Source organism: Variovorax endophyticus (assembly GCF_025376855.1).
Classification (GTDB): Bacteria; Pseudomonadota; Gammaproteobacteria; order Burkholderiales; family Burkholderiaceae_C; genus Variovorax.
The window spans coordinates 1-53,739 of the sequence record NZ_JAHUTH010000046.1 but is presented as its reverse complement, the minus strand read 5'-3'; the positions used below and the strand labels follow the sequence as shown (position 1 = coordinate 53,739).

Here is a 53,739-nt window from a genome sequence, read left to right as displayed (position 1 = left end):
CCGCCGCCCCGGCCCCCGCCCCCAGCACCGACACGGCCGCCGCGGCACCGGCGCCCGCGCCGGCACCGCGCCCGCCCGCCAGCGGCAGCGTGGCCGGCCAGGCGCGCACCTTCTCGACCCAGCTCGCGACCTACACCGCGGTCGGCTTCGACGCGGTGCCGGGCTGGACCCGCGACGACTTCGCCGAGACCTGGCCCGCCTTCCTCGGCAGCTGCAAGGTGCTCAACGGCCGCGGCACCGAATGGAAGTCGGTCTGCGACCGCGCGACCAAGGTCGACGGCAAGAGCAATCCCTCGATCCGCAACTTCTTCGAGACCGAGTTCTCGGTCTACCAGATCCGCGACGACGACCGCCGCCCCGACGGCGTGGTCACCGGCTACTTCGAGCCCGAGATCCAGGGCAGCCGCAGCTACGCGCCGCCCTTCATCTACCCGGTGTACGGCCAGCCCGAGGACATGCTGTTCGCCGACGCGCGCAAGCTGCCCGCGGGCGACGGCACCGTGGCCGCGCGCGTGCAGGGCCGCAACGTGGTGGTGCAGACCGGCCTGAGCACGCGCGACATGGGCGCGCCGGGCCTCTACGCGCTCGACCTCTCGGGCATCGTGCGCGACACGCTCGACCGCAAGGTGCGCCTGCGCATCGAGGGCAAGCAGCTGCTGCCCTACTACACCCGCGAGGAGATCGAGACCAAGGGCGCGCCCAACGCCAAGGTGCTGGCCTTCGTCTCGAGCGCCACCGCGCTCTACGAGATGCAGATCCAGGGCTCGGGCCGCATCCGCCTGGCCAGCGGCGAGATGATCCGCGTCGCCTACGCCGAGCAGAACGGCCAGCCGTTCCGGCCCACGCTGGCGCAGGCCGCCAACGGCAAGCCGCGCAGCCCGGTCAAGGTGCGCGGCTCGTCGATCGAGCTCGACCTCGACGACGGCGACGACGACGATTCGGGCAACGTCTCGACCACCATCCGCACGCGCGGCTTCACGCTGGCGCGGCCCGCCGCGAGCGGCGCGGTGGTGGTGCCCGGGCGGCGCGCGGCCGGCCCGGTGGCCGGCACCGGCATCAAGGACCCGAGCTACGTGTTCTTCAAGGAGGCGGCCACGCCCGGCGGCCCGGTGGGCGCCTTCGGCGTGCCGCTGTCGGCCGGCCGCTCGATCGCAGTCGATCCGCGCAGCACGCCGCTGGGCTATCCGGTGTTCGTCTCGACGCGCACGCCCGGCAGCGGCGCGCCGATGCAGCGCCTGACCATCGCCCAGGACACCGGCGGCGCGATCCGCGGCGCGGTGCGGGCCGATTATTTCTTCGGCAACGGCCAGCAGGCCGCGACCAACGCGCGCCGCATGAAGGAACGCGGCCAGCTCTGGATCCTGCTGCCGCGCGGTCTGGCGGTGGCGAGCGCCGCGGCGTCCTCGGCGATCCGCACGCGCGGTGGGCCGGTGGGCGCCGGCCTCGCGCAATGCCTGGTGCCGACCGAGGGCGTCTGCGAGGACGACTGAGGAGACGACAGCGTGAATGCCGCCACGAGGCCCGGCCCCGGCCGTTGAATCCATGCAGGAAACGCTGTCGTCCGAGGAAAGCGGCGAACTCGTGCGCCTGTGGCGCCGGCGCCAGACGCTCACGTCGAACGACATGGGCCGCATGTACCGCATCGTCGGCGACGCGCTGGTGGCCTGCAATCCGCCCGAGCTGCAGGTGCTCGGCGAAGGGCGCCAGGAACTGGTGGCGCAATTCATCTACGTCAAGGTGCTGCGGCTCGATGCCGATCCCGACGAGGCCGAGGAGCGCGCGGGCCACAGCGCCCCCTCGACCGCCTTCGCGCTGTGCGCGTACTTCCGCCGCTACCTGATCGACTGCACGCGCTCGGCCGCCTTCAAGCGCAAGCTGTCGATCGGCGACCAGATCACCGAGGCCCAGCTCGAGGACGAACTGGGCGCCGACGAGGACCTCGAGGGCTGCCTGGCCGAGCACGGCCTCAGCAGCCTCGCGGTGCAGCAGGCGGCGCGCGCCTTCATCGCCGAGCTGCCCGAGCCCGAGCGCATCCTGCTGTGCGAGGGCTTCGGCAAGGAGGCCGAGGGCGGCCTGTCGGGCATCGCCTCGCGCCATGCCATCGCCTCCTACCACTACCGCGCGGGCCGGCTCGGCCTGGTGCACAAGCGCGAGGGCCTGACCGCCGACTACGCCAGGACCCGGCTCGGCGGCTGGATCCAGGGCACCCTGGGCATCGCCATCGAGGCCGACAACATGGCGGCGATCCTGCAGGTTTTCAAAATCCTGGGCGCTGAAGCGTCTTATGCCTGAAGACATAGCCATTCAGGAACAGACGCCATGACCACCCATCTCTGGCCACCGCTCAGCGCGATCCGCAGCGCCTTCGAAACCGGGCCCGGCGCGGCCGCGGCCTTCGCGCCCGAGACGCCCGGGCTCGCGACCGTCGCCATGCCCGGCACGCGCGCCGCGGCACCCGAAGCGGCCGCGCCGCCGCCGGTGGACCTGCTGCTGCCGCTGGCCGAGCTCGCGCGCCGCCGCGAGGCCGTGGCGCAGCGCAGCTTCGGCGCGCGCTGGGCGCCGGGCCGGCTGGTCAGCGTGGTGCACGAGGGCCGGCTGCTCGGCGTGCTGCTCGACCGTTGCATCCACGGCGAACTCTGGCAGGGCTGGATGGCGGCCGGCGAGGCCGACTGGGCCTCGGCCTTCGACGTGCTGCTCGAGCCCGACGACGAACCCTTCGAGCCGGCCTTCGGCCTGATCCAGGCCTGGAACGTGCTGACGCTCGAGCCGAGCCCGCAACTCGCCGCGCGCGTGCTCGGCGAGGTCTCGGCCACGCGGCTCGCCGCCATCCGCGCGGTGCACGACGAGTGGGCCGCGCAGGCCGCGCCCGCCATCGCGCCCGAGCCCGGCCGCATCGCGCTGCGCACCGTGGGCGGCGTGTTCGCCGTGCTGTCGGGCACGCCGCTGGGCCCGAAGGATCCGCGCGTCGACTACCAGTCGCTGTACCGCGACGCGGCGTCGCAGCTCGGTGCGGCCTGGCTGCCGGCCGCGCGCAACGCATCGGGCCCGGCCGCCGCGCCGCGCGCGCGGCCCCAGCCCGGCCCCGAGGGCGGCTGGTGGGGCAGCGTACGGCGCTGGCTCGGCGCCGACGGCTGGATGCGGCCCGCGTTCGCGGTGCTGGCCCTGTGCGTGGTGGTGCAGAACGTGGGCCTGTTCGGCGGCCACGAGGCGCAGGACGAGGTGCGCTTCCGCTCGGTGCCCACGGCCCCGGTCGCGGCCGCCGCCGATCTCACGGTGCGCTGGAAGGACGGCGTGCGCGTGGACGAGGCCGACCGGCTGCTGCAGGCGATCTCGGCCGACGTGGTCGGCGGCCCCGGCAGCAACGGCGTGTGGCGGCTGCGCGTGCCCGACGTGGAGAAGAGCCTGCAGGTGCTGGCGGCCTCGCCGCTGGTCGAGGCGGCGGGACGGGCGTCGGAGCGGCCATGAGCCCTGTCGCGCGGCGGTCGATGGCGACGCGGGAGGCCTGGCTTTCGTGGCTCCTGCTGCTCGCGCTCGCCTGCCTCGCCCCGCGCGCCTTCGCCACCCAGCGCGCGCTGCTGGTGGGTGTCTCCGAACTCGTCAACCAGCCGCAGTCGCTGTGGCTGCAGGCGCCGCGCAACGACGTGGCGCTGATGCGCGACGCACTGCTCCGGCAGGGCTTCGGCGCGGGCGACATCACGACCCTGGCCGACGGCGTGAGCGGCGCCGCGCTGCCCGAGTCGCAGGCCATCCATGACGCGCTGTCGCGGCTGCTCGCGCAGTCGCGCAGCGGCGACTTCGTGCTGCTCTATTTCTCGGGCCACGGCACGCGCTGGCGCGATGCCACCAAGCGCTACCAGGAGCCCGACGGGCTGGCCGAGAACTTCCTCGCGCGCGACGTGCGCGGCGCCGTCGGCGTCGACAGCGCGCTCGCGGGCGGCGTGCGCGACGTCGACTTCGACGGCTGGGTGCAGGCCTTCCTCGCGCGCGGCGTGTTCGTCTGGTCGGTGTTCGACACCTGCGCCGCCACCTCGATGACGCGCAACGCCGGCGCCGCCGTGCCCGCGGTCGCCGAAGGCCCGGCCGACGACGAGGTGCGCTGGCGCGGCCTGCGCGCGGGCCAGCTGCGCGCCGCGCCGGCGGCCGTGCCGCCTGCCGCCCCGGCCGCGCCGCCGGTGGCCGAGCGCGTGGCGCGTGCGCGCTACGTCGCCTTCTTCGCTTCCGAGAGCCACCAGATCACGCCCGAGCTGCGGCTGCCGCGCCAGGGCCGCAACGCGCGGCCGCAGGGCCTGCTGACCTGGGCCGTGGCCGGCGCGCTCGAACGCCGACCCGCCACCTGGCGCGAGCTGTTCGACGGCGTGCTCGCGCTCTACCCGCCGGTGATCGACGAACTGGCGCAGCGCTTCCCGACCCGCGAGCTGCCCTCGCCGGTGGCCGAGGGCAACCTCGACGCGCCGCTGTTCGCCAACAGCGCCGGTGCCGTCTCCACCTTGCCGGCCTGGCGCGCGCAGCGCAGCGGCGACAGCCTGGTGCTGCAGGCCGGCCTGGTCGACGGCCTGCAACCGCAACAGGAACTGCGCATCAACGCCACGCTCGAGGACGGCACCGTGCGCAGCGCACCGGCACGGGTGCCGCAGGTCGATAGCGACAGCGCGCGCCTTCCCGTGCCCGCGGCGCTGCGCGAACTCTCGGGCGGCGCGCTGTGGAGCGCCTCGCCGCTGGCCGCGCCGGCCGCGTTCGCGTTGCGCGTGCGCGGCAACGAGCGTGGCCTGCCGCAGCGGCTGAGCCTCGACTATCCGGCCTCCGTGCTCGCGCTCGGCGCGGGCGACACCGCGGCGGCCGATGTGCGCTGGACCGACCTCGGCGCCGCCGGCCAGCGCATCGAGGTGCTGTCGGGCGCGCTCGGTGCCGGCACCCAGCTGCTCGCCGACGTGGCCGCCGCGCGGCGCCGCATCGAGACGCTGGCGCGCCTGAAATGGTGGAACCAGCTGCTGGCGATGAGCCAGGCCAGTGCCTCGCCGATCGAGGGCTTCGAGGCCGTGTTCGAGGTCTGGCGCGGCGACCGCCTGCTGCGCAGCGAACCCGCGCAGCGCGCCGCCGCCGGCCAACTGCTGCCGCTGCGCGAAGGCGAGCGCGCGGCGCTGCAGGTGCGCAATGCCAGCGGGGCCTCGGTCGACATGGTGGTGGTGGGCATCGATGGCCAGGGCGGCTTGCGTCCCGTCTATCCGGACGACCCCGGCGAGACCAACCGCTTCGAGCGCGGCACGCGCGAAGCGCCCGCGGCCAAGCGCTTCGAGCTGCCGTGGCTGGAGGCGCCCGGCGGCCGGTTGCTGGTGCTCGCCACCGCGGCCAGCCCCTACACCACGCCGCGGCTGTTCGGTGCCGCGCCGCTCGAAGCCGCGCTGCCCGAGGTGCGGGTGCGCGGCCAACTGGCCCCCGACAAGGCGCGGCAGACCTATGCCGCGATGGTGCGCTGGACGGGCGAGGGCCCGTCCGCGCGATGACTGTTTCTGTTCTCAGGAGATCGACATGAGCTGGACATACGACGGAAGACTGGACCCCGATGAGGCGCTGCGCCTGCTCGATCACCTCTCGGGCGAATCGGGCAACGACTTCGCGATGATGATCGAGAGCAAGGGCTCGCCCATCGAGGGCGAATCCCAGCGCACCTACGAGGACGGCAAGCAGCGCATGGAGATCGGCGGCTACTCGTACAAGACCGACGTGATCGTTCCGCCGGGCTCGAGCAAGGGCAAGCTGCGCAACTATCCCTTCATCGTCATCCGCGACTGCGATGCCGCCACCGCGTCGATCGCGAGCCTGCTGAAGAACCAGGACGCGGACCTCAAGGTCACGGTGTCGGTCTTCAAGGCCGGCGGCGACAGCTCGAAGGACCAGCAGTCGCACCTGGAGTTCGTGATGGAGGGCGCGCGCGTGCACTGCCACGCCATCGTCACCGGCGGCATGCCCAAGCGGCCCTGCGACATCATCTTCTTCAGCTACCGCAAGCTCGAGATCCGCTCGGCGCCGCAGCAAAAGAGCGGCGCGCGCGGCGCGGTGCGCACCTGCACCTTCGTCGAGGCGGCAGCATGAGCGCCGCCGCCGAACTCCTCAAGGGGGCCGATCCGGCGGCCGCCCTCAAGGCGCTCAGCGACGACGTGCGCGCCAGGCCCGCCGACAGCAAGCCGCGCGTCTTCATGGCCCAGCTGCTGTGCGTGCTGGGCCAGTGGGAGCGCGCGCTCAACCAGCTGACGGTCGCGGCCGAGCTCGATGCGCTCGCCGTTCCGATGAAGCAGGTGTACGGCGAGGCCGTGCGCTGCGAAGGCCTGCGCGCCGAGGTGTTCGCCGGCACGCGCACGCCCATGATCTTCGGCCAGCCCGATGAATGGCTGGCGCTGCTCATCGAGTCGCTGCTGCGGCAGGGACGCGGCGAGTTCGAGCTGGCCGAAGACCTGCGCCAGCGCGCCTTCGAGGCGGCGCCGGCCATCGGCGGCAGCATCGACGGCGTGCCCTTCGAGTGGCTGGCCGACGCCGACATGCGGCTGGGCCCGGTGCTCGAGGCCTTCGTCAACGGCAAGTACTACTGGATTCCCTATGCACGGCTCGCGCGCGTGAAGATCGAGCCACCCGAGGACCTGCGCGACTGCGTGTGGATGCCCGCGCACCTGGACTTCGAGAACGGCGGCCAGACGCTGGCGCTGATCCCCACGCGCTACGAGGGCAGCGAGAAGTGCGAGGACGGCGAGCTGCAGCTCGCGCGCAAGACGGCGTGGCGGGAACTGCGTCCCGAGGTCTGGGCCGGTCACGGCCAGCGCGTGCTCGGCAGCGACCAGGGCGAATACGCGATCATGGACGTGCGCGAGATCGTCTTCGCGTCGCGGCCCGCCGAGGCCGAGGCCGAGGCCGGGGACGAGACGGACGACGGCGCGGCGACGGCGCAGGGCCGCGACGGTGGCTGAGCTCGGCGCGCAGGAGCGGCTGCAGCCCTCGCTGCTCGACCGGCTCGTCGACAACGCGCCCGACGAGAAGCGCGAGGGCGACGAGAAGCGCACGCTGACCAAGCAGGCGTTGCGCGCGGCCGTGCTGCGCGACCTGAGCTGGCTGTTCAACGCGACCGGCTACGGGCTCGCGATGGACGATCGCCAGTACCCGAACGCCGCGCGCTCCGTCGTCAACTACGGATTGCCTATGCTGTCTGGCCAGTTCACCTCGTCGGTTCAGCGTGTCAGCATGGAACAGGCTTTGAAGAACGCAATCCTGCAGTTCGAGCCTCGCATCTTGTCACGCACCCTCGAAGTGGAACTGGTCATGGAAGGCCCCGCCCTGGACTCGCACAACAGCATCGGCCTGCAGATCCGCGGCATGCTGTGGGCGCAGCCCGTGCCGCTGGAGTTCCTCATGCGCAGCCGGGTCGACCTGGAGGAAGGACGCATCGAGATCGAGGACATGGCGCACCCGCAAAAGTAGTCATGGATCCACGGCTGTTGAACCTGTACGAGCAGGAACTGCGCTACTTCCGCGAAAGCTCGTCCGAGTTCGCCCGTGCCTTCCCGAAGATCGCGCACCGCCTCGGCATCGAGGGCCAGGAGGTCGCCGATCCCTACGTCGAGCGCCTGATCGAGGCCACGGCCTTCCTCTCGGCGCGCGTCAACCTCAAGCTCGATGCCGAGTACCCGCGCTTCACCGGGCATCTGCTCGACATCGTCTATCCGCAATTCCTCGCGCCCACGCCGGCCATGGCGGTGGTCGCGTTCTCGCACGATCCCGACGATGCCAACCTCGCCACCGGTCCGACACTGCCGCGCGGCGCGGGCCTGCGCGCTCGCCATGCGGTGGGCCAGAACACCTATTGCGAGTTCCGCACCGCCGGCGCGATGCGCCTGTGGCCGCTCGAGGTGCAGCGAGCCCAGTACTTCACCTACGCGCCCGACCTGCCGCTGACGACGCATGCGCAGGCGCGCGCGATCCGCGGCGGCCTGCGCCTGGTGCTGCGCACCACCGCGGGCCTGAACTTCAGCCAGATCGCGCTCGACGAGCTGGTGCTGCACCTGGGCGGCGCCGAGGACGTGGCCTGGCAGTTGCAGGAATGCGCGCTGGGCCAGCCCCTCGGCGTGATGGTGCGGCCGCTGGGCGCCGGCGGCGCGCTGCAGGGCGAGGCGCGCAGCCTGCCGCCGAGCGCCATCGGCATGGTCGGCTTCGAGGACGACGAGGCGCTGCTGCCGGTCACGGCCACGGGCTTCTCGGGCTTCCGGCTGCTGCAGGAGTACTTCGCCTTTCCGCAGCGCTTCCAGTTCCTCAAGATCGCGGGCCTGCAGTCGGTGCTGCCCTCGATGCCGGTGACGCAGGTCGAGATCGTGCTGCTGTTCTCGCGCGGCGACGCCGCGCTCGAGAAGCTCGTGAGCGCCGAGAACCTGCAGCTGCACTGCGTGCCGGCCATCAACCTGTTTCACAAGCGGCTCGACCGCGTGCCGCTCGGCGAGGGCGTGAGCCAGTTCCACCTGGTGCCCGACCGCACGCGACCGCAGGACTTCGAGGTGCATACCGTGACCGAGGTGATCGGCCACGGCGCGCCGGGCGCCGACCGGGGCGCGGCCACCGAGCAGCCGTTCCGCCCCTTCTATTCGGCCTTCCACGGCACGCGCCACAGCCATCCGGCCTACTACACGACCACGCGCGAGCCGCGCATGCTGTCGGTGCGCCAGCGCACCGAGGGCAATCGCAGCAGCCACATCGGCTCCGAGGTCTACATGCAGATCGTCGATCCGCAGCAGGCGCCGTACGCGGCCAGCCTGCGCCAGCTCGCGGTGTCGGCGCTGTGCACCAACCGCGACCTGCCGCTGCTGCTGCCGATGGGCCGCGACAACGACTTCGACTGCGTCGACTCCTTCCCCGCGCAGCGCGTGCGCATGGTGCGCGGGCCCTCGCGGCCGGTGTCGCCGGTGGTGAGCCAGGGGCTGGGCTGGCGCGTGCTCGACCACCTCGCGCTCAATTACCTGTCGATCTCCGACAGCACGCCGCAGCAGGGCGCGGCCGCCCTGCGCGAGACGCTGATGCTCTATGCCTCGCATGCCGACGAGATGCGCCAGGGCCAGGTGCGCGGGCTGCTGTCGGTCACGAGCAAGCCGGTGGCGCGCCGCCTGCCGATGAAGGGACCGATCGCTTTCGGGCGCGGTCTCGAGGTCACGCTCGAGGTCGACAAGGACGCCTTCCACGGCCACAGCGTGTTCCTGTTCGGCGCCGTGCTCGCGCGCTACCTGGCGCGCCACGTCGAGGTCAACCATTTCGTCGAGACCGTGGTGCGCATCGCGGGCAAGGGCGAGAACATGCGCTGGAGGCCGCTGTGCGGGACGCGCCAGATCCTCTAGCCGCGCCCGCGGCGCCCGAGGGAACGGTGGCCGCGCGTGTGGATGCCGCGCTGCGCCAGTGGTCCGACCAGCCCTGGGCCTACGACTACTTCGCGGTGCTGCGCCGGCTCGAGTCGGCCGCCGCGACCACGCCGCGCTGGGGCCGCGCGCTGCTGCCGAGCGCCGAGCCGGTGCGCGTGGGCCAGGAGCCCTCGCTGTCGTTCGCGCCCGCCGCCTTCAGCCGCTTCGAGCCGGCCGGCGCGCATTCACCGCCGCGGCTGCGCCAGCATTTCTTCGCCTACATCGGCCCCAACGGGCCGCTGCCGGTGCACCTGAGCGACTTCATCCGCGAGCGCAGCCTGAACCATGGCGACCCGACCTGGCTCGCCTTCCTCGACAGCTTCCTGCACCGCTTCTCGCTGCATTTCTACCGCGCCTGGGCGCAGGCGCGGCCCGCGGTCGCGCTCGACCGGCCGGGCGAGGACCGCTTCCGGCTGCAGATCGGCGCGCTGGTGGGCATCGGCACGCCGGGGCGCATCGGGCGCGACGAGATCCACGACGACGCGCGGCTGCACTTCTCGGGCTGGCTCGCGCGCCGCGTGCACAGCGCCGAGGGCGTGGAGTCGGTGCTGTGCAGCTACTTCGGCGTGCCGGTGAAGCTCGAGCGCTGGGTCGGCCACTGGATGAGCCTGCCCGATGCCGAACTCACGCGGCTGGGCCGCGGCGAGAGCTCGCGCGCGATGGGCCTGGGCGCGATGCTCGGCACCCGCGCCTGGGACCGCCAGCACCGCGTGCGCCTGCATGTCGGGCCGCTCGACCTCGCGCGCTACCGCATGTTCCTGCCGATCGGCGATGCGCAGCCGGTGCTGCAGCGCTGGATGCTGCAGCTGCTGGGCGGCGAGCTCGAGTGGGACGCCGAACTGGTGCTGCGCAAGGAGCAGGTGCCGCCCACGCGGCTCGGCCAGCAGCGCGGCAACGCACCGCGGCTGGGCTGGATCTCGTGGCTCGGCGAGCGGCCGCGCTCGCGCGACGCGAGCGACGTGCGCATCGCGAGCCGGCCTGGCGGCGAGGCGCATCCGCGCGCGCCGGCTTTTCAATAAAAAACCCTTTCGTTCGTCTTGAAGAGATACGGAGTCCTCCATGAGTGAAATCAGCCGCACCGCCCTGTTCGGGAAACTCAATTCGCTGGCCTACAAGGCCATCGAGGGCGCGACCGTGTTCTGCAAGATGCGCGGCAATCCGTACGTCGAGCTCGAGCACTGGTTCGCGCAGCTGCTGCAGGCGCAGGACTCCGACCTGCACCGCGTGATCCAGCACTACGGCCTCGACGTCTCGGTGATCGCCAAGGACATGACGGCCGCGCTCGACCGCCTGCCGCGCGGCGCCACCGCCATCAGCGACTTCTCGCCGCACATCGAGAACGCGATCGAGCGCGCCTGGACCTACGCCACCCTGCAGTTCGGCGAGGCGCAAGTGCGCACCGGCTACCTGCTGGTGGGCATGCTCAAGACGCAGAGCCTGCGCAACCCGCTCTATGGCCTGTCGAAGCAGTTCGAGAAGGTCAAGGTCGAGGACCTGGCCGAGAACTTCGTGAAGATCTGCGATGCCTCGCCCGAGGCCCAGATGCGCGCGCAGGACGGCACCGGCATGGGCAGCGGCGCGCCCGGCGAGGAGGCGGGCGCGATGGCGCCGGCCGCCATGGGCAAGGGCGATGCGCTCAAGAAGTTCGCGGTCGACCTGACCGAGAAGGCGAAGAAGGGCGAGATGGATCCGGTCACGGGCCGCGACGAGGAGATCCGCCAGATCGTCGACATCCTGATGCGCCGGCGCCAGAACAATCCACTGCTGACCGGCGAGGCCGGCGTCGGCAAGACCGCCGTGGTCGAGGGCTTCGCGCAGCGCCTCGCGCGCGGCGACGTGCCGCCGCAGCTCAAGGACGTGAAGCTGCTCACGCTGGACATCGGCCTCTTGCAGGCCGGCGCGAGCATGAAGGGCGAGTTCGAGCAGCGGCTGCGCCAGGTGATCGACGAGGTGCAGAGCTCGCCCACGCCGATCATTCTCTTCATCGACGAGATCCACACCCTGGTGGGCGCGGGCGGCGCGGCCGGCACCGGCGACGCGGCCAACCTGCTCAAGCCCGCGCTGGCGCGCGGCAACCTGCGCACCATCGGCGCCACCACCTGGGCCGAGTACAAGAAGTACATCGAGAAGGACCCCGCGCTGACGCGGCGCTTCCAGGTCGTGCAGGTGCCCGAGCCCGACGAGACCAAGGCCATCCTGATGCTGCGCGGCGTGGCCAGCGTGCTCGAGAAGCACCACCGCGTGCAGCTGCTCGACGAGGCCATCGAGGCCGCCGTGAAGTTGTCGCACCGCTACATTCCCGCGCGCCAGCTGCCCGACAAGGCCGTGAGCCTGCTCGACACCGCCTGCGCGCGCGTGGCCGTGAGCCAGCACGCGACCCCGCCCGAGGTCGAGGACTGCATGCGCCGCATCGAGGGCCTGACGGTCGAGCAGGAGATCATCGGCCGCGAGGAGGCGATCGGCATCGACGTCACCAGGCGCGCGGCGCAGGTGTCGGCGCTGCTGGCCGAGTCGAAGGCGCAGCTCGAGGTGCTGAACGCGCGCTGGCAGGAAGAGAAGGGCCTGGTCGACCGGCTGCTGGAACTGCGCGCGAAGCTGCGCACGGGGAACAAGCCGGTGGATGCGGAGGCCGCGCCCGCCGAGGCCGCGCCCGACCGCGCCGCATTGCTCGCCGAACTGCACGAGCTGCAGGCGAAGATCCACGCGGTGCAGGGCGAGTCGCCGCTGATCCTGCCCTCGGTCGACGAGCAGGCCGTGGCCTCGGTGGTCGCCGACTGGACCGGCATCCCGGTCGGGCGCATGGTCAAGAACGAGGTCGAGGCGGTGCTCAAGCTCGCCGACACGCTGAACCAGCGCGTGATCGGCCAGAAGCACGGCCTCGAGATGATCGCGCGCCGCATCCAGACCTCGCGCGCGCGGCTGGACAACCCGCAGAAGCCGATCGGCGTGTTCATGCTGTGCGGCACCTCGGGCGTCGGCAAGACCGAGACCGCGCTCGCGCTGGCCGAGGCCCTGTACGGCGGCGAGCAGAACATCATCACCATCAACATGAGCGAGTTCCAGGAGGCGCACACCGTCTCCACGCTCAAGGGCGCGCCTCCGGGCTACGTGGGCTACGGCGAGGGCGGCATCCTGACCGAGGCGGTGCGCCGCCGGCCCTACAGCGTGGTGCTGCTCGACGAGGTCGAGAAGGCGCACCCCGACGTGCACGAGATCTTCTTCCAGGTCTTCGACAAGGGCTGGATGGAGGACGGCGAGGGCCGCATGATCGATTTCAAGAACACGATCATCCTGCTGACCACCAATGCCGGCAGCGAGCTCGTCATGAGCATGTGCCGCGATCCCGAGCTGCTGCCCGATCCGAACGCGCTGGCCGATGCGCTGAAGGCGCCGCTGATGAAGGTGTTCCCGCCCGCGCTGCTGGGCCGCATCGTCACCATTCCCTACTACCCGCTGTCGCCCGAGATGATGAAGAAGATCGTGCGGCTGCAGCTGGGCCGCATCAAGAAGCGCGTCGAGACCAACCACGGCGTGCCCTTCGAGTACAGCGACGCGGTGGTCGACCAGGTGGTCGCGCGCTGCCAGGACCCGGAATCGGGCGGCCGCGTGATCGACGCCATCCTGACCAACACCGTGCTGCCCACGATCTCGGTCGAGTACCTGCAGCGCCTGGCCGCCGGCGGCGAGATCCGCCGCGTCGCGCTCGACGTCAAGGACGCCGATTTCACCTACGCCTTCGATTGAGGCTCCCCGAAGAGATCCACCCATGGCCGACCACGAGTTCCGCATCGAAACCGATTCGCCCGCCAAGGACGACCTGATGTTCTGGCGCATCGTGGGTCACGAGGCGCTGGCGCGCCCTTCGACCTACGAACTCACGGTGCTGTCGGAGAACAGGGCCATCGATGCCACGGACATCCTCGGGCGCGCCTTCGACCTGGTCGTCGAGTTCGAGGACAAGGATGGCGGCAAGCACGAGCGGCACTGCCAGGGCCATGCGGTGCGCTTCGTGCGCGCGGGCCACGTGGGGCGCCACTTCGAGTACCGCATCACGCTGCGATCGTGGTTCTGGCTGCTGAACAAGCGCATCAACTCGCGCATCCTGCAGGACAAGAAGGTGCTCGAGGTGCTCGACGCGGTGTTCGAGGACAGCCCGATCAAGCGCTTCAAGAAGACCAAGACCGGCAACGTCATCGGCACCCACAACCCGCGCCGCTACTGCGTGCAGCACCAGGAGAGCGACTACCAGTTCCTTTCGCGCCTGATCGAGGACGAGGGCATCTACTACTGGTTCGACGCGCACGATGCGCCGGGCACCATGCACCTGTCGGACGCGAGCGATCTCGCGCACGAGAAGCTGCCCGTGGCGGCGACGCTGCGCTACGTGCTCGGGGGCGCGAGCGAGGCGCGCCACGAGGAGATCTGGCACTGGACCCACGCGCGCCAGTTCGACACCGGCAAGCAGGCCTCGCGCGACAGCGACTTCAAGGCGATCCGCAAGAAGCTGGGCGCCGCCATCGATGCCTCCGACAGCCACGAGCTGGCCGATTTCGAGGCCTTCGAGTTTCCCGGCGGCTACTTCAAGGGCGACGAGGCCGAGAACCGCACCAAGCTGCGCGGCGAAGAGCTCAACGCGCGGCGCGACCGCCACTGGGCGCTGACCGGATGGCCCGACGTGGCGGCGGGCCGCAGCTTCAAGTTCGAAGGCGATCCCGACGGCACCCGCGACGGGGACTACCTGATCGCGGCCTGCACCTTCATGCTCAGCCACCCCGGCTACGAGAGCGCGAGCGCCGACGCCACCGCGCCGCGCAAGCTCTACACGGCGCTGGCCGAGGCACTGAAAGACGATGCGGTGAACGCCGACACGCTGCAGGAACTCGAGAACCTGATCGCCGAGACGCCGATGCTCGAGGGCTCGCAGCCCGGGACCAGCGTGTTCCTGATCACCGCGATTCCGCTGGAGCGCAGCTACCGGCCGCCGCGCCTGACGCCGCGCGTGACCATGCCGGGGCCACAGACGGCCATCGTGGTCGGCCCGGCGGGCGACGAGCTGCACGTGGACGACCATGGCCGCGTGAAGGTGCATTTCCACTGGGACCGCTACGACGAGAGCAACGAGAAATCCACCTGCTGGGTGCGCGTGTCGCAGCCCTGGGGCGGCAAGGGCTGGGGCGGCTACTTCATCCCGCGGATCGGCCAGGAGGTGATCGTCGACTTCCTCAACGGCGACCCCGACCGGCCGGTGATCGTGGGCCGCGTCTACAACGACGACCAGCCCATCCCCTACAAGTCGCCCACGCAGAGCGGCTTCCGCACCCGGTCCACGCCCGGCGGCGGCGCGAATAACTACAACGAGATCATGTTCGAGGACAAGAAGGGCGAGGAGAACATCACCATCCACGCCGAGCGCAACATGAGCCGCAGCGTGGAGCTCGACGATTCGACCTCGGTGGACCGCGACCAGACGGTGACGGTGAAGCGCGACCAGACCTCCACCGTCGTGCGCGACCGCAAGACCACCGTGGAGAACAACGACACCACGATCATCCAGCAGTTCCAGAAGCTGACCGTCGGCAAGAACCAGGACAACCACGTGGTCGGCTACCAGACCACGAACGTCGACATCGACCACGCGCTGCTGGTGAAGGGCCACCACAAGATCCACGCGGACGGCAACCGGACCGATTCCACCGGCGGCAACGAAACGCGTTCGGTCACGGGCACGCAGACCATCACGGTCAAGGGCGGCGTGAAGTACAAGGCGCCGACCATGCTGTTCGAGGCCGGGCACATCGAGTTCAAGGTGACCGGCGGCAACTCGATGAAGATCGATGCCAACGCCGCGCCTTACGCGGCGGCGTTCCAGAAGTACACGCTGGTGAGCAACACCGAGCTCAACATGGTGGCGATCGGGAACATCAATACCGTGTCGGTGGGCTCGAACACCACGGTGCTCGGCCCGAACACCAGCGGCTACATCGGCAACAACACCGACTTCAACCTCGGCGTCGCCCGCTCGACCTTCATGGGGCTGAGCATGGAGAACGCGCTGGGCGTGGCGATGTCGAACTTCCTCGGATTGAAGATCGAGAACACGCTGGCCGTCACCATGGAGTCGACCGCGGGCCTGAAGATCGAGCGCGACGGCACCTCGGTGCGCCAGGCGCCGCTGCATTCGATCATGCCCGGTGCGGGCGCTGGCGCCGGCACCGACGCCACGGCCGCGATGGCGAACGCCGGCACGGTGGGCGCCGTCGCGGGCCTGGGCTACGGCATCGTCTCCATGCTCAGCGGCGCCGCGTCCCTGGGCTCCCAGTACGGCGATGCGCGCAAGATGCTCAACGAGATCCTGTCGAGCCCGGACGTCGACAAGATCCCCGGCATGCGCGGGCGGCTCGAGCGCATGCGCAATCTGGTGGGCACCAATGTCAGCGACGGCCTCGCGCTGATCCTGACGGGCGGTGCCGCCGGGCCGGTCCTGGGCCTGCTGGGCATGGTGCCTGGCGTGGACGCGGTCGGCAGCGAGCGTGGCGCCAACGAGCTGCTGGAGCGGGACGACAGCGGCAATCCCAAGAACTGAACGGGCAGGCAGCCGCGCGAGCCACCATGCAAGTCGTCAAACCCCAGGCGCTGTGCCTGAGCACCCGACCGATCGAGTACCGCAAGCGCTTCGGCCTGTGCGTCACGGCCATGCTGCACGTGCCGTTCGCGCAGGCCGAGGGCGGCACGGTCTGGGGCGAGCAGTCGGCCTGGAACTTCATCGGCCGCGAGATGCCGGTACCGCTGGTCGACGAGGGCGTGGCCAAGCTCACGTCCGAGTTCCTGGTGCACGGCAAGGCCTTCGCACCGGCCGCGAACCCGCAGGCCTGCGCCGTGCGCGCCCGGCTCGGCGACCGCAGCAAGACCCTGCTGGTGTTCGGCGACCGCCGATGGGACGGCGCCCAGGCGACCCGGCCATCGGCCTTCGAGGCGATGCCCATCGACTGGGCACACGCCTATGGCGGTCCTTCGGTGCCGACCAATCCCGAGGGCATCGGCGCGGCGGCCGAGAACGGCGTGCACCGGCTGCCGAACGTGGAGCGGCCCGACCAGCCGCTGCGCGATCCGGCGCAGGCCGTGGCGCCCGCGGGCTTCGGCCAGCGCGGGCCGATGCATCCGGAGCGCGCGCGCTTTCGCGGCACCTACGATGCGGACTACCTCAAGGAGCACGCGCCGGGCTTCGCCCCCGATCTCGACTGGCGCTACTTCAATCTCGCGCCCGAGGACCAGTGGTTCGACGCGCCGCTGCGGGGCGACGAGACCTTCCAGTTCGACCACATGCACCCGGACAAGCCCTCGATCGAGGGCCGGCTGCCCGGCCTGCGCGCGCGCGTGTTCGCCGACTACCGTGCCGCGGGGGCGGCCGAGCCGCGCCTGCGCGAAGTGCCGCTGCGGCTGACGACGGTCTGGTTCTTTCCGCATGCGGAGCGGGCGTTGCTGCTGTTCCAGGGACTGGCGGAGGTCGCCACCGACGACGGCTCCGACGTGCATGGGCTGCTCGGTGCGATCGAGCGGCTCGATGCAGCGCGCTCCGATGCCCACTACCTCGATGCGCTCGCGCGCCGCGCCGATCCGCGCTGGGGCGGGGTCGAGAGCCTGGACGACGGCGACCTGCTGCCCGAGGGCATCGACGCCAGCGACCCCGAGGCCGAACGCGCCGCCGAGGCCTTCGCGAGCCAGGGCCTGCAGGCGCAGGCGCAGTACCGCCGGGCCGAGATCGACGTGGCGCTGGCGCGCGAGGAACTGCGTGCCAGCGGCCGCGATCCCGACGCGCTGGGCGTCGTCATGCCCCCGCGCGAGCAGCCGCCCGCGCCCGCGCAGCGCGTGGCCTATCTCAAGAAGAAGACGCTCGAGGCCGAGCAGCAGAAGCTGGCGGCCATCGACGACGCGCTCGATGCGCTCGAGAAGGCCGTGGCCACGCACAAGGCGAACAAGGCGATGAAGCCACTGGAACATCGCGGCCCGCCGGTCTTCAATGCCGACGTGGCGCTGGAGCGCCTGAAGGCCGCGAACGCCGGCGCCACCGGCGGCTTCGACCTCGCGGCCACGCATGCCCAGTTGCTGCGACAGGAGGCGATGGAGCGGATCGGCTACCTGCAGGGTGCGCACGAACAGCTGGCCGCGCCCGCGATGCAGGCCGCGCAGGCCGCGACCTTGAAGGAGGGCATGCGGCAGGCGCTGGCCGGCGGCTTGCGCTTCTTCGTCGGCATGGACTTCACGGGCGCCGATTTCTCTGGACTCGACCTGCGCGACGTCAACTTCACCGGCGCCTGGCTCGAGGCCGTGGACTTCAGGCAGGCCAATGTCTCGGGCGCAAACTTCTCGGCCGCCGTGTTGGCCCATGCCTGCCTCGAGGGCGCGATCGGCATCAAGGCCACGCTGCGCACCGCGAACCTGGGGCGCTCGCGCTGGAAGGGGGCGGTGTTCGACGAAGCCGACTTCACCGACGCCCAGCTCTCGCATGCCGACCTCGGCGGGGCGTCCCTGCGCCGCGCGCGGATCCAGGGCGCGATGCTGATCGGCACCCGCTGGGAGGGCGCCGATGCGCATGGGCTGCAGGCGACCGAGCAGCTGTTCTACCGGCTGTCGCTCAAGGGCCTGTCGTTCGCCGAGGCCGCGCTCGCGGCCTGCCAGTTCGTCGAATGCGAGCTCGCGGGGGCCGACTTTCGCGAGGCCGACCTGACCCAGGCCAACCTCGTGTCCTGCGCGCTGGACGGCGCCAGGTTCGGCGGCGCGCAGGGCAAGGGCATGGTGTTCGCCCGGAACTGCAGCCTGGTCGAGGCCGATTTCTCGGGGGCCCGGATGCAGGGGGTCAATTTCGGCGCGGCCGACATGTCGCGCGCGCGCCTGGTGGGCAGCGTGCTGGACGGCGCCAACCTGTGCGAGGCCGGCCTGTCCGACAGCGATTGGCGGCTGGCCAGCGCCAAGGGCGCGCTGCTGCGCCGTACCGTGCTGCGGCGTGCCCGGCTGGCCGGCGTGAACTTCAGCGAGGCGATCCTGCAGCATGCCGACCTGCGCGGCTGCGACCTGCGCAACAGCAACCTGTTCGCGGCGGACCTGTCGCGCGCGCGGCTCGACGGCGACGTGCGCCTCGAAGGTGCGCTGCTCAAGCGCGCGCGCACCTGGCCGCGGCTCACGCCCGAGCAACAGGCGGCCGCATGAGGAGCGCGATGCCATGAATGCCACCACGCTCGCGCTGGCCGTGCTGCTCGGCGAATCGATCCCCGGCCTGGACCTGTCGGGCGGGCACTACGCGCAGGCGCAACTGGCCGGGGGCCTGTTCGACCGCGTCGATTTCTCCAAGGCCGACCTGCGCGGCGCCGACCTGCGCGAGGCGGTGTTCAACCAGTGCGACCTGCGCGGCGCGCTGCTGGGCGGCGCGCGGCTGCAGCGCGCCGTGTTCAGCCAGTGCCGGATGGACCACGTCGACCTGAGCGCGGCCGCGCTGCACGCGGCCGTGCTGAGCGAATGCCAGGCGCCGCATGCCGATCTGCGCGAGGCCGACCTCAGCATGCTCGCCTGCACCAAGACCCGGCTCGACCATGCCACGCTGCGCGGCGCGCTGCTCGATGCCTGCGTGCTGAGCGACAGCAGCCTGCTCGACCTCGGTGCGGAGTCGACGCGCTGGGTGCATGCGACCGTGGCCGGCTGCGACCTGCGCCACGCGGCATGGCGCGGTGCCAGCATGTTGCGCGTGGCCTTCTCGACCACCCGGCTCGCGGGGCTGTCCTTCGACGGCGTGACGCTCGAGGGCTGCCAGTTCGCGGGCGCCGACCTGCGCGGCGCGCAGTTCAGCGGGGCGCCGCTGCGCCAGTGCAATTTCCAGGGCGCCAAGCTCGACGAGGCCCGCTTCGACCGCATCGACGCGCCGCTGGCCCTGTTCTGCGAGGCCGAGGGCGCCGGCGTCGATTTCTCCGATGCGATCTTGACGCAGGCGCTGTTCACCGGCGCCAGGCTGCCGCAGGCGAAGTTCGGCGGCGCGCGCCTGCATCAGGCCCATTTCGCCGGCGCCGTGCTCGATGGCGCGCACTTCGCGGGCGCCGACCTCGGCTATGCCGACCTGCGCCACGCGCGCCTGCACCGCGCCGACCTGCGCGGCGCGACCCTCGTGCGCGCCTGCCTGCACCGCGCCATGACCGAGGAGGCGCAGATCGACGATCGCGCCCGCGCGCTCGAGACCGACCCCCAGCTGGCGCAGTCCGAGGACTGGCGCCCGGTGCCGGTCTGACCGGCGGCCGGCACCGGCTTCCTCCCTTTCCACCGATTTCCCCGCAACGGAACTCCCGCCATGAAGACCACCGCCCACCACTCCGCGCGCCGCCGCACGGCCGCCGCGCGCGGCACCCGACCGACCGAGACCGAGACCGAGACGCCGTCGCCGGCCGCGCTCCCCGAGCGCTGCTGGACCGCGTTGCTGGAGGCCGGGCCCGATGGCGCGCCGTGCATCCGCGAGGGCGGAACGCTCCGGCCGGTGCGCGCCGCCGCGGGCTGCCTGCTGGTGCCGATGGCCGGCGACACCGTGCTGTGCTTCGGTGCGGCCACCGGCGAGCGCTGGGTGCTCTCGGTGCTCGAGCGCGGCGCGGGCGCGCGGGAGCGGGTGCTGCGCTGCGAGGGCGACACGCGGCTCGTGGTCGAAGGTGGCCGGCTCGCCCTGGAGGCCGAGCGGCTGCAACTGGGCGCGGACCACCTGGCGCTGCGCGCGAAGACCGCCGCGGTTTCGCTCGACGCGACGGAGTTCGTCGGCGAGCGCGTGCGCATGGTGGCGAGCACCTTCAAGCTCGTGGGCAGCGTGCTGAGCACGGTGATGGACCGTGTCAACCACTTCAGCCAGCACTACCTGCGCACGACCAAGGGGCTGGACCGCGTGCACGCGGCCCACATCGAGCGCGATGCGTCCGAGCTGCTGCACCTGCGCGGCGAGCACGCGCTGATCAACGGTGCCAAGCTCGTGAAGACGCGCGGCGCGCAGATCCACTTCGGCTGAAGCGCCATGTTCGCCAACTGCCAGCTGATGGGCATGGACATGGGCTTCCCCGATGTCTGCATCACGCCCGCCGCGCCGTCGCCGATCCCGGTTCCGTATCCCAACATCGCGATGGGCCCGATGGCCATTCCGAACTGCCCGACGATCCTGTTCATGGGCATGCCGGCCCACAACCTCGGAACCACCATTCCCATGACCAACGGCGACAACGCGGGCGTGCTGCTGGGCGTGGCGTCGGGCACGGTCATGGGGCCCAGCCGCCATCTGACGGGGGCCTTCACGGTGCTCCTCAACAGCATGCCGGCCACGCGGCTGACCAGCAGCTCGCTGCAGAACAGCACCAACTGCCCGGGCGTGCGCACGGTGCCGAGCCAGACGCTGGTGCTGCTGCTGGCGCCCTGAGCGCCGCGGCGGGAACGGCCTATCTCTTAAGGCGAGATTGCCAAGGCGTCTTGCGGAATGAATACTCCTCGCGAGATTCTTCGCGTGCTCGTGCGCAGTTGTATGGGCGTCGCCCTGGGGGCCGGTTCATGATCCAGATCACTGTTGTCACCCGTCAAGGCGTCCCGGCGGGACCGTCGCTGTCGGCGGACTTCGGCCCCAATGGCGGCACCATCGGCCGCGCCGACACCAACACGCTGGTGCTCGACGATCCCGACCGCACGGTTTCGCGCGTGCACGCGCAGGTGCTGTGCCGCGACGGCCGGTACTTCGTGATCGACCGCGGCAGCAACCCCATGCAGTGCAACGGCGTGTCGCTGGGCGCGGGCAAGGAGGCGGCGCTCGCCGATGGCGCGCGGCTGGTGGTCGGCAGCTTCGAGCTCGTGGTGCGCGCGCAGGCGGCCGCGAGCGCGCCGGTGCCGGCCGCGGCGCCGCTCGCGATTCCCGAGACGATCATGGGCCTGTCGGGCGCGAAACCCGCGGCGGCCGCGAGCGACGATCCCTTCGCCGACCTGCTCGCTGGCCTCGCGCCGCCGGCGGCACCGGCCGCGTCGCCCGCGCCTTCCCCGGCCGCGCCGGCCGCCGCGGATCCGCTGCTCTTTCCCGATCCGATGGCCACCGGTTCGCGCAACGCGCAGGCCGCGCAGATCGATCCCTTCGCCAACCTGCTCGGCCCCGACCCGTCGTCGGCGCCCGCGGCCGGCCTCGGCGCGCTCGACGACTTCTCCGACCTGGGCCGGCCGCCCGCGCACGGCAAGGCCGCGAGCATCGACGACCTGTTCGGCGGAGCGCCGGGCACCGGTGGCATCGGCGGCGATCCGCTGGCGCTGTCGCCGCTGGCCGATCCGCTGTTGCAGCCCAACACCGCCGCCGATGCCGATCCGCTCGCCGCGCTGCAGCGCGCGGCGCCGTCCACGCCGCTGCCGCGGCCGGACCACCTGCCGATCGAGCAGTTCGGCTTCACGCCGCCGCGGGCCGTCACGGCGCCGCCCGCGCCCACGCTGGCACCGCCGCCGCCGGCCGCGCCGCCACGCCCGGTGCCCGTGGCCGAGCTGCCGGCCTTCGACGACATGACCGGCCTGCCGATCCGCATCAGCGGACCCGACACGCCGGCGCGCGAAGCGCCGCCGCTGCCGCCGCCGCCCGCGCCGGCCTTCGCGTCCCAGGCCGCGGCGCCGGCCGCGCGCAGCGCGAGCGACGACGAGCTGCTGGCCGCGTTCCTGCGCGGCCTCGGCGGCACGCACCAGCCGCCCGAGATGCTCACGCCGGGCCTGATGGAGCGCATCGGCGCGATGCTGCGCAGCGCCACCGAGGGCACGCTGCAGCTGCTGCTCACGCGCCAGGAGTTCAAGCGCGAGGTGCGCGCCGAGGTCACGATGATCGCGGCGCAGGCCAACAACCCGCTGAAGTTCTCGCCCACGGTCGAGGTCGCGCTCGCGCACCTGCTGGGGCCGGGCGTGCGCGGCTTCATGCCGGCCGAGGCCGCGATGCGCGATGCCTTCGACGATCTGCGCGCGCACCAGTTCGGCGTGATGGTCGGCATGCGCGCGGCGCTGGCGCACGTCATCGCGCGCTTCGAGCCCGACGAGCTCGAGAAGAAGATCAGTTCGAAGTCGGCGCTCGACGCGCTGTTCTCGGCCAACCGCAAGGCCAAGCTGTGGGACCAGTTCGTGGCGCTGTACGGCGGCATCGCGACCGAGGCCGAGGACGACTTCCACAACCTGTTCGGCAAGGCCTTCCTCGAGGCCTACGAGGCCCAGATGGCGCGCCTGAAGTCCGACGCCTGAGGCGCGCCTTCGCACCCGACGACACCCGATCCCACGACAAGAACGCCCGACGCGAGGAGCCCGCTTGGAAATCGAAATCGTCACGCTGTCCCGCCAGGGCGGCCGCAGCTACAACGAAGACGTTCATGGCCACTGGCACGACGATCGCCACGTCGCCTGCCTGGTGGCCGACGGCGCCGGCGGCCATGGCGGCGGCGACGTGGCGGCGGCCACGGTGCGCGCGAGCGTGCTCGGTGCCTTCTCGGCCGGGCCCAGCCTCGACGAGGGCGCGCTGCGCGGCCTGATCGAACAGGCCAACCGCGACGTGGTGGCGCGCCAGGCCGAGGGCGGCACGCTCGCGGGCATGCGCTCCACCGTGGTGTTCGCGGCCATCGACCTCGAGGCCCATGCACTGGCCTGGGTGCACAGCGGCGACAGCCGGGCCTACCTGTTCCGCGGCGGCGCGATCGTCGCGCGCACCACCGACCACAGCCTGGTGCAGCAGATGGTGGCCGGCGGCATGCTCGACGAGGAGGGCGCGCGCCTGCATCCGCAGCGCAACATGCTGCTGTCGGCGCTGGGTTCGCTCGAGGAAGCACCCGACATCGCGGTGTCGGACCGCATGCGGCTCCTGCCGGGCGACGTGCTGCTGCTGTGCAGCGACGGCGTGTGGGAACCGCTGGGCGACGAGTGCCTGGTCGAGACCCTGCATGCCTCGCGCACGCCGAGCCAGTGGACCGAGCAGCTCGACGGCCAGATCAAGGCGCGCGCCAAGCCCGGCCACGACAACTACACGGCGCTCACGCTGTGGGTCATCGCCGATCCCGAGGACGACGAGGCCACGCGTCTGATGCCCGAACTGCTGCCGGCGCAGGGGCCGGCAGCGGGTTCCCGGGACGACGGCTAGAAGCCGTAGTCGAACCAGCTCTGCGGCAGGATGAATTCCCAGTACTCCTTGAACAGGGTCTCGGGAATGCCGTTCTTCTTGGGGCTGTTGCTGCGCGCGTAGTTGAGGGCGCGGATGTAGGCCGCGCGGTCGTTGGCGTCGAAGGCGTCCTCGAGCATCGAGGCGCCGGTCATGAACAGCGGCTTGTACTGCACGTGCCGCCCGACCTGCGCCGACAGGCAGCCGTCGAGCCGCAGGCCCTTGACCTCGGTGAGGTACTGGAAGTACTGGCAGTGCACGCCGAGCGAGAACTCGCGGTCGCCGAGCATTTCCTTGGCGAGCCGGTGGTAGTCGGTCTCGACGCCGGCCCACTCGTAGAAGTCCTTCTTCTCGGGATTCTTCACCTCGAGCTGGCCGAAGCCAACGCCCAGGCCGCTCGGCGTCTCGGCCTGCTGGATGTTGCAAAAGCCCGTCTCCTCGAAGCAGATCACGGCGATCATGAAGTAGGAGACCGGGTGTTCCCCGGGATGCACGCGCTGCAGCGTGCTCCAGAACGTGGGGAAGTCGTAGGCCGCGACCTGGTTCCAGGCGAACGGCGTCTTGCTGACGTGCATGGGGTACTCGCTTTCCTGAAATGAAAAACGGCGGCCGGGAAACGAATCCGCGGCCGCCGCCTGGGGAGAGGAGGAGAGGAGCTTGCGCTCAGACCTTCTTGTTGGCGGCGATGTCCCAGCCGGTTTCCTTGGTGCCGTCTCCCGAGCCGTCGGCCTTCTGCGGCGTGTACTCGTACTTGAACTTCGAGAAGTTCAGCGTGATGGTCTCGGTCAGGCGGTCCTCGCCGCCGCTGCCGCCGGTGCTGATGTGGGTCACCAGGATGTCGTCCATCGACAGCTTGATGTACTCGAGCGGCGTGGCGCCGGCCTTGCGCACCGTGAGCACGCCCTTCTTGATGTGGGCGCCGTTGCAGCAATCGAGAAGCAGCAGGTGCGAGGACGAGTCGACGTACTTGGTGATCGACAGATCCTGCACGCTGACCTTGCCGGCGCCCGAGCCGCCACCGACGTGGCCGGTGCCCGACTGTGCGGCACCCCAGCTCCACGACAGCACGTCGATTTCCTTCTTGTGCGAATCGTCCTTGGATTCGCCGTCGACGCCTTCGAGCTTCAAAAACATGTCTGCAGCCATGATGCTTACCTTTCAGTTGTGTGAGAGTCGGAAAAAAGGGCTTCCGTGCGGTGCCTAAGCGTTGGTGCCCGGGAGCTGTCTTGAGAACGAGCGAGCGGCGTTTTTTTCAAAAGGCCGCGCACCCGTTTTTTTCTTACTTGCCGCCCTTGGCGGACGGCAGCTTCGACACCAGCCGCAGCGAGACCGTGAGGCCCTCGAGCTGGTAGTGCGGGCGCAGGAAGAACTTCGAGCTGTAGTAGCCCGGGTTGCCCTCGACTTCCTCGACGACCACCTCGGCGGCCGCCAGCGGCTTGCGCGCCTTGGTCTCCTCGGAGGAGTTGACCGGGTCGCCGTCGACGTAGTTCATGATCCATTTGTTGAGCCAGCGCTCCATGTCGCTCTTCTCCTTGAAGCTGCCGACCTTGTCGCGCACGATGCACTTGAGGTAGTGCGCGAAGCGGTTGCAGGCGAACAGGTAGGGCAGGCGCGCGGCCAGGTTGGCGTTGGCGGTGGCGTCGGGGTCGTCGTATTCGGCCGGCTTGTGCAGCGACTGGGCGCCGATGAAGGCCGCGAAGTCGGAGTTCTTGCGGTGGATCAGCGACAGCAGGCCGGCCTTCGAGAGCTCGGCCTCGCGCCGGTCGCTGATCGCGATCTCGGTCGGGCACTTCTGGTCCACGCCGCCGTCGTCGCTCGGGAAGGTGTGCAGCGGCAGGTTCTCGACCGCGCCGCCCGACTCGATGCCGCGGATGCGCGAACCCCAGCCGTAGAGCTTGTACGAGCGGTTGATGTTGGTGGCCATCGCATAGGCCGCGTTGGCCCAGGCGTACTTGCCGTGATCGGCACCGGCGGTGTCCTCCTCGAAGTCGAACTCCTCCACCGGGTTGGTGTTGGCGCCGTAGGGCGTGCGCGCCAGGAAGCGCGGCATGCACAGGCCCAGGTACTTCGCGTCGTCCGAGTCGCGCAGCGAGCGCCAGCCGGCGTATTCGGGCGTGAGGAAGATCTTGGTGAGGTCGCGTGGATTGGCGAGCTCCTGCCACGACTCCATCTGCATCAGGTTCGGGCTCGCGCCCGTGATGAAGGGCGCGTGGGCCGAAGCGGCGATCTTGGCCATCTCGCCGAGCAGCTCGACGTCGGGCGGGCTCTGGTCGAAGTGGTAGTCGCCCACCAGCGCGCCGAAGGGCTCGCCGCCGAACTGGCCGTACTCCTGCTCGTAGATCTTCTTGAACATCGGGCTCTGGTCCCAGGCCGCGCCCTTGAACTTCTTCAGCGTCTTGGCCAGCTCCTGCTTGGAGATGTCCATCACGCGGATCTTCAGGTGCTCGTCGGTCTCGGTGTTGTTCACCATGTAGTGCAGGCCGCGCCATGCACTCTCGAGCTTCTGGTAGTCGGGGTGGTGGATGATCTTGTTGACCTGCTCGGTGAGCTTGGCGTCGATCGCCGCGATCATCGACTGGATCGACTTGGTCACGTCCTTGCCGATGACCTCGGTGTTGGCCAGCGCCTGCTGGGCCAGGGTGAGCACGGCGGCTTCGACCGCGCTCTTGGCTTCGTCGCTGCGCGGCTTGAATTCCTTCTGCAGCAGCGACGAAAAGTCGCTGCCCGCGTACGCGACGTCTTTCAACGCGCTCTGTTCGAGTGCTTCGGCCATGGTGGGTTACTCCTCGTGAACCGGATGTGGATGGCGGGGTGTGGAAGGGGTCAGGCGGCCGGCGGGGTGGCGCCGTCCTCGGGCTTCTTGGTCGCGGCCAGCGACTGCAGCAGCGCCGGGTCCTCGAGCACCTTGGCCAGCAGCTCCTCGGCGCCGTTCTTGCCGTCCATGTAGGTGACGAGGTTCGACAGCTGGGTGCGCGCCTCGAGCAGCTTGTTGAGCGCGCCGACCTTGCGCGCCACGGCGGCGGGCGAGAAGTCCTCCATGTTCTCGAAGGTCAGCTCGACCTTGAGTTCGCCCTCGCCGGTCAGCGAGTTGTCGACCGCGAAGGCCGCGCGCGGCTTCATGGCCTTCATGCGCGAGTCGAAGTTGTCGACATCGAACTCGAGGAACTTGCGGTCGGCCACGGGCGCCAGCGGGTCGGCGGGCTTGCCCGACAGGTCGGCCAGCACGCCCATCACGAAGGGCAGCTGGATCTTCTTCTCGGCGCCGTAGAGTTCGACGTCGTATTCGATCTGCACCCGGGGCGCCCGGTTGCGGGCGATGAATTTCTGACTGCTCTTGGCCATGGCGATGCTCCTTGCGGGGGTGAAACGGGGTGGGTCGATCCAGGGATGGAAAGGGGAGGGGACGAGGAAGAAGAGGCGCGGCCTTATTCCGAAGCGCGGCGGCCGGTCACGTTCTCGATCGTGTCGAGCGCGTTCGGCGCGAGGTTGGCCATGATCTCGAGGAAGCTCACGCCGATCAGCTTCTTGGCGCGCTCGATCAAAAGCGGAGCGGGATTGCCGGGCTCGGTGGTCTCGAGGAAGCGGATCACGCGGTCGAGCATCTGCAGCGCGTCCTGGCGGGTCTGGATCTCGCCGCGCGCCGCCGAGGGACGCGCCCCGCCGCCGCCGCCCGCGGCGCCGTCGACGCCTTCCTCGGTGCCTGCCTCGCCGGCCTCCTCGGGCGCGCCGAGGGCGGCACTGCAGGCTTTCTGCAGCGTGCGGGCGATGCCGCGCAACGCGGCCAGGTCGATGGCGTCGGCGCGGCCGGTGCGTTCCACCAGCAACGCCTGCAATTGGTCGATCAGTGCCGGCGCGCCGATCGCGGCTTCGATGCGCTCGGGCTGCTCGGCCTGCAGCGCCTCGAGGCCGCCCTGGATCTGCGCCGTGGAGTAGGCGGGATCGCCGCTGGCGGCGAGCGCGCCGGTGGCCACCGCGATATCGCGCACGCGGATCGGGCCGACGCCCGGCGCCATGCCGACCTGGGCGTCGTAGAGGTCGCGCAGCACCATGCTTTCGTCGCTCAACGGCGCGAGCGCGTTCAGGCGCATCGTCGGGTCGTTGTCGTCGTCGGCATCGAGCATTGGATGTATGCCGTCCCAGAAGCGGTCGAGCAATCCGGTCAAAAGGCGCAGGCCGGCGACGAAGCCCGTCACGCCCTGCAAGCGCGTGGAGGCGCGCAGCAGCAGCACCGCCGCGCGCACGTCCTTGCTGCGGCGCAGGATCGCGTCGGACTGCTCGGCCACCTCCCGCCATTCCGGCTCCACCGCGGGAATGACGGTGTCGCCGAACTGCTGTTCGGGCTTGCCCTGCGACGCGGTCACGAGCGCGGTGAAGTCCGCGTCGTACTCGAGGTCGGCTCCGCTCGGCGCGCTGTCGCCGATCGGTGTGAGCAGTGCATCTGCGAGTTCGTTGGTGAGCATGTTGCCTGTTGAATGTGGCTGGTGATAATCAAAGATGCCTCTCAACCGGTCAATGCAACGAAGGGAATAGCATGCGAGCGCTCGGTACACACCATTCGTCCTATGGAGGCCTGTTGGCCACGGCTTCGCGCCGGCACGTGGCGGCCTTCGGCCTCGCTGCCGCGGGGCTCTTTCTCGCGGGCTGCGCGAGCAAGCCGCCACCCGAGGTGAAGACGCCGGTGTCCCTGACGCTGGTGGCGGGGCCCGATGCCAATCCCGACGCGCGCGGCCGCGCATCGCCGCTCACGGTGCGGGCCTACATCCTCAAGACGCCAGGCGCCTTCGAGGGCGCCGACTTCTTCTCGCTGTTCGAGAAGGACCAGGCCACGCTCGGCGCCGAGATGGTGCAGCGCGAGGAAGCGCTGCTGCGCCCCGGCGAGAGCCGCAAGTTCGATTTCGTGCTGCAGCCCGACGCCAAGACGATCGGCGTGATGGGCGCGTTCCGCGACCTCGACCGCGCGCGCTGGCGCGAGGTGCGGCCGCTTGAGGTCGGCAAGATCAACACCATCACCGTGACCTACGGCGCGCGCCAGATCCGCATCGACCAGAAGGCGGAGCCGATCAAGAAGGAATAGCCGTCGCGCACCGTGCGCGCGGGCGGCGTTCACATCGCTTCCAGTCCCGCGTCGCGGTCCTCCGGCGGCAGCCGCCCCGGCCGCGCGAGCGACTGGTCCGCCGGCAGGAAGCGATCGAACAGATCTGCGACGAAGGCCCCGTTGCCGCCCGACGTGCCGGCCGCCGCGCTCAGGTAGAGGCCGCGCCAGCGCAATCCCCTCGCTTCGCGCGCCTTGCGGCCATGGCTTTCGAACAGGGCCTCGGCCGCGAGCCGCAGGCCCGGCCGCAGCGAGCGCACCCCCTCCACGAATGCATGCACCGCGAGCCGGCCCGCCGCGCCGGGCTGCTCGCGCTGCAATCCCATGCGCAGCGCATGCAACCGGGTGGCGATCGGCTCGAACACCGCATCGAGCCTGGCGCCGCCGTCGGCCTCGGGTGCCGCGTTCTCCAGCGCCAGCCGGTGGCCCAGTGCCTGCGCCAGCACCTCGGGCGGCAGCGCGCCGCGCAGCGCGCCATAGCCTTCGAGTCCTTCGAGGCCCGTGACCACGAGATAGAACGGCAACTGCAGCCGCAGCGTGCGGCCGATCTCCTCGACCAGCCGGCGCAGCCGCGCGATGCGCATGCGGAAGGCGACCGCGTCGGCCGGGGCCTCGCGCAGCGCCTGCGCGCCGATGCAGGCCACGATGCCGTGCAGTGGAATGCGTTCGCGGCGCTCGGCCAGCGCGAGCAGCGACGCGAGCCACAGCGCGCGGGCCTGCGGCGCGTCGGCCACGTCCTCGAGCACGCGTGCGTCGATCTCGATGGCGGCCATCGCGCCGCCGGTCCACCAGCGCCAGCCGTCGCGCACCGGGCCGGCCGGTGCGTCGTCCGACGGGTCCGCATCGAGCGGCGACGCCGCGAGCAGCCCCGGCAGCCCGGCGGCCGCATCGCCGAGGAACAGCAGCCACGGCGCTCTCGGCGCCGCGCCGCCGCCGAAGTCCCCGTCGTCGGCGTTCTCGCCGGCGGCACGTGGGCGCGGCGCCAGCCGCAGCCGCTGCTGCGCGCGCGCCATCGCCTCGTGCAGGCGCTCGACGGCCTGCGCATCGGCCGCGCGCGCGGGCGGCCGCAAGGTGGCGATGCGCTGCTTCAGCGCACGCTGCCGCGCGCCGCGCCCGGCGTCGCGCACCACGGCGCAGAGCACCGCGAAGCCGAGCACGCACAGCGCGAGCAGCGGCCAGAAGAGGTGGGCGGGCGGCAGGGTGTGCATGGCGGCGGCGCGGTCCTCAGCGCGCCTGGGTCTCGAGGAACACGAAGTCGGCGATCAGCCGCTCGCCGCCCTTGTTGGCCGCGAGCGCCTCGCGCAGCTGCAGCAGATAGGCCGAGGCCAGTTCGAACGGGGGCCGGTCGGCGGTCTCGTGGAAAGGCATCGGCGACGAGATCACGGTCACCAGCACGCTGCCGAAGGGCGGGCTCACGAGCCAGCTCGAGGGGATGTCGCGCCCGAGCTCCAGCTTCTCGCCGGCGCGCAGCCGGGTCGGCGCCTGGCCCGCGTTGAGGTGCATCACCGAGCCGTCGGCGGTGTAGTAGTCGACCCACAGCACGCTGTCGTGGCGCGGCGCCGTCACCTCCACGCGCACGGCGTCGCCCTCGCGCAGGCGGCCCTGCCGCGCGGAGGGCAGGGCCAGCCCGAGGCCGTAGGCCTTGTCGGCATTGCGCGCCTGGTAGGGCTTGAGGATCGCGAACACCTCGCAATGCGGCCACACGCGCACGCCGAGCTCGAAGCGCGGCGCCTTCACGCCCGGCAGCCGGCCCACGTCGTGCTGCACGTTGGCGACGTCGGCCGGCAGCGAGACGAAGCCGCTGACCTTGAGCGCGCCCTCGGCATCGACCGCCACCGCGAGGTCGGCGCAGGCGTAGCTCTGGAGCTGCTGCTCGACGCGCTGCGCGAGGTCGGCCTCGGGCCGCGGCGCGCCGGCCAGCCAGGCCCACAGCAGGTAGAGCAGCGGCACCAGCAGCGCCAGCGCCGCGCTCGCGCGCAGCAGCGAGCGGTCGCGCCGCCGCATGTCGATCGGGGCGGGCGGATCGGGCTCGGCATAGGGCTGCGGCGTGATGCGCTGCTGCGCGAGGCTGCCGAGCGCGAGCGGCGCAAGCCGCAGCTGGCGCCCGTGCAGCTCCTTGAGCTTGCCGAGCTCGCCGCGGTCGCCGTGCTCGAAGTAGTACTGGCCCTTGAAGCCCAGCGCCAGCGCATGCCAGTAGACCTCGCGCACCTCGTCGTCGCGCGCGCCCAGCGCCGACAGGTGGTGGAAGAACTCGCTGTGGGCGTTGTTCGAGGCGAACAGCTGCACCTGCAGCGGCGCCGCGCCCCGGGCCGCGCCCGGGTGGCGCGCGAGGATCTCGTCGATCCAGGCGACCATCGCGAAGGCGGCCGATTCGAGCTGCGCGGGCGACAGCGGTGTCGCGTTCGCCCGCGCGCATGCGCGCGCCTCGTCGAGCAGCAGGCGGGCCTGGCGCTGCGCGGCGTCGTGGTCGAGCGTGGGGCGGTTCGCGGCGATCGCGGCATCGAGCGCGAGCCCGAACGAGACGAAGGCCGAATGGCAGTCGATCAGGCGGGCCATGAAGACACGCGCGCCGGCTCAGGCCGCGGCGAGCCGCCGCGCGAGAGCTGCCCTGCACCGGCGCCTGCTTCGTTGGCACATGCCCATGTCTCGCTTCCTTCGGGTTGGCGATCATTCTTCTCAGCGGCCCCGGGGCGCGCCATATCGCTTGGGGCCTATGCCGTTCGGGCAGCGCGCCAGCCTTGCTGCGCGGGGCATTCGCCGGTATCGTCGGCGGTCGCTGAGTCAATGCACGCTGGGGTTAAGCCATGAAAATTCTGATCGCCGACGACCACCGGCTCGTCATCGAGGCGGTCAAGGCCAAGTTGTCCGAGCTGGAGCCCGGCATCGAGTTCGTGCTGGTCATGAGCGTGGACGAGCTGCTGGCCGGTGCCACCGACGACCTCGACCTGGCATTGATCGACCTCAACATGCCCGGCGCCGACGGGCAGGCCCACATCGACGAGATCCGCCGCCGCCACCCGGCCGTGCCGGTGATCGTGCTGTCGGGCTACGAGGATCCGGCCATCATGCGCGCCGCCCTCGAGCGCGGCGTGCTCGGCTTCATTCCCAAGGCCTATTCGCCCGAGGTCATGCTGTCGGCCGTGCGGCTGGTGCTGGCCGGCGGCGTCTACGTGCCGCCGATGATGCTGACCGCGCTGCCGCCCGGCATCGTGGCCGGCGTGGCGCCGCAGCCCGGCGCCGACGCCGCGCGCGCGCCCGGTGCCCCGGCCGCCTCGCAGACGCTCGAGCACCTGCGCAACGTGCTGACCGAACGGCAGGTGGAGGTGCTGCAACTGCTGTCGCAGGGCAAGCCCAACAAGCTGATCGGCCGCAGCCTCGGCATCAGCGAGGGCACGGTCAAGATCCACCTCGCGGCGATCTTCCGCGCGCTCAACGTGCGCAACCGCACCGAGGCGGTGGTGGCGGCGCAGGCCTTGACCGAAGCGCAGGCCTGACCCAGACCCGAGACCGTTCGGGCCGCCCCTCTCGTTTCAGCGCCGTTGCGCCGCCTGCGCCACCGCGCGCGGCACCTTCACCCGCATGTCGAGCAGCATCTGCCCCATGCCCTTGCCCAGCGGGTCCATGCGCATCGACGAGGGTCCGCCGCCGTCGAGCGCCCCGTGCAGCAGCAGGTTCATCGCCGCGATGCCCGGCAGGTGGAAGCGCTCGACCTTGCCCCGCACCAGGTGCGCGAAGTAGGCGCCCACCGCCTCGGGCGTGACGCGGGACCACAGCAGCGGCAGCCATTCGGGCCGGCGCGCCACCAGGCCGATGTTCGAGAGGTCGCCCTTGTCGCCGCTGCGGGCCCAGGCCAGGTCGATGAGCCGCAGTTCGACCTGTTCGCCGCCGTCGTCGGCCAGGGGCGGTGGTTCCGCCATCGGCGGCGCGGTGCCATCGCCCTCGCCGGACGGGATCGCCACCGCCCGCCGCTCGCCGTCGATCACGAAGGACACCGGCACCTGCGCCTTGGCGAGCAGGAAGGCGAAGGGCTTGACCAGCGGCGACACCGAGGGCCGGCCACCCCCGGGCCCGGTGGTGCCCGGCGACCACGAGGTGCCCGCGGGCGCGATCTCGCGCGCGAAGATCTCGAGCGCGGCCTTCTGCGGATGGTCGACCGCCACGCGCATCATCGCCTCGCGCACGCCATGGGTGCGCGCATGCGGGCCGTAGAGCGTCTCGGCGCCGATCGCCTCGATGTGGCTGCGCGTGAAGGGCGCGAGGCCCAGGCGCGCGAGGATGCCGCCGGTGCGCTCGAGGATCGCCTCGGCCGTGCGCCGCGCCTTGCGCTCGGCATCGATGCCCACGATCACCAGGCTGCCCGCGCAGCGGAAGCCGTCGAGCTGGGTGGCCGAGACCTTGTAGGCCGGCGTCGGCGCGCGGCCGCGCGCGGGGCTCACGCGCACGCGGTCGGAGCCCTCCTGCTCGATCGTCACGGCGCGGAAGTCGCAGCTCACGTCGGGCAGCAGGTAGGCGCCCGGGTCGCCGATCTCGTAGAGCAGCTGCTCGGCCACCGCGGCACGGATCACCTTGCCGCCCGTGCCCTCGGGCTTGGTCACGACGAAGCTGCCGTCGGCCTGGCATTCGACGATCGGGTAGCCGATGTTCGCCCAGTCGGGGATGTCTTCCCAGTCGGTGTGCAGGCCGCCCGTGGCCTGGCAGCCGCATTCGATGATGTGGCCCGCGAGGCTGCCCGAGGCCAGCCGGTCGAAGTCGCCGGGCTGCCAGCCGAACTCGTGCATCAGCGGGCCGAGCGTGACCGCGCTGTCGACGCAGCGACCCGTGATCACCACGTCGGCGCCCGCGGCCAGCGCGGCGGCGATGGGCAGCGCGCCCAGGTAGGCGTTGGCGCTCAGCACCTTCTCGGGCAGGGCCTCGCCCGTGAACATGTCGCGCGTGCCGGCGGCACGCAGTTCGGCCATGCGCGCGCCGAGGTCGTCGCCCTCGACCACCGCGATGCGCAGCGGCACGCCCTGGGCCTCGGCCAGCGCGCGCAGCGCGGCGGCGCAGCCCTGCGGATGGATGCCGCCCGCGTTGCTCACCACCTTGATGCCCTGGCGCTTGATCTCGGCGAGCACCGGCTTCATCGCGATCTCGACGAAGTCGGTGGCGTAGCCGAGCTCGGGCTTCTTCGCGCGCGCCGCGGCCAGGATCGCCATCGTGGTCTCGGCCAGGTAGTCGAACACCAGGTAGTCGAGCCGGCCGTGCTGCACGAGCTGCGGCGCGGCCACCATGCTGTCGCCCCAGAAGCCCGAGGCGCCGCCGATGCGGACGGTCTTGGTCGGTGCGGCGGTGGATGAAGGCATGGCGGTCCTCGGGTGGCGGATGGAAGGGCCAGCTTAGCGATGCGGCCGCGGCGCGGCTTGCGTCGAGTCGCTGCGCCTCGCGTCGCCGGGCGCAGCCTGTTGGCGCAAGACCCGACCGGCGCCCGGCGCTAGCCTCGTGCGCCAAGGAGACATCATGGAATTCCTGGACGCCCCGCCGCTGCCCTTCTACTTCTCCGCCGAGCACGAAGCCTTCCGTGCCGGCCTGCGCGCCTTCGTGGCGCGCGAGATCGCGCCCTTCGTGAGCGAATGGGACGAGGCCGAGACCTTCCCACGCGATCTCTACCGGCGCGCGGCCGAACTCGGCGTGCTGGGCCTGGGCTATCCCGAGGCGCTCGGCGGCACGCCGGCCGACCTGTTCCACCAGCTGATCGTGGCCGAGGAATTCGCGCGCTGCGGCGCGGGCGGCGTGCAGGCCTCGCTGAACTCGCACAGCATCGCGTTGCCGCCGATCCTCAAGGCCGGCAGCGAGGAACTCAAGCAGCGCGTGATCCCGCCGGTGCTGGCCGGCGAGAAGATCGCCGCGCTCGCGATCACCGAGCCCGCGGGCGGCTCCGACGTCGCGGCGCTTCGGACCACCGCGGTGCGCGACGGCGACCACTACGTGGTGAACGGCGAGAAGACCTTCATCACCTCGGGCGTGCGTGCCGACTTCATCACCACCGCCGTACGCACCGATCCCGCGAACAAGGGGGCGGGCGGCATCTCGCTGCTGGTGATCGAGGGCGACACGCCGGGGCTCGCGCGCACCTCGCTCAAGAAGATGGGCTGGTGGAGCTCCGACACCGCGCACCTGCGCTTCGAGAACTGCCGCGTGCCCGCGCGCAACCTCGTGGGCACGGAGAACCAGGGCTTCAAGCTCGTGATGAACAACTTCAACGGCGAGCGCCTGCTGATGTCGGCGCTGGCCTGCGGCTTCGCCGAGGTCTGCCTCGAGGAAGCGGTGGACTGGGCGCGGCAGCGCGTCACCTTCGGCGTGCCGCTGGCCGAGCGCCAGGTGGTGCGCCACAAGCTCATGGACATGACCCTGCGCGTCGATGCCGCGCGCACCCTGGTCTACGACCTGGCCTACCGCATCGAGCACGGGCTGGCCGATCCGGCGAAACTCGTGGCGCGCGTGTGCCTCGCGAAGGTGCAGGCCACCCAGGCCATGCAGTTCTGCGCCGACCAGGCGGTGCAGTTGCTAGGCGGCATGGGCTTCATGCGCGGCACGCGCAGCGAACGCATCTACCGCGAGGTCAAGGTGATGATGATCGGCGGCGGATCGGAAGAGATCATGAAGGACCTGGCGGCCCGGCAGCTCGGGCTCTGAAGAACGAGAAGGACGACACCCACGATGAACGATTCGACGAACGGCCCCAACGCGGAGACCGCGCGCGACCTGCGCGACGAGTACGCCGAGCTCGCCGCGCTGTGCGCCACGCTCACGCCCGAGCAGTGGCGCGCGCCCAGCGTGTTCTACGGCTGGTCGCCCTGGGACGAGATCGCCCACCTGTGCTTCTTCGACGAGACCTCGATGCTCGCGCTGAACGATCCCGAGGCCTTCGTGCGCGATGCCGCGGCGCTCAACGCGCAGTTCGCGCAGGGCCGCGAGATCAGCTCGCTGGCGCGCGAGAAGTACGGTGCGCTCGACGGCCCCGCGATGCTCGCGCTGTGGCAGCCGATCTCGATGCAGCTGGCCGACGCGCTCGCGGCGCTCGACCCGAAGGCGCGGCTGCCCTGGTACGGGCCGATGATGAGCGCGCGTTCGTTCGCGACCGCGCGGCTGATGGAGACCTGGGCCCATGGCCAGGACATCTGGGACCTGATGCGCCGGCGCCGGCCGGCCAGCGCGCGGCTGCGCCACATCGCCCACATCGGCGCCACCACCTTCGGCTGGACCTTCGTCAATCGCCAGCTGCCGGTGCCCGAGCCCGCGCCCTACATCGAGCTCGACGCGCCCGGCGGCCAGACCTGGCGCTGGGGCGATCCGGCCTCGGCGGAATCGGTGCGTGGCGATGCGCTCGACTTCTGCCTGGTCGTGACCCAGCGCCGCCATCTCGCCGATACCGCGCTGCGCTGCACGCCGGGCAGCGCCACGCAGTGGCTGTCGATCGCCCAGTGCTTCGCGGGGCCGCCGGCCGATCCGCCGGCGCCGGGCGTGCGCGCGGTGGCCTACGACGCTGCATGAAGGTGGGGCAGCCGCTGTCGCTGGCGCTGCGCGAGGCGATCGAACCGGCGCTCGCGCGGCTGCGCGCGGGCAGCGCCGAGGGCTGCCTGTCGGACTTGACGTTCTCGAACCTCTGGCTGTTCCGCGAGGCCCACGACTACCGCTATATCGGGCCCGAAGACGACAGCTGGCCGCGCATTTCGGGCCGTACCTACGACGGCACGCGTCACCTGGTCCCGCTGTTCGCGCTGCCGCAGGCGCCGCCCGAGGCGCTGGCCACGATGCTCGAGGACCACGACTGCTTCTACCCGCTGTCGCGGCGCGACATCGAAGGCCTGAGCGCCGGCCGCTTCGCGCTGAGCGCCTCGCCCGACGATGCCGACTACCTCTACGACGCCAGCCGCTTCGCCGACTACGCCGGCCGCGCGCTGGCCTGGAAGCGCAGCCAGGTGCGGCAGCTGCTCGCGCAGTGCACGCCGCGCGCCGAGGTCTTCGGTCCCGCCTCGGCCGGCGCCGCGCTGCGCGTGCTCGAGGCCTGGATGGCGCAGAAGGGCAAGGCTGCGGGCGAAGCCGACGAGGCGCCATGCCGCGCAGCCATCGCCGACGCGGCGGCGCTCGGGCTCGAAGGCTTCGTGCATTTCGCGCACGACGAGCCGCTGGGCTTCGTGCTCGCGCAGGAACTGCAGCCCGGCGTGTTCGCGATGCGCTTCGCCAAGGGGCTCGACAGCCACGCGGGCATCTACCCGCACATGTTCCAGCACTTCTGCCGGCAGTTCGAGGCCCGGTTCGGCCGACCGGTGCGCTGGCTCAACTTCGAGCAGGACATGGGCATCGCGGGCTTCCGGCGCAGCAAGCGCTCGTACGCGCCGGCGGCGATGGTGCAGAAGTTCAGGGCACGGTTATTGCGCTGAGCCGGCGTGGCGGCGGGTATTCTTCCGCCGCCCACCGTGCCGACCGCATCCGCCGCGAGGAGCCCGCATGACCCGGACCACCGATTCCCTTCATCGACGCTGGACGCGCGCCGCGCTGGTCGCTGTCGCCGCCGGCTTCGCATTCGCGGCCCAGGCCGCCGACTACACCGGCCCACTGTTCGACACCCACCTGCACTACAACGAAGAGGCCTGGAACGGCAGCAGCGGCCCGTTCCCGCCGGCCGAGGCGCTCGCGCGCATGCAGCGCAACGGCGTGCGTGCCATCGTCGGCAACTCGCGGCCCAACGACGGCACGCGCACGCTCGCGGCGCTGCGCGAGACCCGCGAGGCCGGCGTCACCGTGGTGCCCTTCGTGCGGCTGTACCGCAACCGCGCCGACTACAGCAACTGGTTCCGCGACGAGAGCATCCACGAGATGGTGCTGGCCGAACTCGAGCGCGGCACCGCGAGCGGGCCCTACCGCGGCATCGGCGAGTTCCATCTCTACGAGAGCGCCAATGCCAACGGCCCGGTCGCGAAGAAGCTGATGGCGCTGGCCGAGCGCAGGCAGCTCGCGGTGCTCGCGCACGTGGACGACGAGGCGGTCGACCTGCTGATGGCCAACACGCCGAGCCAGGGCCGCGACACGCGGCTGATCTGGGCCCACACCGGCATCGGCGGCACGCCGGTGGCGCGCGTGCGCCAGATGCTCGAGCGCTATCCGAAGCTGATGGGCGAGCTGTCGTACCGCCCGGGCCTGGTCTGCGAGGGCGGCACGCTGTGCGCGCCGTGGCGCGAGCTGATCCTGGCCTTTCCCGACCGCTTCCTGATCGGCTCCGACACCTGGGTCAACCAGCGCTGGAGCGCCTACGACGAGCTGATGCGCGGCTACCGCGGCTGGCTCGGCGAGCTGCCGCCCGCGGTGGCGCAGCGCGTGGCCTGGGACAACGCGGCCGGGCTGTTCGGCGTGCGCTGATCCCCAGCCACTGGGCACAAGACGCCCCGGGGGGCGCTGCCTAAGCTGCCATGGACTCTTCCGCAGACCATGGCCACCATCGAATCGACCCTCTCCCCCTACGGCGAAGCCTTCCAGGCCAATCGCGCCCACATGCTCGCGCTGCTCGAGCGCGTACGCGGCTGCGAGCAGCGCGCCGCCGCCACCTCGGAGCGCTCGCGCGAACGCTTCGAGAAGCGCGGCCAGTTGCTGCCGCGCGAGCGGCTGTCGCTGCTGCTCGACCCCGGCACGCCCTTCCTCGAGCTCTGCTCGCTCGCCGGGCTGGGCCTGGACAACCCCGACCTCGACAAGAGCGTGCCCGGCGGCGGCGTGATCGCGGGCATCGGCCAGGTCTCGGGCCTGCGCGTGATGGTCAATGCCTCCGACTCGGGCATCGACGCCGGCGCGCTGCAGCCCATGGGCATTCCGAAGCAGTTGCGCATCCAGGAGCTCGCGCTCGAGAACCGGCTGCCCTACGTGCAGCTGGTCGAGAGCGCGGGCGCCAACCTCATGACCTACAAGGTCGAGGAATTCGTGACCGGCGGCAGCCTGTTCCGCAACCTCGCGCGGCTGTCGGCCGCCGGCCTGCCGGTGCTGACGGTCACGCACGGCTCCTCGACCGCGGGCGGCGCCTACCAGACCGGCCTGTCGGACTACATCGTGATGGTGCGCGACCGCTCGCGCGCCTTCCTCGCGGGGCCGCCGCTGCTGAAGGCCGCCACGGGCGAGATCGCGACCGAGGAGGAACTGGGCGGCGCGCTGATGCACAGCTCGGTGTCGGGGCTCGGCGACTACCTGGCCGAGGACGACCGCGACGCGATCCGCATCGCGCGCGAGATCCTCGCCCACATCGACTGGAACCGCGAGCTGCCGGCGCCGCCGCCGCGGCGCTTCAAGCCACCGCGCTTCGATGCCGAGGAGCTGCTGGGCATCATGCCGGCCGACCTCAAGCGACCGGTCGACATGAAGCAGGTGATCGCGCGCATCGCCGACGACTCCGAGTTCCTCGAGTTCGGCGCCGGCTACGGCAGCGCCACCGTGGTCGGCCACTTCAAGATCGAAGGGCTGCCCGTGGGCGTGGTCACCAACAACGGCCCGATCGACAACGCGGGCGCCACCAAGGCCGCGCACTTCATCCAGGCCTGCTGCCAGTCGCGCACGCCGATCCTCTACCTGCAGAACACCACCGGCTTCATGGTCGGGCGCGCGCACGAGGAGGGCGGGATGATCAAGCACGGCTCGAAGATGATCCAGGCCGTGACCAACGCGACCGTGCCGCAGATCACGATTTACTGCGGCGCATCGTTCGGCGCCGGCAACTACGGCATGTGCGGGCGCGGCTTCCATCCGCGCTTCTGCTTCTCGTGGCCCAACGCGCGCACCGCGGTGATGGGCGGCGAGCAGGCGGCGCAGACCATGGTCAACGTGACCGAGGCCGCGATGCGGCGCAAGGGCGGCGAGATCGACCGCGCGAAGCTTGCCGAGATGGAGCGCCGCATCGTCGAGCGCTTCGACAGCCAGATGAGCGTGTTCACCACCAGCGCGCACGTGCTCGACGACGGCGTGATCGATCCGCGCGACACGCGCGCCGTGCTCGCGAAGCTGCTGGCCGTGTGCCGCGAGGCCGAGCTGCGCGAGCCGCAGCCGATGCAGTTCTCGGTGGCGCGGCCATGAGCGAGGGGACGCAGTCCATGACCTTCCACAAGATCCTGATCGCCAACCGCGGCGAGATCGCGCTGCGCGTGATGCGCAGCGCGCGCGCCCTCGGCTACCGCACGGTGGCGGTGTATTCGAGCGCCGATGCCGGCGCGCGCCATGTGCGCGAGGCCGACCAGGCCGTGTGCATCGGCGAGGCGCTGCCCGCGCAGTCCTACCTGCGCATCGAGGCCATCGTCGAGGCCGCGCGCCGCACCGGCGCCGACGCGGTGCACCCGGGCTATGGCTTCCTGGCCGAGAACGCCGCCTTCGCGCGCGCCTGCGAGGAGGCCGGGCTGGTCTTCATCGGCCCCTCGGCCGAAGCCATCGAGGCCATGGGCCACAAGGCCGGCGCCAAGGCGCTGATGCAGGCCGCGGGCGTGCCCTGCATTCCGGGCTACCAGGGCGAGGATCAAGGCGAGGAGCGGCTCGCGCGGGAAGCCGCGCGCATCGGCTTCCCGGTGATGATCAAGGCCACGGCCGGCGGCGGCGGGCGCGGCATGCGGCTGGTGCCGTCGGCCGAGGAGTTCGCACCCCTGCTGCGCAGCGCGCGTTCGGAGGCGCAGAGCGCCTTCGGCGATCCCGAGGTGATCCTCGAGCGCGCGATCGCGCAGCCGCGGCACATCGAGATCCAGGTCTTCGCCGACCGCCACGGCCATGCGATCCACCTGGGCGAGCGCGACTGCTCGGTGCAGCGGCGGCACCAGAAGCTGATCGAGGAGGCGCCTTCGCCGGCGGTGGACGCCGCGCTGCGCGAGCGCATGGGCGCGGCCGCGGTGGCGGCCGTGAAGGCGATCCGCTACGAGGGCGCGGGCACGCTCGAGTTCCTGCTCGACGGCGGCGGCAACTTCTACTTCATGGAGATGAACACGCGGCTGCAGGTCGAGCATCCCGTGACCGAGGCCGTGACCGGCCTCGACCTGGTGGAACTGCAGCTGCGCGTGGCCGCGGGCGAGCCGCTGCCTCTCGCGCAGCAGGACGTGCGCTTCGAGGGCCATGCGATCGAGGTGCGGCTGTGCGCGGAAGATGCGGCGCAGGGCTTCGTGCCGCAGAGCGGCACGCTCGCGCTGTGGCGGATGCCGCCGCGACTGCGCGCCGAGCATGCGCTGTATTCGGGCGCCGAGGTGCCGCCGTATTACGACTCGATGATCGCCAAGCTCGTGGCCCATGGCCGCACGCGCGAGGAGGCGCGGCGCAAGCTGGCCACGGGGCTCGAGGATGCGGTGGCGCTGGGCGTGACGACCAACCAGGCCTTCCTGCGCGCCTGCCTCGTGCATCCGGTGTTCGCGGCGGGCGGTGCCACCACGGCCTTCATCGGCGAGCACCAGGCGGCGCTGCTGCAGGCCGACGAGGCCGCGGCCGCACGCGCGGCGGCGCTCGCGGCGGTGCTGCTCTACGAACGCGCCGACGACACGCAGGCGCGGCGACTGCCGCACAAGCTGCCGATCTCGCTGCGCTTCGAGCTCGCGGGGCAGACGCGGCATGCGAGCGTGGTGCTTACCGGGTCGCGCCAGTTCCAGGTCACGCTCGATGCGCAGGCCTTTGCGATCGAACTGATCGAGCACGGCGACGACGGCGTGCGCTTCGCCTGCGATGGCGTGCACGAGAGCGCCGCGTACTGGCGCGACGGTACGCTGCTGTGGCTGCAGTACCGCGACCGCGCGCTGCGCATCGAGGACACCACGCGCGCGGCCTCCGCGCGCCAGGGCGGCGCGGGCGGCGGCGACGGCAAGCTGCGCGCCTCGATGAACGGCCGCGTGGTCGCGGTGCTGGCCGAGCCCGGCCAGGTCGTGCGCGCGGGGCAGCCGCTGCTCACGCTCGAGGCGATGAAGATGGAGCACGTGCATGCCGCGCCGGTGAGCGGCCGGCTGGCCGCGCTGCATGTGCGCATCGGCGACCAGGTCGAGGCACGCCGTGTCGTGGCCGAGATCGAGCTCGATGCCCCCGTTGCCGAAGGAGTCGCGCCATGAGCACCGCCGCCGTATTGCACGAGAAGCGCGACCGCGCCTTCTGGATCACCATCAACCGTCCCGACAAGCGCAATGCGCTCAACGCCGAGGTAGTGGCCGGCCTGCGCGAAGGCTGGCGCCTCGCGCATGCCGATCCCGAGGTGCGCGCCATCGTGCTGACCGGCGCGGGCGAGAAGGCCTTCTGCGCCGGCGGCGACCTGCAGCCCGGCGCGGGTTTCGCGTTCGACCTCGCGCAGCCCACGCTGGACTACGCCGACCTGCTGCGCGAGACGCAGGCCGGCACCCTGCCGAGCATCGCGCGCATCAACGGCACCTGCATGGCCGGCGGCATCGGCCTCCTGTGCATGACCGACCTCGCGGTGGCCGCGGACACGGTGCAGTTCGGCCTGCCCGAAGTGAAGATCGGCCTGTTCCCGATGCAGGTGCTGAGCCTGCTGCAGCGCATCGTGCCGCGCCGCACCCTGCGCGAGTGGTGCCTGAGCGGCGAGCCCTTCGGCGCGGCCGAGGCGAAGGATGCCGGTCTGCTGAACCACGTGGTGCCGGCCGACGCACTCGATGCGAAGACGCAATGGCTGCTCGAGCGCCTGACCGACAAGTCGCCGACCGCGATCCGCCGCGGCAAGTACGCGATGCGCGCGCTCGAGGCCATGTCCTTCGACGAAGGCATCGCCTTCACCGAGGGGCAGATCGCGCTGCTCGCGGGCACGCAGGATGCGAAAGAAGGGCTGGCCTCGTTCAACGAGAAGCGCAGGCCGGTCTGGACCGGGCGCTGAGCGCGGCACGCCGCGCTCAGGCGAAGGGCGCGCTGGTCACTTCGTCCATGAGCCACTGCGTGAACGACTGCAGCGCCGCGCTCGGCGCGCGGTCCGCGGGACGCACGAGGTAGTAGGCGCTCCCCGGATCGACGGTGTGCGCGAACGGCGCCACCAGCAGTCCGGCATCGAGGTCCTCGCGCACCAGGGCCGTGAAGAACAGCGCGAAGCCATGGCCGTCGAGCGCGGTGCGGCGCAGCGCGTGGGAGTCGTCGATGCGGGTGGTGTCGAGCGGGCCAGCCTCCACTCCCGCCGTTGCGAACCAGGCGCTCCAGTGCGCGGCATCGAACTCGTGGAACAGGCGGCGGCCGCGCAGGTCGCGCGGCCTGGGCTTGCGCGGCAGCGTGGCCAGGAGGGCAGGGCTGCACACGGGCGCGAGCGTGCCCGGCACGACCAGCCGGGCCTCGACGCCGGGCCAGCGCCCGTCGCCCCAGCCGATGCCGGCATCGACCGGATCGCGCAGGAAATCTGCGGGCTGGTAGGCATGGTGCAACTGCAGGTGCAGCCGTGGATGCCGCGCCCAGAGCCGCCCCAGGCGCGGCGTGAGCCAGCGCGCCGAGAAGTACGGGGCGACGCTCAAGGTCAGCGTGTCGGGCCGCGCGGCGCGGCGCAGCCGGTCGATCGCGGCCTCGAGGCCCTGGAAGCCCTGGGCGCAATCGGCGCAGAGCTGCCGTCCTTCGGCCGTGAGTTCGATGCGGCGGTGCGAGCGCAGCACCAGCGGCATGCCGAGCTCGGTCTCGAGGTGGCGCACGTGGTGGCTCAGGGCCGACTGCGTGACGTGCAGCTCCTCGGCCGCGCGCTTGAAACTGCCGTGGCGAGCCACCGACTCGAAGGCGCGCAGCTTCGTGAGCAGGAACAGGGGCAGCGGCATGCGGGCGATCCTAGAAGTGAGTTTGCTTCACGTCAACGCAGAACGAATCAATTGAACGAAACAAGGCGGCTTCGCAGAATTCATCTTCACATCAATGAAGGAGATTCACATGAGCAACCAGCCTGCGGCGTTCGAGATCGCGAAGGGACCGCGCCGCGTCATGACGCTGAGCGAAGCCGAGGTGGCGCGCCTGCTCGATCCGCGCGCACTGCTCGACGGCCTGGAGGACGGCTTTGGCGCGCTCGCGCGCGGCGAGGTGCAGTCGCCGGCGCGGCCCGAGCTCACGGTGCCGGGCCGGGGTTTCTCGCTCGCGATGCCGGCATGGCGCCCGGGCATGCAGATGGCGATCAAGGTGGTCAACGTATTCGACGGCAACCTCGCGCTCGGGCTGCCGAACCACCTCGCGATGATCCTGCTGTTCGAGCCCGAGACGGGCATGGCCTCGTGCGTGATGGACGGCACCTTCATCACCGGCATCCGCACGGCCGCTTCGGCGGTGCTGTCGGCGCGGCTCTTGGCGCGCCCGGACGCGCGCGTCGCGACCATCGTGGGCGCGGGCGTGCAGGCGCGCGAGCACCTGCGGCTGCTGCCGCTGGTGCGCGACCTCGAGCGCATCCATGTCTGCGCGCTGCATCCCGAGGAGGCGCGGCGGCTCGCGGCGCGGCATCCGCTCGCGCGGGCCGGCGAGGACATCGAGGCGGCCGTGCGCGACTCGGACATCGTCTGCCTCGCGAGCCACAGCGCCCAGCCCGTGATCCGGCCCGAGTGGCTCAAGCCCGGGGTCCACGTGTCCTCGGTCGGCTACCACCCGCCGGCGGGCGAACTGCCGGTGGCGCTCGCGCGCGAGGCGCGCCTGTTCGTGGAGACGCTCGATGCCTTCGAGCCGGTGCCCGTGGGTTGCGCCGAGCTCGCGGGCTGCGACCGCCGGCGCGCGACCACGCTCGGCGAGGTCGTGCTCGGCACTTCGCCGGGGCGGCGCGATGCGCGCGAGATCACGGTCTACAAGGCCATGGGCATCGCGATGGAGGACATGGTGGCAGCCAACCTGGCCCATGCGGCCGCGCTGCGCGAAGGCGGCGGCGCGGCGATGGCGTGGTGAGCCACGTCATCCGCCAGCGGGGCTCTGTAAAGTCGCGGGCAGTCTTCGCAACGCCATGAGCCCCTCTTCCTTGAACTCCATCGATTTCGACTCCACCCGCTTCGACGCCGCCATCGTCGACCTCGACGGCACCACCATCGACACGCTCGGCGATTTCGCCGTGGCCCTGAACCGCATGCTCGAGGACCTCGGCCTCGCCACGCTGCCGCGCGAGCGCATCGAGCTGATGATCGGCAAGGGTTCGGAGCACCTGATCCTGTCGGCGCTGCAGTACGTGGCCGCGGCGGACGGTGCCGACGCACCCGCCGCCCTGGTACGCGCGCAGGCGCAGTTCGAGCGCGGCTGGGAGCGCTACCAGCACCACTACCTCGCGATCAACGGCCAGCATGCGGCGGTGTATCCGGGCGTGGTCGAGGGGCTGCGGGCGCTGCGCGACCGGGGGCTGAAGCTGGCCTGCCTCACGAACAAGCCGACGGCCTTCGCGAAGCCGCTGCTGGCCCAGAAGGGGCTCGACGGCTTCTTCGAGCGCGTGTTCGGCGGCGATGCCTTCGAGCGCAAGAAGCCTGATCCGCTGCCGCTGTTGAAGACCTGCGAGGCCCTGGGCACGCAGCCCGCGCGCACGCTGATGATCGGCGACTCGAGCAACGACGCGCGTGCCGCGCGCGCGGCCGGCTGCCCGGTGCTGCTGGTCACCTACGGCTACAACCACGGCGAGCCGGTGCGCGCGGTCGATGCCGACGGCTTCGTCGATTCGCTGGCCGAACTGGCGGCGCCGCGCCGCTGAAGCTTCGGCCGCAGCTCAGGACGGCTTGCCGAGCAGCGCGTCCTTGAGCTTCCAGTCGGCCGGGCTCGGGCCGAGCCAGATGCGCAGCAGCGCGTTGAAGAAGGCGGGCTCCTTCACGGGATCGGGCTGCGGCACGCCGCGCACCGTGATCAGCGTGCCGGTGCCGGGCAGCCAGTCGATGGTGAAGGTGTCGCCGGCCTTGAGCTGCTTCTGGTCGGCGAACATCTGGCCCATGCGCAAGAGGCCTGGGATCAATTGGCCCATCTCGCTCTTGGGCGAGTTGTCCTCCACGCCCTTGATGAAGAGCTTGCCGAGTTCGTTGGCGTCGATGTCGCGCAGCATGGTGATCGCCACGCGCTTCGGGCCGGGCACGGCCAGCGCTTCCTCGGGGGTCGAGGCCTTGCGGCCCATGTAGAGGCCGGCCGTGTAGACCTTGAGGATGGCCTTGTAGCGCACGCCGGCGCCATTGAGCTGCAGCGGCGTGCCGCGCAGCTCGAGGTTGTCCTCGAGCTTGACGCCCGCGACATCGACCGGGGCGGCGCGTGCCGGCGCGGCGACGGCCAGCGCCGCGGCGAGACCGGCCAGCAGGCACAGGCGCGCGAGCGGTCGTGACACGAGCGGAAGTGCGGTCGAGCGTGCGGACAAGGCGGCCTCCTCTGGAATTTGCGAACGGTCGTGCGAATGTATCTTTTCGTTTTATCGCTTCGGCTCCGGGGGAACCCTGAAGCCCGGCCTTGCGCGTGCTGTCGTTTTCGTGGGCTAAACTCCGGCCCTCATGTTCGTTCATCACATCCATCAGACAGGTGAAGGCAGCCGGGGAGCCTGGCCCTGGCGTACGCCATCGACGCTGCCTGTTTGATTGCACGGCGCACGCCGTGCGCCTGCGGTTCCGGATCGCCCCGACGCCGAACCAACCCCCCTCTGTTTGTGAACGAGACCGCTCCCGGCCGATGAAAGCGCGCCGGGCCGGCTTTCCGGAGAACGACACGTGATCACCGAACTCGAATTCAAGAGCCTCAGCGCCCAGGGCTACAACCGCATCCCGCTGATGGCCGAGGCCTTCGCCGACCTCGAAACCCCCCTGTCCCTGTACCTCAAGCTGGCCCATTCGCAGGGCGGCGGCAAGCACAGCTTCCTGCTCGAATCGGTCGTGGGCGGCGAGCGCTTCGGCCGCTACAGCTTCATCGGCCTGCCGGCGCGCACCCTGCTGCGCGCCAGCGGCTTCGGTGCCGAGGCCGTCACCGAGGTCGTCACCGACGGCCAGGTGGTCGAGACCGCCGCGGGCAATCCGCTCGACTTCGTGGCGCAGTACCAGAAGCGCTTCAAGGTCGCGCTGCGGCCCGGGCTGCCGCGCTTCTGCGGCGGGCTGGCCGGCTACTTCGGCTACGACACCGTGCGCCACATCGAGCGCAAGCTCGAGCAGAGCTGCCCGCCCGACACGCTCGGCTGCCCCGACATCCTGCTGCTGCAGTGCGAGGAACTGGCGGTCATCGACAACCTCTCGGGCAAGCTCTACCTGATCGTCTATGCCGATCCCAAGCAGCCCGAGGCCTATGCCAACGCCAAGCGCCGGCTGCGCGAGCTCAAGGAGAAGCTCAAGTACTCGGTGAGCGCGCCGATCGTGAAGCCCACGCAGCCGCATCCGGCCGAGCGCAGCTTCGCCAAGGCCGACTACCTCGCGGCGGTGGAGCGCGCCAAGGAGATGATCGCCGCCGGCGACTTCATGCAGGTGCAGGTGGGCCAGCGCATCAGCAAGCGCTACACCGAGTCGCCGCTGTCGCTGTACCGCGCGCTGCGCTCGCTCAATCCCTCGCCCTACATGTACTACTACCACCTGGGCGACTTCCACGTGGTGGGCGCCTCGCCCGAGATCCTGGTGCGCCAGGAGCACACCGGCGAGGGCGAGCAGAAGATCACCATCCGCCCGCTGGCCGGCACGCGCCCGCGCGGTGCCTCGATCGAGCTCGACAAGGCGGCCGAGGTCGAGCTGATCAACGATCCCAAGGAACGCGCCGAGCACGTGATGCTGATCGACCTCGCGCGCAACGACATCGGCCGCATCGCCAAGACCGGCACGGTGAAGGTGACGGAAGCCTTCGCGGTGGAGCGCTACAGCCACGTGATGCACATCGTGAGCAACGTCGAGGGCACGCTGAAGGACGGCATGACCGCCATCGACGTGCTCAAGGCCACCTTCCCTGCCGGCACGCTGACCGGCGCGCCCAAGGTGCATGCGATGGAGCTGATCGACCAGCTCGAGCCCACCAAGCGCGGCCTGTACGGCGGCGCCTGCGGCTACATCAGCTATGCGGGCGACATGGACGTCGCGATCGCGATCCGCACCGGCATCGTGAAGGACCAGGTGCTGCACGTGCAGGCCGCGGCCGGCGTGGTGGCCGATTCGGTGCCCGAGCTCGAGTGGAAGGAGACCGAGGCCAAGGCGCGCGCGCTGCTGCGGGCGGCCGAACTGGTCGAGGAAGGCCTGGAATGAGCAACGCACCCGATATCCAGAACGATTTCTCGCACGAGATCATCGGCGCCGCCGTCGAGGTGCAGCGCGTGCTCGGCACGGGGCTCGACGAACGCGCCTATGCCGCGGCGCTGGCCATCGAGCTCGCCGAGCGCGAGATCGGCTTCGCGCGCGATGTGACGCTGTCGGCGAGCTACAAGGGCCGTTCGCTCGGCGAGGTCTATCGCGCGGGCTTCGTGATCGAGCAATCGGTCATCGTCGAACTCAAGGCGGTCGACGCGCTGACCGACCTGCATCGCGCGCAGGTGCTCGCCGCGCTGCGCCTGTCGGGCCTCAAGCTGGGCCTCCTGATCAACTTCAACGTGTTCCCCGTCGTCAAGGGCGTGCACCGGATTGTGAGCAAGCCATGAAACTGCTGATGATCGACAACTACGATTCGTTCACCTACAACATCGTCCAGTACTTCGGCGAGCTGGGTGCGGACGTGCAGGTGCATCGCAACGACGAGATCACGGTCGCGCAGATCGGCGAGCTGATCGCCTCGGGCGTGACGCGGCTGGTGGTGTCGCCCGGGCCGTGCTCGCCGGCGGAAGCGGGCGTGTCGGTGGCGGCCATCGAGGCCTTCGCGGGCAAGCTGCCCATTCTCGGCGTGTGCCTCGGCCACCAGGCCATCGGCGCGGCCTTCGGCGGCAGGATCGTGCGCGCGCAGCAGCTCATGCACGGCAAGACCAGCGAGATCACGACCACGCAGGAGGGCGTGTTCGCGGGGCTGCCGAAGACCTTCGTCGTCAACCGCTACCACTCGCTGTCGATCGAGCGCGCGAGCTGCCCCGAGGCGCTGGCCGTCACGGCCTGGACCGACGACGGCGAGATCATGGGCGTGCGGCACACCGGGTACGCGCACGACGTGCGCATCGAAGGCGTGCAGTTCCACCCCGAATCGATACTCACCGAGCACGGCCACGCCATGCTCAAGAACTTCCTGGACTGAAGCCATGACCGACCGCAGCGCCATCGTCGACCTTCGCAGCGACACCGTCACGCAACCCACGCCGGCGATGCGCGAGGCCATGATGGCGGCGCCGCTGGGCGACGACGTCTTCGGCACCGACCCGAGCGTGAATGCGCTGCAGGAGAAGATCGCGGCGCTGCTGGGCTTCGAGGCGGCGCTGTTCGTGCCGACCGGCACGCAAAGCAACCTCAGTGCGATCCTCGCGCACTGCGGGCGTGGCGACGAATACATCGTCGGCCAGATGGCGCACTGCTACCGTTGGGAAGGCGGCGGCGCGGCGGTGTTCGGCAGCGTGCAGCCGCAGCCGCTGGACCACGCGGCCGACGGCACGCTGCCGCTCGCGCAGATCGAGGCGGCGATCAAGCCCGACGACGCGCACTTCGCGCGCACCCGGCTGCTGGCGCTCGAGAACACGCTGGGCGGCAAGCTGCTGCCCTTCGACTACGTGCAGGCGGCGACCGAACTCGCCGCGCGCCACGGGTTGCAGCGACACCTGGACGGCGCGCGGCTCTTCAATGCGGCGACCGCGCAGGCGGCGAAGAACGGAAGCACCGACGTGCGCGCCGAGGCGCGCCGCATCGCGCAATGCTTCGACAGCGTGTCGGTGTGCTTCAGCAAGGGCCTGGGCGCGCCGATCGGCTCGGCGCTGGTCGGTTCGCGCGACTTCATCGCACGCGCCCACCGCATCCGCAAGATGGCGGGCGGCGGCATGCGCCAGGCCGGGCTGCTCGCGGCCGCGGCCGCGCATGCGCTCGAGCACCACGTCGACCGGCTGGCCGACGACCATGCGCTGGCGCTGCGCCTCGCGCAGGGGCTCGCGGGCATCGAGGGGCTGAAGCTCGAGATGCCGCACACCAACATCGTCTTCGTCGACCTCGAGGGCGAGGCCAGGGCGCGCTCGGCGGGGCTGATCGAGAGCCTCGAGCGCCAGGGCATCCTGGCCACGGGCCTGTACCGGCTGCGCTTCGTGACGCACCTCGATGTCGATGCCGCCGGTGTCGACCGCGCGGTGGCCGCGATCCGGGCCTACTTCGCCGCCTGATCCGTCGTTCGAGGAGAGGAGAACGCCATGCCCGATCTTCCCCATCTGCTGGCCTTCATCGCCGCCGGCTGGCTGCTGAACCTGACGCCGGGGCCCGACGTGCTCTACGTGGTCACCAACTCGCTGCGCTCGGGCGTGCGCGCCGGCATCGTCGCCGGGCTCGGCATCACCGCCGGCTGCTTCGTCCACATCTTCGCGGCGGCCATCGGCGTCGGCACGCTGATGGCGACCTCGGCCGCGGCCTTCGCGGTGCTCAAGTACATCGGCGCGGCCTACCTGCTGTACCTGGGCGTGCGCATGCTGCTGTCGCGCGCCGCGCCGCCGACCGACCTGGCGCAGGCCGCGGCGGCCACCGGGGCGCGCAGCCTGAAGGCGATCTTCCTCGGCGGCTTCTGGACCAACGTGCTCAACCCCAAGGTGGCGCTGTTCTTCCTGGCCTTCGTGCCGCAGTTCATCGCGCCCGGGGCGGAAAACAAGGCGCTGTATTTCGTGCTGCTCGGCGTGCTGTTCAACCTCAACGCGATCCCCGTCAACGTGGGCTGGGCGCTGGCGGCGGGCTGGATGGCGCGCCGCGGTGCCGTGCAGAAGGGCATGCACTGGCTCGACCGCGCCGCCGGCGTTCTTTTCATCGGCTTCGGCCTCAAGCTCGCGTTCACCGACGCCCCCGCGGCGCGCATCGGCCGCTGATTCATCCCGAGGAGACTTTCCATGATCACCCCCCAGGAAGCGCTGCAGCGCACCATCGAGCACCGCGAGGTCTTCCACGACGAGATGCTGCACATCGTGCGGCTCATCATGAGCGGCGAGTGCTCGCCCGTGATGATGGCCGCGCTGATCACCGGGCTGCGCGTGAAGAAGGAGACCATCGGCGAGATCACGGCCGCCGCGCAGGTGATGCGCGAGGTGTCGACCAAGGTGCCGGTGTCCGACAGCACGAACCTGGTCGACATCGTGGGCACCGGCGGCGACGGTTCGCACACCTTCAACATCTCGACCTGCTCGATGTTCGTCGCGGCCGCGGCCGGCGCCAAGGTCAGCAAGCATGGCGGGCGCAGCGTGTCGAGCAAATCGGGCAGCGCCGACGTGCTGGAGTCGCTGGGCGTGAACATCAACCTCAAGCCCGAGCAGATCGCGCGCTCGATCGAGCAGTCGGGCATCGGCTTCATGTTCGCGCCGAACCATCATCCGGCGATGAAGAACGTGGCGCCGGTGCGCAAGGAACTCGGCATCAAGACCATCTTCAACATCCTGGGCCCGCTGACCAACCCGGCCGGCGCCCCCAACATCCTGATGGGCGTGTTCCATCCCGACCTGGTGGGCATCCAGGTGCGCGCGCTGCAGCGCCTGGGCACCGAGCATGCGATGGTGGTCTACGGCCGCGACGGCATGGACGAGATCTCGCTGGGCGCGGCCACGATGGTGGGCGAGCTCAAGAACGGCGAGATCAGCGAGTACGAGCTGCACCCCGAGGACTTCGGCTTCCAGATGTCGAGCAACCGCGCGCTGCGCGTGGAGACGCCCGAGCAGTCGAAGGCGATGCTGCTCGGCGTGCTCGACAATCAGGCCGGCCCGGCGCTCGACATCGTGCTGCTCAACGCCGGCGCGGCGCTGTACGCGGCCAACGTGGTCGACTCGGTGGCCGCGGGCGTGACGCGTTCGCGCGAGGCCATCGCCTCGGGCGCGGCCAAGGCGAAGCTCGCCGAACTGGTGCGGGTCACCACCTCGGTCTGAGCCAGGAATCCAGCAGGAGCAAGAGAGAAGCCATGTCCGACATCCTCGACAAGATCGTCGCCGTCAAGCACCAGGAAGTGGCCGCCGCGAAGCAGCGCAGCCCGCTGGAGGCGGTTCGCTTCGACGCCGAAAGCCGCGTGCTGACGCGCGATTTCGAAGGCGCGCTGCGCGCCAGGATCGCGGCCGGCCACGCCGCCGTGATCGCCGAAGTCAAGAAGGCCAGCCCGAGCAAGGGCGTGCTGCGCGCCGATTTCATTCCGGCCGACATCGCGCAGAGCTATGCCGAAGGCGACGGCAAGATCAGCGCGGCCTGCCTCTCGGTGCTGACCGACAAGCAATTCTTCCAGGGCGGCATCGACTATCTGAAGCAGGCGCGTGCCTCGTGCGAGCTGCCGGTGCTGCGCAAGGACTTCATCGTCGACGCCTACCAGGTGTACGAGTCGCGCGCGATCGGCGCCGATGCGATCCTGCTGATCGCCGCCTGCCTCGACGACGCGCAGATGAAGGATTTCGAGGCCATCGCGCACGGGCTGGGCATGGCTGTGCTGGTCGAGGTGCACGACGCGGCCGAGCTCGAGCGCGCGCTGCGCCTCAAGACCCCGCTGGTGGGCGTCAACAACCGCAACCTGCGCAATTTCGAGGTCTCGATCCAGGCCACCATCGGCCTGCTGCCGGGCCTGCCGAAGGAGCGCCTCGCGGTGACCGAATCGGGCATCGCCACGCGCGAGGACGTCGCCACGCTGCGCGCCGCGGGCGTCCATGCCTTCCTGGTCGGCGAGGCCTTCATGCGTGCCGAGGAGCCTGGCGAGGCCCTCGCGGCGTTGTTCAAATGAGCGCCGCGCCGGGCCGCCCCAAGCAAGCTCGCACCGCAGTGCGCAGCACGGAGGTGTTTTCATGAGCCGCGCGGATCAGCTGGTCAGCAGCGATCCCGCCGACTGGCCGGTGGCGCCGGGGTGGCAGCCGCTGGTCGATGGTTTCTTCGGCGGTGCCGTGGGGCAGAAGCTGCAGGCCTTCCTGCGCGAGCGTCTCGATGCGGGCACGGTGATCTTCCCGCCGCAGCCGCTGCGCGCGCTGGAGCTCACGCCGCCCGAGGACGTGCGTGTCGTGATCCTGGGGCAGGACCCGTACCACGGGCGCGGCCAGGCCGAGGGGCTGGCCTTCTCCGTGGCGCCCGGCGTGGCGCTGCCCCCCTCGTTGCGCAACATCTTCAAGGAGCTTCAGCGCGACCTCGGCACGCCGCCGCCGCCGTTCCCGAACCCGGGCGGCAGCCTGGTGAAGTGGGCGACGCATGGCGTGCTGCTGCTCAACACCTGCCTCACGGTCGAGGAGGCCCAGCCGGCCAGCCATTCGGGGCGCGGCTGGGAGGTGCTGACGGACGCCGTGATCCGCCATGTCTCCGACGGCCCGAAGCCTGTTGTTTTCATGCTATGGGGCTCGCACGCGCAGAGTAAGCGTGCGTTGATCGACGTTGGCCGCCATAAGGTGCTGATGTCGAATCATCCGTCGCCGCTCTCGGCCTTGCGCCCGCCCGTTCCGTTCATCGGATGCGGACATTTCGGCGAAGCGCGCGCCTGGCGCGAGGTGCACCAGAAGGGGGTCTGAAAATTCGCGGATAATCGCCCGCAGTTCATTCCTCGAACGGTTTCCTTCGCTCCTTTCGGTGCTCGGGTTTCTGCATAGTCACAAAACCGTGCTATATTTCGAGGTTCGCCGGAGAGGTGGCCGAGTGGTTAATGGCAGCAGACTGTAAATCTGCCCTCTAACGAGTACGCTGGTTCGAATCCAGCCCTCTCCACCAGCGATGAATTTGGTTTCTAAGAGCGATTGGATCTAGCGCTTTGGGTGCCTTGAAGTGCCCCCGATGCGGGAGTAGTTCAATGGTAGAGCCCCAGCCTTCCAAGCTGATGACGCGGGTTCGATTCCCGTCTCCCGCTCCAGAGGCCGAGTTTGATGCAGGTTATGGCAAATGCCCTTTTGGCTCAGTGGTAGAGCACTCCCTTGGTAAGGGAGAGGTCGCGGGTCCGATTCCCGCAAAGGGCACCAGTTTTTCCCAGGGGTTGCAAGAGCAGCGTTGCGACCTTATCTGCGTACGTTGATATCGTTTTTTTTCGGAGTCGAAAAATGGCAAAAGGTAAATTCACCCGCACGAAGCCGCACGTGAACGTGG

At 70.8% G+C, this 53,739-nt stretch carries 46 protein-coding genes and 3 tRNA genes; 39 read left to right on the top strand and 10 right to left on the bottom strand.

The genetic code is table 11. From position 1 onward, the window contains the following. The 17 genes from mltA to KV106_RS37410 form a co-directional block, all read left to right on the top strand. Positions 1–1,490 (top strand): murein transglycosylase A (mltA, locus tag KV106_RS37490; RefSeq protein ID WP_261217138.1); only part of this gene is annotated, 1,490 nt, incomplete at its 5' end. A 52-nt stretch (positions 1,491–1,542) separates the two neighbouring features. After that, positions 1,543–2,292, top strand: a complete 750-nt coding sequence (locus KV106_RS37485) for a hypothetical protein (protein ID WP_057596830.1) — start codon at positions 1,543–1,545, stop codon at positions 2,290–2,292. Between the two features lie 27 nt (positions 2,293–2,319). Beyond that, positions 2,320–3,465, top strand: coding sequence for a hypothetical protein (locus KV106_RS37480; RefSeq protein WP_261217135.1), 1,146 nt, complete (start codon positions 2,320–2,322; stop codon positions 3,463–3,465). Beyond that, positions 3,462–5,501: a caspase family protein gene (locus KV106_RS37475; RefSeq protein ID WP_261217133.1), complete on the top strand. Its 2,040-nt coding sequence runs from the start codon at positions 3,462–3,464 to the stop codon at positions 5,499–5,501. The genes KV106_RS37480 and KV106_RS37475 overlap by 4 nt, the downstream gene beginning before the upstream one ends. Before the next feature lie 25 nt (positions 5,502–5,526). After that, the gene (locus KV106_RS37470) at positions 5,527–6,090 is read left to right on the top strand and encodes a type VI secretion system tube protein Hcp (RefSeq protein WP_057596833.1); all 564 of its coding nucleotides are present in this window, start codon (positions 5,527–5,529) and stop codon (positions 6,088–6,090) included. Beyond that, complete coding sequence (locus tag KV106_RS37465; RefSeq protein WP_261217131.1) at positions 6,087–6,956, top strand: type VI secretion system accessory protein TagJ; 870 nt, start codon at positions 6,087–6,089, stop codon at positions 6,954–6,956. The genes KV106_RS37470 and KV106_RS37465 overlap by 4 nt, the downstream gene beginning before the upstream one ends. After that, positions 6,949–7,464, top strand: a complete 516-nt coding sequence (tssE, locus tag KV106_RS37460; protein WP_057596835.1) for a type VI secretion system baseplate subunit TssE — start codon at positions 6,949–6,951, stop codon at positions 7,462–7,464. Before KV106_RS37465 ends, tssE begins: the two co-directional genes overlap by 8 nt. A 2-nt stretch (positions 7,465–7,466) precedes the next feature. Continuing rightward, positions 7,467–9,362, top strand: coding sequence for a type VI secretion system baseplate subunit TssF (tssF, locus tag KV106_RS37455; RefSeq protein WP_261217128.1), 1,896 nt, complete (start codon positions 7,467–7,469; stop codon positions 9,360–9,362). A 26-nt stretch (positions 9,363–9,388) separates the two neighbouring features. After that, on the top strand, positions 9,389–10,441 hold the full coding sequence (tssG, locus tag KV106_RS37450; RefSeq protein ID WP_261217127.1) for a type VI secretion system baseplate subunit TssG: 1,053 nt from the start codon (positions 9,389–9,391) through the stop codon (positions 10,439–10,441). A gap of 40 nt (positions 10,442–10,481) precedes the next feature. Continuing rightward, positions 10,482–13,166, top strand: a complete 2,685-nt coding sequence (gene tssH, locus KV106_RS37445) for a type VI secretion system ATPase TssH (RefSeq protein WP_261217126.1) — start codon at positions 10,482–10,484, stop codon at positions 13,164–13,166. A gap of 22 nt (positions 13,167–13,188) precedes the next feature. Beyond that, positions 13,189–16,005, top strand: a complete 2,817-nt coding sequence (locus tag KV106_RS37440; RefSeq protein WP_082322073.1) for a type VI secretion system Vgr family protein — start codon at positions 13,189–13,191, stop codon at positions 16,003–16,005. A 26-nt stretch (positions 16,006–16,031) separates the two neighbouring features. Then, a complete protein-coding gene (locus KV106_RS37435; RefSeq protein WP_261217121.1) occupies positions 16,032–18,626 on the top strand; it encodes a DUF2169 family type VI secretion system accessory protein in 2,595 nt (864 codons plus the stop codon). Between the two features lie 13 nt (positions 18,627–18,639). Continuing rightward, the gene (locus KV106_RS37430; protein ID WP_261217096.1) at positions 18,640–19,692 is read left to right on the top strand and encodes a pentapeptide repeat-containing protein; all 1,053 of its coding nucleotides are present in this window, start codon (positions 18,640–18,642) and stop codon (positions 19,690–19,692) included. Positions 19,693–19,752: 60 nt separating this feature from the next. Then, positions 19,753–20,448, top strand: a complete 696-nt coding sequence (locus KV106_RS37425; protein ID WP_057596840.1) for a DUF3540 domain-containing protein — start codon at positions 19,753–19,755, stop codon at positions 20,446–20,448. 6 nt (positions 20,449–20,454) lie between these two features. After that, positions 20,455–20,850 carry a DUF4150 domain-containing protein gene (locus tag KV106_RS37420; protein ID WP_057596841.1) on the top strand — a complete coding sequence of 132 codons (396 nt, stop codon included), beginning with the start codon at positions 20,455–20,457 and terminating at the stop codon, positions 20,848–20,850. Positions 20,851–20,978: 128 nt separating this feature from the next. Then, a complete protein-coding gene (gene tagH, locus KV106_RS37415) occupies positions 20,979–22,676 on the top strand; it encodes a type VI secretion system-associated FHA domain protein TagH (RefSeq protein ID WP_261217093.1) in 1,698 nt (565 codons plus the stop codon). Positions 22,677–22,740: 64 nt separating this feature from the next. After that, positions 22,741–23,562, top strand: coding sequence for a PP2C family protein-serine/threonine phosphatase (locus KV106_RS37410; protein WP_057596786.1), 822 nt, complete (start codon positions 22,741–22,743; stop codon positions 23,560–23,562). Here KV106_RS37410 and KV106_RS37405 read toward each other — a convergent pair. The 5 genes from KV106_RS37405 to tssA all read right to left on the bottom strand — a co-directional run bounded on the left by KV106_RS37405 (position 23,559) and on the right by tssA (position 28,040). Then, positions 23,559–24,155, bottom strand: a complete 597-nt coding sequence (locus KV106_RS37405) for a hypothetical protein (RefSeq protein ID WP_261217092.1) — start codon at positions 24,153–24,155, stop codon at positions 23,559–23,561. The two genes, KV106_RS37410 and KV106_RS37405, sit on opposite strands and share 4 nt — an antisense overlap. An 88-nt stretch (positions 24,156–24,243) precedes the next feature. Beyond that, positions 24,244–24,726 (bottom strand): Hcp family type VI secretion system effector, encoded by a 483-nt coding sequence (locus tag KV106_RS37400; protein WP_057596788.1) that lies wholly within the window; start codon positions 24,724–24,726, stop codon positions 24,244–24,246. A gap of 133 nt (positions 24,727–24,859) precedes the next feature. Beyond that, positions 24,860–26,353: a type VI secretion system contractile sheath large subunit gene (tssC, locus tag KV106_RS37395; RefSeq protein WP_057596789.1), complete on the bottom strand. Its 1,494-nt coding sequence runs from the start codon at positions 26,351–26,353 to the stop codon at positions 24,860–24,862. A 50-nt stretch (positions 26,354–26,403) separates the two neighbouring features. Continuing rightward, positions 26,404–26,922: a type VI secretion system contractile sheath small subunit gene (tssB, locus tag KV106_RS37390; protein ID WP_057596790.1), complete on the bottom strand. Its 519-nt coding sequence runs from the start codon at positions 26,920–26,922 to the stop codon at positions 26,404–26,406. Positions 26,923–27,005: 83 nt separating this feature from the next. Next, on the bottom strand, positions 27,006–28,040 hold the full coding sequence (gene tssA / locus KV106_RS37385; RefSeq protein WP_261217083.1) for a type VI secretion system protein TssA: 1,035 nt from the start codon (positions 28,038–28,040) through the stop codon (positions 27,006–27,008). A gap of 113 nt (positions 28,041–28,153) precedes the next feature. Here tssA and tssJ point away from each other — a divergent pair, with 113 nt between their 5' ends. Beyond that, positions 28,154–28,654, top strand: a complete 501-nt coding sequence (gene tssJ / locus KV106_RS37380; protein WP_261217082.1) for a type VI secretion system lipoprotein TssJ — start codon at positions 28,154–28,156, stop codon at positions 28,652–28,654. A 29-nt stretch (positions 28,655–28,683) separates the two neighbouring features. Here tssJ and KV106_RS37375 read toward each other — a convergent pair whose 3' ends face one another. Next, positions 28,684–29,880, bottom strand: coding sequence for a type VI secretion system protein (locus KV106_RS37375; RefSeq protein WP_261217079.1), 1,197 nt, complete (start codon positions 29,878–29,880; stop codon positions 28,684–28,686). Positions 29,881–29,896: 16 nt separating this feature from the next. Then, a complete protein-coding gene (locus KV106_RS37370) occupies positions 29,897–31,228 on the bottom strand; it encodes a DotU family type IV/VI secretion system protein (RefSeq protein ID WP_261217077.1) in 1,332 nt (443 codons plus the stop codon). A gap of 248 nt (positions 31,229–31,476) precedes the next feature. On the opposite strand from KV106_RS37370, the gene KV106_RS37365 reads away from it, so the two are divergent. After that, entirely contained in the window at positions 31,477–32,166 is a 690-nt protein-coding gene (locus tag KV106_RS37365; protein ID WP_057596795.1) for a response regulator transcription factor, read from the top strand. A 36-nt stretch (positions 32,167–32,202) separates the two neighbouring features. Here the strand turns inward: KV106_RS37365 and KV106_RS37360 are convergent, their stop codons facing one another. Then, on the bottom strand, positions 32,203–34,014 hold the full coding sequence (locus KV106_RS37360) for an acyclic terpene utilization AtuA family protein (protein ID WP_261217073.1): 1,812 nt from the start codon (positions 34,012–34,014) through the stop codon (positions 32,203–32,205). Between the two features lie 154 nt (positions 34,015–34,168). Here KV106_RS37360 and KV106_RS37355 point away from each other — a divergent pair, with 154 nt between their 5' ends. From KV106_RS37355 to KV106_RS37325, 7 genes are all read left to right on the top strand, one after another. Then, the gene (locus KV106_RS37355; RefSeq protein ID WP_261217071.1) at positions 34,169–35,344 is read left to right on the top strand and encodes an acyl-CoA dehydrogenase family protein; all 1,176 of its coding nucleotides are present in this window, start codon (positions 34,169–34,171) and stop codon (positions 35,342–35,344) included. A 24-nt stretch (positions 35,345–35,368) separates the two neighbouring features. After that, a complete protein-coding gene (locus KV106_RS37350) occupies positions 35,369–36,202 on the top strand; it encodes a TIGR03084 family metal-binding protein (RefSeq protein ID WP_261217069.1) in 834 nt (277 codons plus the stop codon). Further along, positions 36,199–37,092 carry a DUF2156 domain-containing protein gene (locus tag KV106_RS37345; RefSeq protein ID WP_261217067.1) on the top strand — a complete coding sequence of 298 codons (894 nt, stop codon included), beginning with the start codon at positions 36,199–36,201 and terminating at the stop codon, positions 37,090–37,092. The genes KV106_RS37350 and KV106_RS37345 overlap by 4 nt, the downstream gene beginning before the upstream one ends. Positions 37,093–37,159: 67 nt before the next feature. Beyond that, complete coding sequence (locus tag KV106_RS37340) at positions 37,160–38,068, top strand: amidohydrolase family protein (protein ID WP_261217065.1); 909 nt, start codon at positions 37,160–37,162, stop codon at positions 38,066–38,068. Between the two features lie 69 nt (positions 38,069–38,137). Continuing rightward, on the top strand, positions 38,138–39,760 hold the full coding sequence (locus KV106_RS37335) for an acyl-CoA carboxylase subunit beta (protein WP_261217063.1): 1,623 nt from the start codon (positions 38,138–38,140) through the stop codon (positions 39,758–39,760). Between the two features lie 17 nt (positions 39,761–39,777). Next, a complete protein-coding gene (locus KV106_RS37330) occupies positions 39,778–41,751 on the top strand; it encodes an acetyl/propionyl/methylcrotonyl-CoA carboxylase subunit alpha (RefSeq protein ID WP_314733668.1) in 1,974 nt (657 codons plus the stop codon). Continuing rightward, positions 41,748–42,524 (top strand): enoyl-CoA hydratase/isomerase family protein, encoded by a 777-nt coding sequence (locus tag KV106_RS37325; protein WP_261217059.1) that lies wholly within the window; start codon positions 41,748–41,750, stop codon positions 42,522–42,524. The genes KV106_RS37330 and KV106_RS37325 overlap by 4 nt, the downstream gene beginning before the upstream one ends. Before the next feature lie 16 nt (positions 42,525–42,540). On the opposite strand, the gene KV106_RS37320 is transcribed toward KV106_RS37325, so the two are convergent. Continuing rightward, positions 42,541–43,434 (bottom strand): LysR substrate-binding domain-containing protein, encoded by an 894-nt coding sequence (locus tag KV106_RS37320; protein WP_261217053.1) that lies wholly within the window; start codon positions 43,432–43,434, stop codon positions 42,541–42,543. A gap of 109 nt (positions 43,435–43,543) precedes the next feature. Between KV106_RS37320 and KV106_RS37315 the strand changes: the two genes are divergently transcribed. Further along, positions 43,544–44,533 (top strand): ornithine cyclodeaminase family protein, encoded by a 990-nt coding sequence (locus KV106_RS37315; protein WP_261217046.1) that lies wholly within the window; start codon positions 43,544–43,546, stop codon positions 44,531–44,533. 55 nt (positions 44,534–44,588) lie between these two features. Beyond that, positions 44,589–45,317, top strand: a complete 729-nt coding sequence (gene gph, locus KV106_RS37310) for a phosphoglycolate phosphatase (protein WP_261217037.1) — start codon at positions 44,589–44,591, stop codon at positions 45,315–45,317. Between the two features lie 15 nt (positions 45,318–45,332). Here gph and KV106_RS37305 read toward each other — a convergent pair whose 3' ends face one another. Beyond that, positions 45,333–45,932 carry a chalcone isomerase family protein gene (locus KV106_RS37305; RefSeq protein WP_261217035.1) on the bottom strand — a complete coding sequence of 200 codons (600 nt, stop codon included), beginning with the start codon at positions 45,930–45,932 and terminating at the stop codon, positions 45,333–45,335. A gap of 373 nt (positions 45,933–46,305) precedes the next feature. Between KV106_RS37305 and trpE the strand changes: the two genes are divergently transcribed. From trpE to KV106_RS37250, 11 genes are all read left to right on the top strand, one after another. Further along, positions 46,306–47,808, top strand: coding sequence for an anthranilate synthase component I (gene trpE, locus KV106_RS37300; protein WP_057597578.1), 1,503 nt, complete (start codon positions 46,306–46,308; stop codon positions 47,806–47,808). Next, entirely contained in the window at positions 47,805–48,197 is a 393-nt protein-coding gene (locus KV106_RS37295) for a GxxExxY protein (RefSeq protein WP_261217025.1), read from the top strand. Before trpE ends, KV106_RS37295 begins: the two co-directional genes overlap by 4 nt. Next, positions 48,194–48,778, top strand: coding sequence for an anthranilate synthase component II (locus KV106_RS37290; protein ID WP_057597579.1), 585 nt, complete (start codon positions 48,194–48,196; stop codon positions 48,776–48,778). Before KV106_RS37295 ends, KV106_RS37290 begins: the two co-directional genes overlap by 4 nt. 4 nt (positions 48,779–48,782) lie before the next feature. After that, entirely contained in the window at positions 48,783–49,841 is a 1,059-nt protein-coding gene (ltaE, locus tag KV106_RS37285; RefSeq protein ID WP_261217023.1) for a low-specificity L-threonine aldolase, read from the top strand. Positions 49,842–49,868: 27 nt separating this feature from the next. After that, a complete protein-coding gene (locus KV106_RS37280; RefSeq protein WP_261217020.1) occupies positions 49,869–50,528 on the top strand; it encodes a LysE family translocator in 660 nt (219 codons plus the stop codon). Positions 50,529–50,549: 21 nt separating this feature from the next. Continuing rightward, positions 50,550–51,572, top strand: a complete 1,023-nt coding sequence (trpD, locus tag KV106_RS37275; RefSeq protein WP_261217018.1) for an anthranilate phosphoribosyltransferase — start codon at positions 50,550–50,552, stop codon at positions 51,570–51,572. Positions 51,573–51,604: 32 nt separating this feature from the next. Next, positions 51,605–52,405 (top strand): indole-3-glycerol phosphate synthase TrpC, encoded by an 801-nt coding sequence (trpC, locus tag KV106_RS37270; protein ID WP_261217016.1) that lies wholly within the window; start codon positions 51,605–51,607, stop codon positions 52,403–52,405. Between the two features lie 61 nt (positions 52,406–52,466). Then, entirely contained in the window at positions 52,467–53,174 is a 708-nt protein-coding gene (locus KV106_RS37265) for a uracil-DNA glycosylase (protein ID WP_261217015.1), read from the top strand. 110 nt (positions 53,175–53,284) lie between these two features. Beyond that, positions 53,285–53,370 (top strand) — tRNA-Tyr (locus tag KV106_RS37260). A gap of 65 nt (positions 53,371–53,435) precedes the next feature. Continuing rightward, a tRNA-Gly gene (locus KV106_RS37255) sits at positions 53,436–53,509 on the top strand. A 31-nt stretch (positions 53,510–53,540) separates the two neighbouring features. Then, positions 53,541–53,615, top strand: a tRNA-Thr gene (locus tag KV106_RS37250). Positions 53,616–53,739: the final 124 nt, after the last annotated feature.

Bases quoted from the DNA above. Each gene is read 5' to 3' on its own strand.
- KV106_RS37485 (WP_057596830.1), top strand. From the start codon at position 1,543: ATGCAGGAAACGCTGTCGTCCGAGGAAAGCGGCGAACTCGTGCGCCTG.
- KV106_RS37480 (WP_261217135.1), top strand. From the start codon at position 2,320: ATGACCACCCATCTCTGGCCACCGCTCAGCGCGATCCGCAGCGCCTTC.
- KV106_RS37475 (WP_261217133.1), top strand. From the start codon at position 3,462: ATGAGCCCTGTCGCGCGGCGGTCGATGGCGACGCGGGAGGCCTGGCTT.
- KV106_RS37470 (WP_057596833.1), top strand. From the start codon at position 5,527: ATGAGCTGGACATACGACGGAAGACTGGACCCCGATGAGGCGCTGCGC.
- KV106_RS37465 (WP_261217131.1), top strand. From the start codon at position 6,087: ATGAGCGCCGCCGCCGAACTCCTCAAGGGGGCCGATCCGGCGGCCGCC.
- tssF (WP_261217128.1), top strand. From the start codon at position 7,467: ATGGATCCACGGCTGTTGAACCTGTACGAGCAGGAACTGCGCTACTTC.
- tssH (WP_261217126.1), top strand. From the start codon at position 10,482: ATGAGTGAAATCAGCCGCACCGCCCTGTTCGGGAAACTCAATTCGCTG.
- KV106_RS37440 (WP_082322073.1), top strand. From the start codon at position 13,189: ATGGCCGACCACGAGTTCCGCATCGAAACCGATTCGCCCGCCAAGGAC.
- KV106_RS37435 (WP_261217121.1), top strand. From the start codon at position 16,032: ATGCAAGTCGTCAAACCCCAGGCGCTGTGCCTGAGCACCCGACCGATC.
- KV106_RS37430 (WP_261217096.1), top strand. From the start codon at position 18,640: ATGAATGCCACCACGCTCGCGCTGGCCGTGCTGCTCGGCGAATCGATC.
- KV106_RS37425 (WP_057596840.1), top strand. From the start codon at position 19,753: ATGAAGACCACCGCCCACCACTCCGCGCGCCGCCGCACGGCCGCCGCG.
- KV106_RS37420 (WP_057596841.1), top strand. From the start codon at position 20,455: ATGTTCGCCAACTGCCAGCTGATGGGCATGGACATGGGCTTCCCCGAT.
- tagH (WP_261217093.1), top strand. From the start codon at position 20,979: ATGATCCAGATCACTGTTGTCACCCGTCAAGGCGTCCCGGCGGGACCG.
- KV106_RS37405 (WP_261217092.1), bottom strand. From the start codon at position 24,155: ATGCACGTCAGCAAGACGCCGTTCGCCTGGAACCAGGTCGCGGCCTAC.
- KV106_RS37400 (WP_057596788.1), bottom strand. From the start codon at position 24,726: ATGGCTGCAGACATGTTTTTGAAGCTCGAAGGCGTCGACGGCGAATCC.
- tssC (WP_057596789.1), bottom strand. From the start codon at position 26,353: ATGGCCGAAGCACTCGAACAGAGCGCGTTGAAAGACGTCGCGTACGCG.
- tssB (WP_057596790.1), bottom strand. From the start codon at position 26,922: ATGGCCAAGAGCAGTCAGAAATTCATCGCCCGCAACCGGGCGCCCCGG.
- tssA (WP_261217083.1), bottom strand. From the start codon at position 28,040: ATGCTCACCAACGAACTCGCAGATGCACTGCTCACACCGATCGGCGAC.
- KV106_RS37375 (WP_261217079.1), bottom strand. From the start codon at position 29,880: ATGCACACCCTGCCGCCCGCCCACCTCTTCTGGCCGCTGCTCGCGCTG.
- KV106_RS37370 (WP_261217077.1), bottom strand. From the start codon at position 31,228: ATGGCCCGCCTGATCGACTGCCATTCGGCCTTCGTCTCGTTCGGGCTC.
- KV106_RS37365 (WP_057596795.1), top strand. From the start codon at position 31,477: ATGAAAATTCTGATCGCCGACGACCACCGGCTCGTCATCGAGGCGGTC.
- KV106_RS37360 (WP_261217073.1), bottom strand. From the start codon at position 34,014: ATGCCTTCATCCACCGCCGCACCGACCAAGACCGTCCGCATCGGCGGC.
- KV106_RS37355 (WP_261217071.1), top strand. From the start codon at position 34,169: ATGGAATTCCTGGACGCCCCGCCGCTGCCCTTCTACTTCTCCGCCGAG.
- KV106_RS37350 (WP_261217069.1), top strand. From the start codon at position 35,369: ATGAACGATTCGACGAACGGCCCCAACGCGGAGACCGCGCGCGACCTG.
- KV106_RS37345 (WP_261217067.1), top strand. From the start codon at position 36,199: ATGAAGGTGGGGCAGCCGCTGTCGCTGGCGCTGCGCGAGGCGATCGAA.
- KV106_RS37340 (WP_261217065.1), top strand. From the start codon at position 37,160: ATGACCCGGACCACCGATTCCCTTCATCGACGCTGGACGCGCGCCGCG.
- KV106_RS37335 (WP_261217063.1), top strand. From the start codon at position 38,138: ATGGCCACCATCGAATCGACCCTCTCCCCCTACGGCGAAGCCTTCCAG.
- KV106_RS37330 (WP_314733668.1), top strand. From the start codon at position 39,778: ATGACCTTCCACAAGATCCTGATCGCCAACCGCGGCGAGATCGCGCTG.
- KV106_RS37325 (WP_261217059.1), top strand. From the start codon at position 41,748: ATGAGCACCGCCGCCGTATTGCACGAGAAGCGCGACCGCGCCTTCTGG.
- KV106_RS37320 (WP_261217053.1), bottom strand. From the start codon at position 43,434: ATGCCGCTGCCCCTGTTCCTGCTCACGAAGCTGCGCGCCTTCGAGTCG.
- KV106_RS37315 (WP_261217046.1), top strand. From the start codon at position 43,544: ATGAGCAACCAGCCTGCGGCGTTCGAGATCGCGAAGGGACCGCGCCGC.
- gph (WP_261217037.1), top strand. From the start codon at position 44,589: ATGAGCCCCTCTTCCTTGAACTCCATCGATTTCGACTCCACCCGCTTC.
- KV106_RS37295 (WP_261217025.1), top strand. From the start codon at position 47,805: ATGAGCAACGCACCCGATATCCAGAACGATTTCTCGCACGAGATCATC.
- KV106_RS37290 (WP_057597579.1), top strand. From the start codon at position 48,194: ATGAAACTGCTGATGATCGACAACTACGATTCGTTCACCTACAACATC.
- ltaE (WP_261217023.1), top strand. From the start codon at position 48,783: ATGACCGACCGCAGCGCCATCGTCGACCTTCGCAGCGACACCGTCACG.
- KV106_RS37280 (WP_261217020.1), top strand. From the start codon at position 49,869: ATGCCCGATCTTCCCCATCTGCTGGCCTTCATCGCCGCCGGCTGGCTG.
- trpD (WP_261217018.1), top strand. From the start codon at position 50,550: ATGATCACCCCCCAGGAAGCGCTGCAGCGCACCATCGAGCACCGCGAG.
- trpC (WP_261217016.1), top strand. From the start codon at position 51,605: ATGTCCGACATCCTCGACAAGATCGTCGCCGTCAAGCACCAGGAAGTG.
- KV106_RS37265 (WP_261217015.1), top strand. From the start codon at position 52,467: ATGAGCCGCGCGGATCAGCTGGTCAGCAGCGATCCCGCCGACTGGCCG.